The organism is Caldimonas mangrovi (assembly GCF_023721835.1).
Classification (GTDB): domain Bacteria; phylum Pseudomonadota; class Gammaproteobacteria; order Burkholderiales; family Burkholderiaceae_C; genus Caldimonas; species Caldimonas mangrovi.
The window spans coordinates 111,385-167,367 of sequence record NZ_JAMKFE010000008.1 but is presented as its reverse complement, the minus strand read 5'-3'; the positions used below and the strand labels follow the sequence as shown (position 1 = coordinate 167,367).

General features: G+C 67.7%; 55 protein-coding genes and 1 tRNA gene (2 of these 56 cut by a window edge). 22 read left to right on the top strand and 34 right to left on the bottom strand.

Annotated elements, in window-relative coordinates; all coding sequences use genetic code 11:
* Both msrP and M8A51_RS14900 read left to right on the top strand, forming a co-directional pair.
* A protein-coding gene (gene msrP / locus M8A51_RS14905; protein ID WP_251779257.1) for a protein-methionine-sulfoxide reductase catalytic subunit MsrP crosses the window boundary here: on the top strand, positions 1-500 show its 3' portion. Its footprint begins 493 nt before the window's first position; the window shows 500 of its 993 coding nt (coding positions 494-993); the start codon falls outside the window, past its left edge; its stop codon occupies positions 498-500.
* Positions 501-511: 11 nt separating this feature from the next.
* Positions 512-1,132 carry a protein-methionine-sulfoxide reductase heme-binding subunit MsrQ gene (locus M8A51_RS14900; protein WP_251779256.1) on the top strand — a complete coding sequence of 207 codons (621 nt, stop codon included), beginning with the start codon at positions 512-514 and terminating at the stop codon, positions 1,130-1,132.
* A gap of 7 nt (positions 1,133-1,139) precedes the next feature.
* Here the strand turns inward: M8A51_RS14900 and M8A51_RS14895 are convergent, their stop codons facing one another.
* Complete coding sequence (locus tag M8A51_RS14895) at positions 1,140-1,682, bottom strand: YaeQ family protein (RefSeq protein ID WP_251779255.1); 543 nt, start codon at positions 1,680-1,682, stop codon at positions 1,140-1,142.
* A gap of 140 nt (positions 1,683-1,822) precedes the next feature.
* Here M8A51_RS14895 and M8A51_RS14890 point away from each other — a divergent pair, with 140 nt between their 5' ends.
* Positions 1,823-2,002, top strand: a complete 180-nt coding sequence (locus M8A51_RS14890) for a hypothetical protein (protein ID WP_251779254.1) — start codon at positions 1,823-1,825, stop codon at positions 2,000-2,002.
* Positions 2,003-2,021: 19 nt separating this feature from the next.
* Here M8A51_RS14890 and M8A51_RS14885 read toward each other — a convergent pair whose 3' ends face one another.
* On the bottom strand, positions 2,022-3,842 hold the full coding sequence (locus M8A51_RS14885; protein WP_407062236.1) for an ABCB family ABC transporter ATP-binding protein/permease: 1,821 nt from the start codon (positions 3,840-3,842) through the stop codon (positions 2,022-2,024).
* A gap of 105 nt (positions 3,843-3,947) precedes the next feature.
* Between M8A51_RS14885 and M8A51_RS14880 the strand changes: the two genes are divergently transcribed.
* The 3 genes from M8A51_RS14880 (at position 3,948) to M8A51_RS14870 (ending at position 7,716) form a co-directional block, all read left to right on the top strand.
* A complete protein-coding gene (locus M8A51_RS14880; protein ID WP_251779341.1) occupies positions 3,948-4,313 on the top strand; it encodes an acyl-CoA thioesterase in 366 nt (121 codons plus the stop codon).
* A gap of 81 nt (positions 4,314-4,394) precedes the next feature.
* Positions 4,395-5,465: a glycosyltransferase family 4 protein gene (locus M8A51_RS14875; RefSeq protein ID WP_251779252.1), complete on the top strand. Its 1,071-nt coding sequence runs from the start codon at positions 4,395-4,397 to the stop codon at positions 5,463-5,465.
* A gap of 97 nt (positions 5,466-5,562) precedes the next feature.
* Complete coding sequence (locus M8A51_RS14870; RefSeq protein WP_251779251.1) at positions 5,563-7,716, top strand: amylo-alpha-1,6-glucosidase; 2,154 nt, start codon at positions 5,563-5,565, stop codon at positions 7,714-7,716.
* A gap of 14 nt (positions 7,717-7,730) precedes the next feature.
* Here M8A51_RS14870 and M8A51_RS14865 read toward each other — a convergent pair whose 3' ends face one another.
* From M8A51_RS14865 to M8A51_RS14820, 10 genes are all read right to left on the bottom strand, one after another.
* A complete protein-coding gene (locus M8A51_RS14865; RefSeq protein WP_251779250.1) occupies positions 7,731-8,519 on the bottom strand; it encodes an SGNH/GDSL hydrolase family protein in 789 nt (262 codons plus the stop codon).
* A gap of 22 nt (positions 8,520-8,541) precedes the next feature.
* Positions 8,542-9,306, bottom strand: coding sequence for an enoyl-CoA hydratase (locus M8A51_RS14860; protein ID WP_251779249.1), 765 nt, complete (start codon positions 9,304-9,306; stop codon positions 8,542-8,544).
* The gene (locus M8A51_RS14855; protein WP_251779248.1) at positions 9,303-10,193 is read right to left on the bottom strand and encodes an alpha/beta hydrolase family protein; all 891 of its coding nucleotides are present in this window, start codon (positions 10,191-10,193) and stop codon (positions 9,303-9,305) included. The genes M8A51_RS14860 and M8A51_RS14855 overlap by 4 nt, the downstream gene beginning before the upstream one ends.
* Before the next feature lie 108 nt (positions 10,194-10,301).
* Complete coding sequence (locus M8A51_RS14850; RefSeq protein WP_251779247.1) at positions 10,302-11,504, bottom strand: acetyl-CoA C-acyltransferase; 1,203 nt, start codon at positions 11,502-11,504, stop codon at positions 10,302-10,304.
* A 113-nt stretch (positions 11,505-11,617) separates the two neighbouring features.
* Positions 11,618-14,014: a 3-hydroxyacyl-CoA dehydrogenase/enoyl-CoA hydratase family protein gene (locus tag M8A51_RS14845; protein ID WP_251779246.1), complete on the bottom strand. Its 2,397-nt coding sequence runs from the start codon at positions 14,012-14,014 to the stop codon at positions 11,618-11,620.
* A gap of 109 nt (positions 14,015-14,123) precedes the next feature.
* On the bottom strand, positions 14,124-14,564 hold the full coding sequence (locus M8A51_RS14840) for a DUF2147 domain-containing protein (protein WP_251779245.1): 441 nt from the start codon (positions 14,562-14,564) through the stop codon (positions 14,124-14,126).
* 73 nt (positions 14,565-14,637) lie between these two features.
* The gene (locus M8A51_RS14835; RefSeq protein ID WP_251779244.1) at positions 14,638-16,428 is read right to left on the bottom strand and encodes an acyl-CoA dehydrogenase C-terminal domain-containing protein; all 1,791 of its coding nucleotides are present in this window, start codon (positions 16,426-16,428) and stop codon (positions 14,638-14,640) included.
* Positions 16,429-16,458: 30 nt separating this feature from the next.
* The gene (locus M8A51_RS14830) at positions 16,459-17,166 is read right to left on the bottom strand and encodes a TetR/AcrR family transcriptional regulator (protein ID WP_251779243.1); all 708 of its coding nucleotides are present in this window, start codon (positions 17,164-17,166) and stop codon (positions 16,459-16,461) included.
* Positions 17,167-17,386: 220 nt separating this feature from the next.
* Complete coding sequence (locus M8A51_RS14825; RefSeq protein ID WP_251779242.1) at positions 17,387-18,382, bottom strand: FHA domain-containing protein; 996 nt, start codon at positions 18,380-18,382, stop codon at positions 17,387-17,389.
* Positions 18,370-19,731, bottom strand: coding sequence for a S1C family serine protease (locus tag M8A51_RS14820; RefSeq protein WP_251779241.1), 1,362 nt, complete (start codon positions 19,729-19,731; stop codon positions 18,370-18,372). Before M8A51_RS14820 ends, M8A51_RS14825 begins: the two co-directional genes overlap by 13 nt.
* 153 nt (positions 19,732-19,884) lie before the next feature.
* Between M8A51_RS14820 and M8A51_RS14815 the strand changes: the two genes are divergently transcribed.
* Both M8A51_RS14815 and M8A51_RS14810 read left to right on the top strand, forming a co-directional pair.
* Positions 19,885-20,124, top strand: coding sequence for a hypothetical protein (locus tag M8A51_RS14815; protein ID WP_251779240.1), 240 nt, complete (start codon positions 19,885-19,887; stop codon positions 20,122-20,124).
* Between the two features lie 330 nt (positions 20,125-20,454).
* The gene (locus tag M8A51_RS14810) at positions 20,455-21,012 is read left to right on the top strand and encodes an HNH endonuclease (protein WP_251779239.1); all 558 of its coding nucleotides are present in this window, start codon (positions 20,455-20,457) and stop codon (positions 21,010-21,012) included.
* A 117-nt stretch (positions 21,013-21,129) separates the two neighbouring features.
* Here the strand turns inward: M8A51_RS14810 and M8A51_RS14805 are convergent, their stop codons facing one another.
* The 11 genes from M8A51_RS14805 to M8A51_RS14755 form a co-directional block, all read right to left on the bottom strand.
* On the bottom strand, positions 21,130-21,885 hold the full coding sequence (locus tag M8A51_RS14805; RefSeq protein WP_251779238.1) for an SDR family oxidoreductase: 756 nt from the start codon (positions 21,883-21,885) through the stop codon (positions 21,130-21,132).
* A 16-nt stretch (positions 21,886-21,901) separates the two neighbouring features.
* On the bottom strand, positions 21,902-23,350 hold the full coding sequence (locus M8A51_RS14800) for an aldehyde dehydrogenase family protein (protein WP_251779237.1): 1,449 nt from the start codon (positions 23,348-23,350) through the stop codon (positions 21,902-21,904).
* A gap of 11 nt (positions 23,351-23,361) precedes the next feature.
* Positions 23,362-24,672 carry a TRAP transporter large permease gene (locus tag M8A51_RS14795; protein WP_251779236.1) on the bottom strand — a complete coding sequence of 437 codons (1,311 nt, stop codon included), beginning with the start codon at positions 24,670-24,672 and terminating at the stop codon, positions 23,362-23,364.
* A 12-nt stretch (positions 24,673-24,684) separates the two neighbouring features.
* Positions 24,685-25,176 carry a TRAP transporter small permease gene (locus M8A51_RS14790; RefSeq protein ID WP_251779235.1) on the bottom strand — a complete coding sequence of 164 codons (492 nt, stop codon included), beginning with the start codon at positions 25,174-25,176 and terminating at the stop codon, positions 24,685-24,687.
* Between the two features lie 62 nt (positions 25,177-25,238).
* Positions 25,239-26,210 (bottom strand): TRAP transporter substrate-binding protein, encoded by a 972-nt coding sequence (locus M8A51_RS14785; RefSeq protein WP_251779234.1) that lies wholly within the window; start codon positions 26,208-26,210, stop codon positions 25,239-25,241.
* Between the two features lie 47 nt (positions 26,211-26,257).
* The gene (gene denD / locus M8A51_RS14780) at positions 26,258-27,277 is read right to left on the bottom strand and encodes a D-erythronate dehydrogenase (RefSeq protein ID WP_251779233.1); all 1,020 of its coding nucleotides are present in this window, start codon (positions 27,275-27,277) and stop codon (positions 26,258-26,260) included.
* Positions 27,274-28,071 carry a 2-oxo-tetronate isomerase gene (gene otnI / locus M8A51_RS14775; protein ID WP_251779232.1) on the bottom strand — a complete coding sequence of 266 codons (798 nt, stop codon included), beginning with the start codon at positions 28,069-28,071 and terminating at the stop codon, positions 27,274-27,276. The genes denD and otnI overlap by 4 nt, the downstream gene beginning before the upstream one ends.
* A 7-nt stretch (positions 28,072-28,078) precedes the next feature.
* Entirely contained in the window at positions 28,079-28,747 is a 669-nt protein-coding gene (locus M8A51_RS14770; protein ID WP_251779231.1) for a class II aldolase/adducin family protein, read from the bottom strand.
* On the bottom strand, positions 28,747-30,027 hold the full coding sequence (otnK, locus tag M8A51_RS14765) for a 3-oxo-tetronate kinase (RefSeq protein ID WP_251779230.1): 1,281 nt from the start codon (positions 30,025-30,027) through the stop codon (positions 28,747-28,749). The genes M8A51_RS14770 and otnK overlap by 1 nt, the downstream gene beginning before the upstream one ends.
* Positions 30,024-30,941, bottom strand: coding sequence for an L-threonate dehydrogenase (ltnD, locus tag M8A51_RS14760; protein WP_251779229.1), 918 nt, complete (start codon positions 30,939-30,941; stop codon positions 30,024-30,026). The genes otnK and ltnD overlap by 4 nt, the downstream gene beginning before the upstream one ends.
* Positions 30,941-31,717, bottom strand: coding sequence for a FadR/GntR family transcriptional regulator (locus M8A51_RS14755; protein WP_251779228.1), 777 nt, complete (start codon positions 31,715-31,717; stop codon positions 30,941-30,943). Before M8A51_RS14755 ends, ltnD begins: the two co-directional genes overlap by 1 nt.
* A 162-nt stretch (positions 31,718-31,879) precedes the next feature.
* Between M8A51_RS14755 and M8A51_RS14750 the strand changes: the two genes are divergently transcribed.
* Genes M8A51_RS14750 through M8A51_RS14740 form a run of 3 tightly spaced genes read left to right on the top strand, consistent with a single transcriptional unit; the run spans position 31,880 to position 34,331 of the window.
* Entirely contained in the window at positions 31,880-32,530 is a 651-nt protein-coding gene (locus tag M8A51_RS14750; protein WP_251779227.1) for a peroxiredoxin, read from the top strand.
* A 4-nt stretch (positions 32,531-32,534) separates the two neighbouring features.
* Entirely contained in the window at positions 32,535-33,479 is a 945-nt protein-coding gene (locus M8A51_RS14745; RefSeq protein WP_251779226.1) for a CysB family HTH-type transcriptional regulator, read from the top strand.
* A gap of 51 nt (positions 33,480-33,530) precedes the next feature.
* Complete coding sequence (locus M8A51_RS14740) at positions 33,531-34,331, top strand: DUF72 domain-containing protein (protein WP_251779225.1); 801 nt, start codon at positions 33,531-33,533, stop codon at positions 34,329-34,331.
* On the opposite strand, the gene M8A51_RS14735 is transcribed toward M8A51_RS14740, so the two are convergent.
* From M8A51_RS14735 to M8A51_RS14710, 6 genes are all read right to left on the bottom strand, one after another.
* A complete protein-coding gene (locus tag M8A51_RS14735; protein WP_251779224.1) occupies positions 34,332-35,348 on the bottom strand; it encodes a sulfate/molybdate ABC transporter ATP-binding protein in 1,017 nt (338 codons plus the stop codon).
* Complete coding sequence (cysW, locus tag M8A51_RS14730; RefSeq protein WP_251779223.1) at positions 35,345-36,247, bottom strand: sulfate ABC transporter permease subunit CysW; 903 nt, start codon at positions 36,245-36,247, stop codon at positions 35,345-35,347. The genes M8A51_RS14735 and cysW overlap by 4 nt, the downstream gene beginning before the upstream one ends.
* Before the next feature lies 1 nt (position 36,248).
* Complete coding sequence (gene cysT / locus M8A51_RS14725) at positions 36,249-37,091, bottom strand: sulfate ABC transporter permease subunit CysT (RefSeq protein WP_251779222.1); 843 nt, start codon at positions 37,089-37,091, stop codon at positions 36,249-36,251.
* Positions 37,092-37,097: 6 nt separating this feature from the next.
* Entirely contained in the window at positions 37,098-38,111 is a 1,014-nt protein-coding gene (locus tag M8A51_RS14720) for a sulfate ABC transporter substrate-binding protein (RefSeq protein WP_251779221.1), read from the bottom strand.
* A 118-nt stretch (positions 38,112-38,229) separates the two neighbouring features.
* Positions 38,230-38,829: an RBBP9/YdeN family alpha/beta hydrolase gene (locus M8A51_RS14715; RefSeq protein ID WP_251779220.1), complete on the bottom strand. Its 600-nt coding sequence runs from the start codon at positions 38,827-38,829 to the stop codon at positions 38,230-38,232.
* Between the two features lie 9 nt (positions 38,830-38,838).
* On the bottom strand, positions 38,839-39,057 hold the full coding sequence (locus M8A51_RS14710) for a TOBE domain-containing protein (RefSeq protein WP_251779219.1): 219 nt from the start codon (positions 39,055-39,057) through the stop codon (positions 38,839-38,841).
* A gap of 188 nt (positions 39,058-39,245) precedes the next feature.
* Between M8A51_RS14710 and M8A51_RS14705 the strand changes: the two genes are divergently transcribed.
* Entirely contained in the window at positions 39,246-40,538 is a 1,293-nt protein-coding gene (locus M8A51_RS14705; protein ID WP_251779218.1) for a phospholipase D-like domain-containing protein, read from the top strand.
* Here M8A51_RS14705 and M8A51_RS14700 read toward each other — a convergent pair.
* A complete protein-coding gene (locus M8A51_RS14700) occupies positions 40,522-40,959 on the bottom strand; it encodes a hypothetical protein (RefSeq protein WP_251779217.1) in 438 nt (145 codons plus the stop codon). The genes M8A51_RS14705 and M8A51_RS14700 overlap by 17 nt on opposite strands.
* A gap of 118 nt (positions 40,960-41,077) precedes the next feature.
* Between M8A51_RS14700 and M8A51_RS14695 the strand changes: the two genes are divergently transcribed.
* Positions 41,078-42,373: a cation:proton antiporter gene (locus M8A51_RS14695; RefSeq protein ID WP_251779216.1), complete on the top strand. Its 1,296-nt coding sequence runs from the start codon at positions 41,078-41,080 to the stop codon at positions 42,371-42,373.
* A gap of 31 nt (positions 42,374-42,404) precedes the next feature.
* Here M8A51_RS14695 and M8A51_RS14690 read toward each other — a convergent pair whose 3' ends face one another.
* Complete coding sequence (locus M8A51_RS14690; protein WP_251779215.1) at positions 42,405-43,382, bottom strand: tripartite tricarboxylate transporter substrate binding protein BugE; 978 nt, start codon at positions 43,380-43,382, stop codon at positions 42,405-42,407.
* Between the two features lie 361 nt (positions 43,383-43,743).
* Between M8A51_RS14690 and M8A51_RS14685 the strand changes: the two genes are divergently transcribed.
* The 3 genes from M8A51_RS14685 (at position 43,744) to M8A51_RS14675 (ending at position 47,949) form a co-directional block, all read left to right on the top strand.
* Positions 43,744-45,627: an ATP-binding protein gene (locus M8A51_RS14685; protein WP_251779214.1), complete on the top strand. Its 1,884-nt coding sequence runs from the start codon at positions 43,744-43,746 to the stop codon at positions 45,625-45,627.
* A complete protein-coding gene (locus M8A51_RS14680) occupies positions 45,624-46,970 on the top strand; it encodes a sigma-54-dependent transcriptional regulator (protein WP_251779213.1) in 1,347 nt (448 codons plus the stop codon). The genes M8A51_RS14685 and M8A51_RS14680 overlap by 4 nt, the downstream gene beginning before the upstream one ends.
* A gap of 100 nt (positions 46,971-47,070) precedes the next feature.
* Complete coding sequence (locus M8A51_RS14675) at positions 47,071-47,949, top strand: class I SAM-dependent methyltransferase (RefSeq protein WP_368408555.1); 879 nt, start codon at positions 47,071-47,073, stop codon at positions 47,947-47,949.
* A gap of 41 nt (positions 47,950-47,990) precedes the next feature.
* On the opposite strand, the gene M8A51_RS14670 is transcribed toward M8A51_RS14675, so the two are convergent.
* Positions 47,991-48,884, bottom strand: coding sequence for a LysR substrate-binding domain-containing protein (locus M8A51_RS14670; protein ID WP_251779340.1), 894 nt, complete (start codon positions 48,882-48,884; stop codon positions 47,991-47,993).
* 103 nt (positions 48,885-48,987) lie between these two features.
* Here M8A51_RS14670 and M8A51_RS14665 point away from each other — a divergent pair, with 103 nt between their 5' ends.
* From M8A51_RS14665 to miaB, 5 genes are all read left to right on the top strand, one after another.
* The gene (locus M8A51_RS14665) at positions 48,988-49,959 is read left to right on the top strand and encodes a tripartite tricarboxylate transporter substrate binding protein BugE (RefSeq protein WP_251779211.1); all 972 of its coding nucleotides are present in this window, start codon (positions 48,988-48,990) and stop codon (positions 49,957-49,959) included.
* Entirely contained in the window at positions 49,956-50,816 is an 861-nt protein-coding gene (locus tag M8A51_RS14660; RefSeq protein ID WP_251779210.1) for an N-formylglutamate amidohydrolase, read from the top strand. Before M8A51_RS14665 ends, M8A51_RS14660 begins: the two co-directional genes overlap by 4 nt.
* A 63-nt stretch (positions 50,817-50,879) precedes the next feature.
* Positions 50,880-50,956, top strand: a tRNA-Met gene (locus M8A51_RS14655).
* Between the two features lie 111 nt (positions 50,957-51,067).
* Entirely contained in the window at positions 51,068-51,457 is a 390-nt protein-coding gene (locus M8A51_RS14650; protein ID WP_251779209.1) for a hypothetical protein, read from the top strand.
* A gap of 10 nt (positions 51,458-51,467) precedes the next feature.
* Complete coding sequence (gene miaB, locus M8A51_RS14645) at positions 51,468-52,817, top strand: tRNA (N6-isopentenyl adenosine(37)-C2)-methylthiotransferase MiaB (protein ID WP_251779208.1); 1,350 nt, start codon at positions 51,468-51,470, stop codon at positions 52,815-52,817.
* A 3-nt stretch (positions 52,818-52,820) separates the two neighbouring features.
* On the opposite strand, the gene M8A51_RS14640 is transcribed toward miaB, so the two are convergent.
* Both M8A51_RS14640 and M8A51_RS14635 read right to left on the bottom strand, forming a co-directional pair.
* Positions 52,821-54,539 (bottom strand): sensor domain-containing diguanylate cyclase, encoded by a 1,719-nt coding sequence (locus M8A51_RS14640; RefSeq protein WP_251779207.1) that lies wholly within the window; start codon positions 54,537-54,539, stop codon positions 52,821-52,823.
* On the bottom strand, positions 54,532-54,816 hold the full coding sequence (locus M8A51_RS14635; protein ID WP_251779206.1) for a hypothetical protein: 285 nt from the start codon (positions 54,814-54,816) through the stop codon (positions 54,532-54,534). The genes M8A51_RS14640 and M8A51_RS14635 overlap by 8 nt, the downstream gene beginning before the upstream one ends.
* Positions 54,817-54,904: 88 nt before the next feature.
* Here M8A51_RS14635 and hemA point away from each other — a divergent pair, with 88 nt between their 5' ends.
* Positions 54,905-55,983: the 5' portion of a glutamyl-tRNA reductase gene (gene hemA / locus M8A51_RS14630; RefSeq protein WP_251779205.1), read on the top strand. Its footprint extends 202 nt past the window's final position; only the first 1,079 of its 1,281 coding nucleotides appear in the window; it begins with the start codon at positions 54,905-54,907; the stop codon falls past the right edge of the window.

Sequence of the window (55,983 nt, the reverse complement as noted above, 5' to 3'; positions counted from 1 at the left end):
TGATCAAGCGCGTCGAGCCGACCGGCAGCGCCAAGTATGTCGAGTTCCACACGCTGGCCGACAAGACGCAGATGCCCGGCGTCAGCTCGCGCGTGCTGCTCTGGCCGTATGTCGAGGGCCTGCGGCTCGATGAGGCGATGCACCCGCTGACGCTGCTGACCTTCGGCCTGTACGGCGAGGTGCTGCCGAACCAGAACGGCGCGCCGGTGCGCCTGGTCGTGCCATGGAAGTACGGTTTCAAGAGCGGCAAGTCCATCGTGCGCATCCGCTTCGTCGAGAAGCCGCCCACCACCGCCTGGGTGGCCGCGGCGCCGCAGGAATACGGCTTCTATTCCAACGTCAACCCCAAGGTCGACCACCCGCGCTGGAGCCAGGCCACCGAACGCCGCATCGGCGAGGACGGGTTGTTCCAGCGCAAACGGCCGACGCAGATGTTCAACGGCTACGAGGCCCAGGTGGGCCAGCTGTATGCAGGCATGGACCTGAAGAAGAACTACTGAGACTCGGCGACGTGAAAGCCTTGCTGCTGCACCCTGCCGCCAAACCGCTGGTGTTCCTGGCGTGCCTGCTGCCGTTCGCCAGCCTGTTCTACGGCGCGGTGGCCGACACGCTCGGTGCCAACCCGGCCGAGGCCTTGATCCGCTCTCTGGGCGACTGGACGCTGCGCCTGCTGTGCCTCACCCTCGCCGTCACGCCGCTGCGCACCTGGACCGGCTGGCACGCGCTGGCGCGCTTTCGCCGCATGCTGGGCTTGTACGCGTTTTTCTACGGCCTGCTGCACCTGCTGGCCTACGCATGGTTCGACATGGGCTTCTACCTCGACGACATCGCCCGCGACATCGCGAAACGGCCCTTCATCCTGGTCGGCTTCGCGGCGCTGGTGCTGATGTCGCCGCTGGCCGCCACGTCGTTCAACCGGGCCATCAAGGCGTTCGGCGCTGCCCGCTGGCAACGGCTGCATCGGCTGGTCTACGCCGTGGCGTGCCTGGGGCTGCTCCATTTCTTCTGGATGCGCTCGGGCAAGAACGACTTTGCCGAGGTGGCGGTCTATGCAGCCGTCCTCGGCGTGCTGCTCGGCTGGCGCCTGATGCGCAGGCTGCGCGACCGGCAGCAAGGGCTGCAGCGCGCCTGACGCGGCGCTACGAGGGCTGCTTCCAGGTCGCGACTTCCAGCTGCACGCTCTGCTCGGTGTCCCCGAGCCAGATCTGGCCGTCCTGTACCGTGCATTGCAGGCGCATCGTGCGTTGCACCAGGCCGACGAGTTGCTCCACGGCCTCGGCCGGCAGATGCAGCACCCGCAGATTCGACAGCCGTTCCAGTGGCCCGCGGTTCTGCGACCACCAGACCTCGCCCACGCGTCCGAAACTGAGCACCACCACGGCCTTCGAACGATGACTGGCCTTGCGGATGAGCTTTTCGTCAGGCTGGCCGACGTCGATCCACAACTCCACGTCGCCGGTCAGGTCACGCTTCCAGATGTCGGGTTCGTCGTTGGTGCTGAGTCCATTGCCGAAGGCCAGGCCTTCCTGAGCGAACAGCGCGAAGGCGAGCACCCGCGCCATCATCCGTTCGTCGTTCTCCGAAGGATGACGGGCGATCGTCAGGGAATGGTCGCCGTAGTAGTGGCGGTCCATGTCCGCCACCTGCAGGTCGACCTTGAATATCGTGGATTTGAGCGCCATGGGGCGGCAGTCTCCCACAAGCTGCCGGGCCGGGGGTAGGATGGGCGTGTTACTCACCCCGGAAGGGGTGTCGACCGGGCATGCCCGGTCGATACACCCCTTCGCAGTTCGCCCGCGTGCGAGATCGAAAGGACCAGCCTTTGGCCACCCCGAATTACTCTTATGAAAAACGCCAACGCGAACTCGCCAAGAAGCGCAAAAAGGAAGAGAAGCTGAAGCGCAAGACGGAGCACCGCAGCGATGCGCCTCAACCCGGCGACGCGCCGGAAGGCCAGGCCGGCGACGCAACCCAGGAGCGGCCCCCCTCGGGCGAAGCCTGAACCCGAGCGGCTCGTCCCGTCACTCGCTGCCGCTTTGCTGCAGCGCCCACATCTGTGCATAGCGCCCGCCCTGGGCCAGCAGTTGAGCATGCGTGCCGCGTTCGATGATGCGGCCGGTCTCCATCACCAGGATCTCGTGTGCGTCGACCACGGTCGACAGCCGATGCGCGATCACCAAAGCCGTCTTGTTGCGCGCCGCAGAGGCGAGTTCGGCCTGGATCGCGCGCTCGTTGGCCGAGTCCAGCGCCGAGGTCGCCTCGTCGAAGATCAGGATCGGCGGATTCTTCAGCAGCGTGCGTGCGATCGCGACACGCTGCTTCTCGCCTCCCGACAGCTTCAGGCCCCGCTCGCCGACCATCGTGTCATAGCCCTTCGGCGTGGAGGTGATGAACTGGTGGATGTGAGCCGCCCGGGCCGCCGCCTCCACTTCGCCGCGCGTCGCGCCCGGCCGGCCATAGGCGATGTTGTATTCGACGGTGTCGTTGAACAGCACGGTGTCCTGCGGAACGATGCCGATGTTGCGCCGCAGGCTCGACTGCGTGACTTCGCGGATATCCCGGCCGTCGATGGTGATGCGCCCGTCCGTCACGTCGTAGAAGCGGAACATCAGCCGCGCCAGCGTCGATTTGCCGGCGCCTGACGGCCCCACGACCGCCACCTTGCGGCCCGCCGGGATCTCGAAGCTGACGTCCTGCAGGATCGCCCGGTTGGCGTCGTAGCCGAAGCTCACGCGCTCGAAGCGCACCACGCCGTGCGGCACCTGCAATTCCGGCGCGCCCGGCGCGTCGTCGACCTCGCGCTCGCGCTCCATCAGTGTGAACATCTTCTCCAGGTCGGTCAGCGCCTGCTTCAACTCGCGGTAGATCACGCCGAGGAAGTTCAACGGAATGTAGAGCTGGATCATGAAGGCATTGACCATCACCAGGTCGCCGAGCGTCATCGTGCCGGACACGACACCCTGCGTCGCCCGCCACAGCATCGCGATCAGCGCGGTCGCGATGATCAACTGCTGCCCGGTGTTCAGCAGCGACAGCGTCGATTGCGACTTCAGCTTGGCGCGGCGCAACCGCTCGAGGCTTTCGTTATAGCGGACCGCCTCATAGTCCTCATTGCTGAAGTACTTGACGGTCTCATAGTTCAGCAGCGAGTCGATCGCCTTGGTGTGGGCATTCGAGTCGAGCTCGTTCATCACCTTGCGGAACTTGGTGCGCCATTCCGTCACCGAGATCGTGAAGACGATGTAGATCACCAGTGCCGCAACCGTGATCCAGGCAAACCAGGCGTCGAACTTCACGCCCAGCAGCGTCAGCACGAGGCCGACCTCGACGAGGGTCGGGAAGATGCTGTAGAGCGAATACGAGATCAGCGAATGCACACCCCGGGTGCCGCGCTCGATATCGCGGGTCATGCCGCCGGTCTGGCGTTCCAGGTGAAAGCGCAGGCTCAGCGAATGCAGGTGCCGGAACACCTGCAGCGAGATGCTGCGCGCTGCGCCCTCGGTGGCCTTCGCGAACACCAGCTCGCGCAACTCGGTGAACAGCGAGGTCGACAGCCGCAGGCCGCCGTAGGCCAGCAGCAGACCGACCGGCACGACCATCAGTGCACGGGCGTCACCGGGGCCGATCGACAGGCTGTCGACCAGTTGCTTCAGCAGCAGCGGCACGCTGACGTTGGCGAGCTTGGCCGCGACCAGGAAGGCCAGCGCCACGATCACCCGGCCGCGGTATTCCCACAGGTAAGGCAGCAAACGCCGCAGCGTGGCCCAGTCCGAGCGGGGGACGGGCATGACGGAGGCGTCCTGCGCCGCGGGTTCGGGCAGGCTCAAGGCAACACGGCGCATCGTGGACAATCTCGTGGTTCGAGTGTTTTCATCAAAGTGGAGCCCATGGCCGACGAATCAAGCCCCGATCCAGGTCCCGACACACCCGTGAGTTTGCCCAAGGACATGGAGCTCGCGTTGCGAGTCTTGCCGATGCCGGCCGACGCCAATGCCAACGGCGATATTTTCGGTGGCTGGATCATGGCCCAAGTGGACCTGGCCGGCTCGGTGCTGCCTGCCCGCCTCGCCAAGGGCCGTATCGCCACCGTGTCGGTCAACCAGTTCGTCTTCAAGCAGCCGGTGTCGGTGGGGGACCTGCTGTCCTTCTACGCCCGGGTCGAGCGCGTCGGCCGCACGTCGATCACGGTGCACGTGGAGGTCTATGCCGAGCGCAACCCGGCCGACCTGCGCGTCGTGAAGGTCACCGAGGCCAACCTGACCTACGTCGCCATCGACGGCGACGGCAAGCCGAGGGTGCTGCCCGGCCGCTGAAAGCGCGCCTCACCGGGGAACGTCGTTTGCTGTACGTACCTGCAGAAAGCAGGTACCCCTGAAGCAGACGGAGGATTCCCGATGAAGATTGCGCAAGTGGCACCGCTTTTCGAAAGTGTGCCGCCGAAAGGCTACGGCGGCACCGAAAGGGTCGTGTCCTACCTGACCGAGGCGCTGGTGGCCCAAGGCCATCAGGTCACGCTGTTCGCCAGCGGCGATTCGCTGACCGCCGCCGAACTGGTGCCGGTGGTCGATCGAGCGATCCGCCTCGATCCGCGGCGGCCGGAATGGTTGGTATGGCACACCGTGATGCTCGACGAGGTGTTCTCGCGTGCCGCCACCTTCGACGCCATCCATTTCCACGTCGACTTCCTGCACTATCCGCTGGCGCGCGTGTGCCCGGCGCCTTGCGTGACCACCCTGCACGGCCGGCTCGACTTGCAGGATCTACCTCCCTTGCATCGACATTTTTCCGAGCACCCCCTGGTCTCCATCTCCGACAGCCAGCGCAAGCCGATGCCGTCGGCGAACTGGTGCGCCACCGTGCACCACGGCCTGCCGCGCGACCTGTACCGCTTCCACGCCCAACCCGACGACTACTTTGCCTTCATCGGCCGCGTTTCGCCCGAGAAACGGCTCGACCGCGCCATCGAGATTGCCGTGCGTTGCAACACCCGGCTGCGCATCGCCGCCAAGGTCGACACGGCGGACCAACTGTATTTCGAGCACCACATCCGGCCGCTGCTGGCGCACCCGCTGGTCGAGTTCGTCGGCGAGATCGGCGAATGCGAGAAGAACGATTTCATCGGGCGTGCAAGGGCGCTGCTGTTCCCGATCGATTGGCCGGAGCCTTTCGGACTGGTGATGATCGAGGCGTTCGCCTGCGGCACACCGGTGGTCGCCTACCGCTGCGGCTCGGTGCCCGAAGTGATGCGCGACGGTATCACCGGTGTCATCGTCGAGCACCAGGACGAGGCCGTCGCAGCGGCACGGAGCATCGGGCGCATCGACCGGCGGCGCTGCCGCGAGGAGTTCGAACGGCGCTTCACGTCCGCCACGATGGCGGCCCGCTATGTCGAGGTCTATCAGACCCTGATCGGCACGCGGTCGAATCTCCCGTGGCAGCCAATGCCTGCTGAAATGGCGCAGTGAACCGACCCGTGCGCACTCTGGCCCGGGCGCGGTGGCCCTTGCAGTTGTCCCACCTCGCCGGCCGGCGGGCGCGCCCCACAAGCGAGGAGCCAGGCTGATGGACAAGATCCGCGTCGGAGACAAATGGTACGTCGCGGCCCACGCCGCCCGTTCCGACGAGAACCCGCACGTGCTCAAGCACGACGAGACCTTCGTGCTGCTCGACCGCTACGGCGACGTGCAAGCGCTGGGCAAGGGCGAGCAGGGCCTCTATCACGAGGACACCCGCTATCTCTCGCACCTCGAACTGCTGATGGACGGCGTACGGCCGATGTTCCTCGGCTCGGCCGTGAAGGAGGACAACAGCCTGCTCATCGTCGAGCTGATGAATCCCGATCTCCCCCGGCACGCCGTGCTGAAAGGCACGGTCCACATTTTCCGCGCCAAGCTGCTGTGGCGGGGTGTCTGCTACGAGCACATCCGCCTGACCAACCACGGCGACGAAGCAGCCCGCCTGCGGCTCACGCTGCAATTCGATGCCGATTTCGTCGACCTGTTCGAAGTGCGCGGCATGGAGCGCAGGCAGCGCGGCGAGCGCCTGCCCGAGCAGATCGACAGCGACGAAGTGTTGATCGGCTATCGTGGTCTCGACGGACGCGTTCGGCGCACGCGCCTGCACTTCAGCCCGCCCCCCGACGTCATCAACGCCCGCGAGGCCGAGTTCGATGTCGAGCTGCACCCGAAGGAAGAAGGCCATTTCTATTGCACGGCGGGCTGCGAACAGGACGACGTCAGTCCCCAGCAGCTGCGCTACGACACCGCCTTTCGCGACAACGCCGAGGCACGCCATGCCGCGACGCTGCGCAATTGCTCGATCGAATCCTCGAACCCGCTGGTGAACCTGTGGTTCAAGCGCTCGGCCTCGGACCTCGCGATGCTCACCACCTCGCTCGACACCGGGCCCTACCCGTACGCTGGCGTACCGTGGTACTCCACGACCTTCGGGCGCGACGGCATCCTGACGGCGTACGAGCAGCTGTGGATCGACCCCTCGCTCGCCAAGGGCGTGCTCGCCTTCCTGGCCGCCACACAGGCCACCGGCGAGGACGCCGAGCGCGATGCCGAGCCGGGCAAGATCCTGCACGAGGCGCGCAAATGCGAAATGGCCAACACGCAGGAAGTGCCGTTCGGCCGGTACTACGGCACCGTCGACGCCACGCCGCTGTTCGTCGCACTGGCGGGGGCCTACCACGAGCGCACCGGCGACACCGGCTTCGTGCGCTCGATCTGGCCGAACGTCGTGCTCGCACTGCAATGGATCGACCAGTACGGCGACCGCGACGGCGACGGGTTCGTGGAGTATGCGCGGCGCAGCAAGGACGGCCTCGCTCAGCAGGGCTGGAAGGACTCGCACGACTCGGTGTTCCATGCCGACGGCCGGTCGGCAGAGGCGCCCATTGCGCTGTGCGAGGTGCAGGGCTATGTCTACGAAGCCAAGCTGCGTGCCGCCGACCTCGCGGTGATGATGGGCGACGGCCCGCTGGCCGAACGGTTGCGGCACGAGGCCGTTGAACTCAAGGAGCGCTTCCAGCAGCAGTTCTGGTGCGACGACCTCGGCGTCTATGCGCTGGCACTCGACGGACACAAGCAGCCGTGCCGCATCGCGACGTCGAATGCCGGCCACGCGCTGTGGAGCGGCATCGCATCGCCCGAACATGCCGCCCGCATGGCGCAGCGCTTTCTGCAGCCCGACTTCAATTCCGGCTGGGGCATACGCACCGTCGCGGGCGGGCAGGCGCGCTACAACCCGATGTCGTACCACAACGGCTCGATCTGGCCGCACGACAACGCGCTGATCGCCGGTGGCATGGCGCGCTACGGGCACACCGCCGCGGCGCTCGAGGTGCTGACCGGCCTGTTCGACGCCAGCCTGTACTTCGGTCAGCATCGGTTGCCCGAACTCTTCTGCGGCTTCCCGCGGCGGCCGTCCGAAGGGCCGACCTTGTACCCGGTGGCCTGCTCGCCGCAGGCGTGGGCGGCAGCGGCCGTGTTCGGTATGGTGCAAGCCTGCCTGGGGCTGGGAATCAACGCGGAACGCCGCGAGGTGAATTTCACCTCGGCGCGGCTGCCACGCTTCATTGACTGGCTGAGAATCCGTCAGCTCGCCGTCGGCGATGGCTTCGTCGACCTGCTGCTGCAGCGCTACGACAACAACGTCGGCATCGAAGTCATGCGCAAGAGCGGCGACGTGGCAGTGCGCGCCGCGGTCTGAGCGGACCGCGTGGGTCAGCGGCGTTGCGCCCAGGCGGTTGTCGGCAGATGCAGGGCCGCGGCGGCCGGCGCGCGAGCCGCCGCTGCACGCTGCACGATCAGGGTCGCAAGATGCCCCGCCCAGCGGGCATACAACGCGGGAGCGGGGTGAAAGCCGTCCTCGGCCATCTCGGAGACGGCCAGTTGCCCGTCGGCGAGTTCGCTCGGCAGTTCGAGGTGCACGATGCCGCGCTGCACGGCCCACTGCGCTTGCGCCCGGTTGATCTGCCGTGCGTCGTTGCCGAGCACGCTGCGCAAGGGCCACGGCAGCAGCGGAAAGTGTTCAAGCGGCGGCGCCGCCGTCCAGACGAACAGCCGCGGCGCACAGCGCTCGCGCAGCAAGGACCACAGCGCCTCGCGGTCGCCGACGGCGCGCGCCGGCGGCACCTGTGCGAGCACGTCGTTGACGCCGAGCACGGTCACCACGACGTCGCACGGCCGCGGCGGCTCTGCCTGCACCCAGGTGAGTGCGCCATGGGTCGTAAGGCCGGTCCGCGCGATCAGCTGCCAGGCCACTGCCTGCCCGGTCCGCTGCGCCAGCTCGCGTGACAGCTGCCCGGCCAGCGCCTCGCTCTGTGTCGGCGCCCCGACGCCTGCGGCAGAGGAATCGCCGAGGATCAGCAGGCGCAGCGCAGCGGCGTCGACCTCGCCCACGACACCTTCACGCGGGCCGCCCGCCTCGGGCAACTCCAGCGCCCGCCTGCGCGTGCGCAGGCCCTGCGCCGCCAGCAACGGCGACAGCGTCAGCTTGGTGAAGCCCCACACGGTGTGCCGGTCGACGAGCCGCTTACTCGAACTTCGAGAAGTCGGGCTTGCGCTTGTCGAAGAAGGCCTGGAACGCCTCGCGCGCCTCGGGGCTGCGCAGGCGCTGGGCGAAGATCTCGCCTTCGACGCCGATGGTCTCCTGCACCAGCTTGGCCTGGCCGCGGCGCATCAGTTTCTTGGTCTCGCGCACGGCAGCCGGCGGCAGCATGTTGAAGCGCTCGGCGATGCGACGCGCATGATTGACGACCTCGCCGGCCGGCAGGATGGCGTTGACGAGCCGCATTTCCTGCGCCTCCTCGGCGCCGAAGGGGTCGCCGAGCAGCAGCTTCTCGGCGGCCTTCACATAGCCGGCGTGCATCGGCACCAGCAGGCTGGAGGCGAACTCGGCGACCAGGCCGAGGCTCGTGAACGGCATCGCGAAGCGCGCCTCGTCGGACGCGTAGACCAGGTCGCAGTGCATCAGCATCGTCGTGCCGATGCCGATCGCGGCGCCGGTGACGGCCACGACCACCGGCTTGTCGCAGGCAAGAAGCGCCTGCATGAACTGGAACACCGGCGAGTCGCCGCCCTGCGGCGGGCGCTGCATGAAGTCCTCGAGGTCATTGCCGGACGTGAAGATGCCGGGCTGTCCGGTGAACAGCACGGCGCGCACCGAGGCATCGCTCTGCGCCGCCTTCAACGCGTCGCCCATCGACTGGTACATCGCGGCGGTCAGCGCGTTCTTCTTCTCGGGGCGTGCGATCTCGATGGTCTGCACGCCGTTCATCACGGCAGTCTTGATGCTCATGCTGTCTCCTGTTTGAAACTGTGGAATCCGTGGAACAGATCGATCGCACGACGCCAGAGTGTGCCTTCGAACTGCTCGCGGAAGAAGCCGAAGTGGCCGATGCGGCGCACGGCCAGGTCCTGCGGCGCGATGCGTTCGATGCGGCGTGGCGCGTTGGCATAGCAATCGACCAGCACGCGGGTGCCGCGTTCGGTCATCAACTCGTCGTCGGTCATCAGCAAGGCGATGACGGGAAAGCGCGCCTGCTCGAACGCCTCGCGCACCGTCGCGCCTTCGGCGCCGACGTGGTAGCGCGGGTTCAGGCACCAGCGGCGCCACTGCATGATCACGCCCTCAGGCAGATCGCCGACCTTGCGCAGGCGGCGTCCGGGGAAGTAGCCGCACAGCTTGGTGACCAGCGGCACCAGCACATACCAGAAGTACAGGATCATGCGCCGGGTGCGCGGCGCGTTGTCGCGCCAGTAGCCGCTGCCGGCGGCAATCGAGACCATGCCCTGGATGCGGTCCCGGTTGCGCAGCATGCCGGGCAGCTGCGCGCCGAGGCTGTGGCCGATCACGTACAGCGGCACACCGGGCGCGGCCTCGGTCAGCGCGTCGATCACCGTGTCGTAGTCGCGTGCCCAGTCGAACAGGTCGGCCTTGAAGCCGCGCAGCGACTTGCGACGCTCGCGCGGGCGCGAGTCGCCCATGCCGCGGTAGTCGAACGATGCGGCCAGGAAGCCCTGCTCGGCGAGCCACTGCGCGAAGGCGCGGTAATAGTCCTGGCGCACGCCCATTGCGCCGCCGATCACCACCAGCGCGCGCGGCGACTGCACCTGCGAGTCGGGCCAGTAAAAGCGCGCCGAGATCCGTGCGCCGTCGGAAGCCTGTAGTTCTATGGTTTGCATGTATGCCCTCTCCCACCATGTTGCGACAGATTGCCCGCCTCGCGCGTCGCACAAACGACAAGGGCCGCCCCGTGAACGATGGCGACCCTTTGCTTTGCGCGGGTGGCGTCAGACCCGTTCGAAGATCCCTGCCGCGCCCTGGCCGGTACCGACGCACATGGTCACCATGCCGTACTTCAGGTTGTGCCGTCGCAGCGCGTGCACGACAGTGGCCGAGCGGATCGCACCGGTGGCACCGAGCGGGTGGCCCAGCGCGATCGCGCCGCCCATCGGGTTGACCTTGCTGCGGTCGATGTCGAGCGTGTTCAGCACCGCCAGCGATTGCGCCGCGAAGGCCTCATTCAGCTCGATCCAGTCGAGCTGTTCCTTGGTCAGGCCGGCGTAGCGCAGGGCGGCCGGGATCGCCTCGATCGGGCCGATGCCCATGATCTCCGGCGGCACGCCCTTGATGGCGAAGCTGACAAAACGCGCCAGCGGCTTCAGGTCGTACTGCTTGATCGCGCGCTCGGAGGCCAGGATCAGGCAGCCGGCACCATCGGACGTCTGCGAGCTGTTGCCCGCGGTGACGCTGCCCTTGGCGGCGAACACCGGCTTGAGCTTGCCCAGCCCGTCGATCGACGTGTCGGGGCGCGGGCCCTCGTCGACGTTCACGGTGCGCGTCTTCGTGACGATCTCGCCGGTGGCCAGGTCGGGGAAGCGTTCGACGATCTCCACCGGCGTGATCTCGTCGGCGAACTCGCCGGACTGGATCGCCTTCAATGCCTTCAGGTGCGACTGCAGCGCGAACTCGTCCTGCGCCTCGCGCGAGACCTTCCACTGGTCGGCGACCTTCTCGGCCGTCAGGCCCATGCCGTAGGCGATGCCGATGTTCTCGTCCTGCGCGAACACTGCCGGGTTGAACGAAGGCTTCTGGCCCCCCATCGGCACCATGCTCATCGACTCGCAGCCGCCGGCGATCATCACGTCGGCCTCGCCGACGCGGATGCGGTCGGCGGCCATTTGCACGGCCGTCAAGCCGGCCGCACAGAAGCGGTTGACGGTCACGCCGCCCACGGTGCTCGGCAGGCCGGCCAGCAGCGCGCCGATGCGCGCCACGTTCATGCCCTGCTCGGCTTCAGGCATCGCGCAGCCGACGATGGCGTCCTCGATCGCCTTGGGGTCGAGGTTGGGCACCTGCGCCAACGCGCCGTGGATGGCCTTGACCAGCAGATCGTCCGGGCGGACGTTCTTGAAGTAGCCGCGGCCCGACTTGCCGATCGGCGTGCGCGTGGCCGCAACGATGTAGGCCTCTTGAACTTGTTTCGTGCTCATTTCCATTCCTTAGGTTCGGAAGGTTTCCCCTTCGAGTGCCACCGCGGATCCGGCTTTGCCGGCCCGCCGGTGGCGCCCCCTGGAGGGGGCGGCCGAAGGCCGTAGGGGGTGGTTCAATTCCTCACTGGCTTGCCGGTTTGAAGCATGCCCATGATGCGTTCTTGCGTCTTCGGGTGGTCCAGCAGCGAGCAGAAATGCTTGCGCTCCAGGGCCATCAGGTAGTCCTCGTTGACCAGCGAGCCGGCTTCGACCTCACCGCCGCACACCACGTCGGCGATCAAGGTGCTGATGTGGAAGTCGTGCTGGCTGATGAAGCCACCGTCGCGCATGTTGGCCAGCTGGCCCATGATGGTGGCCTTGGCCGAGCGGCCGGCGACCGGGAACACCACCTTGTGCGGGGGCCGGTAGCCGCTCTCGTACATGGCCTTGGCCTGCTGCGTCGCGACGTAGAGCAGTTCGTCCTTGTTCGGCACGATCACGTCGCTGTCCAGCAGGTAGCCGAGCTTGCGCGACTCGATGGCACTGGTGCCGACCTTGGCCATCGCGGCACTGGTGAAACCGTCCTTCACGAAGGCAAAGATGTCGGCGCCGGCATTGCCCGCGTTCGCCATCTCGGCCGCACGCCGCGCAATGTAGGCCAGACCGCCGCCGCCGGGGATCAGGCCGACACCGACCTCGACCAGGCCGACATAGCTTTCCATCGCCACCACCCGCTTGGCCGAGTACACCGCCAACTCGCACCCACCGCCCAGGGCGATGCCGCGGATCGCGGAAACCACCGGCACCTGCGCGTAGCGGATGCGCAGCATCGCGTCCTGCAGCTTCTTCTCCTCGGGCGCGATGCCCTTGGAGCCCTTGGCCATGAACACCGGCATCAGTGCCTCGAGGTTGGCGCCGGCCGAGAACACGTCGTCGGGCGACCAGATCACCAGGCCCTTGTACTTGGACTCGGCGATCTCGACCGCCTTCAGCAGGCCTTCGGTCACCGCCGGGCTGATCAGGTGCAGCTTGGCGGTGATGCTGGCGATCAGCACTTCGCCGTCCAGCGTCCACACGCGGACTTCGTCGTTCTTGAACTCCTGCGTGCCTGCCTTGAGCGGATCGGTGGCGCCGGCGCCGAAAACGGCTTCGGGGAAGTACTGGCGCTCATACACCGGCAGCGTGCTGCGCGGGATGTATCGGCCCTGCGACGCGCTCCACGAGCCCTCTGTCGTGTGCACGCCCGAATTTTCAGCGACCGGGCCGTCGAACACCCAGGCGGGCAGCGGCGCCTTGCTGAGCGCCTTGCCGGCCTCGATGTCCGCCTTCACCCATTCGGCCACCTGCTTCCAGCCGGCCTGCTGCCACAGCTCGAACGGGCCCTGGCTCATGCCGAAGCCCCAGCGCATCGCCAGGTCGACTTCGCGGGCGGAGTCGGCGATTTCGCCCAGGTGCACGGCGGCGTAGTGGAAGGCGTTGCGCAGGATGGCCCACAGGAACTGCGCCTGCGGATTGGTCGATTCACGCAGCAGCTTCAGGCGCTCGGCCGGGGCCTTCTTGAGGATGCGTGCGACGATCTCATCGGCCTTGCCGCCGGCCGGCACGTAGTCGGCCTTGGCCGGGTCGAGGCGCAGGATGTCGCGGCCCACCTTCTTGTAGAAGCCGGCTCCCGCCTTCTGTCCCAGTGCCCCCTGCTCGATCAGCTTCGCGAGCACCGGCGGCGTCGAGTAGCTGGGATAGAAGGGGTCATCGGCGAGGTTGTCCTGCAAGGTCTTGATGACATGCGCCATCGTGTCCAGACCGACGACGTCGGCGGTGCGGAAGGTGCCGGAGCTGGCGCGGCCGAGCTTCTTGCCCGTCAGGTCGTCCACCACGTCGTAGCCCAGGCCGAAGTTCTCGGCTTCCTTCATCGTCGACAGCATGCCGGCGATGCCGACGCGGTTGGCGATGAAGTTGGGCGTGTCCTTCGCGCGCACCACCCCCTTGCCGACGCTGGTGGTGACGAAGGTTTCGAGCTGGTCGAGGATCCCGGGCTGCGTGGTGGGGGTCGGGATCAGCTCCACCAGGTACATGTAGCGCGGCGGGTTGAAGAAGTGGATGCCGCAGAAGCGCGGCTTGATCTCTTCAGGCAGCGCCTCGGACAGCTTGGTGATCGACAGGCCCGACGTGTTGGACGCGACGATCGCGTGCGGCGCGATGTGCGCGGCGATCTTCTTATACAGGTCGAGCTTCCAGTCCATCCGTTCGGCGATCGCCTCGATGATCAGGTCGCACTCCTTGAGCTGGTCCAGGTGCTCTTCGTAGTTTGCCTGCTGAATCAGCGCGGCGTCTTCCGGCACGCCCAGCGGCGACGGCTTGAGCTTCTTCAGGCCCTCGACCGCCTTGGTGACGATCCCGTTCTTCGGGCCTTCCTTGGCGGGCAGGTCGAACAGCACGACCGGCACCTTCACGTTGACGAGATGGGCGGCGATCTGCGCTCCCATCACGCCGGCACCGAGGACGGCGACTTTGCGGACTTGGAATCGACTCATCATTTCTCCTTGAGTACTCAGTAGGCCCTGCGAACCAACCGTGGCGGTCGCCGGGCCATCCCGGGACGGCGGCTCCCCCTTGGGGGCCGCAGGCGTCCTGGGCGTCAAACTATTCGACGCGCTGCCAGACCTGCGTGCGACCCAGCAGCGGCGCCCCGATATAGCCACGCACTTCGAGCTTCTTGCCGCCTTCGACCGGCTTCAGGCGGACGCGATAGTCCTTGCCGTTGTTCGGATCGAGGATGCGGCCGCCGTCCCACAACTCGGGATCGTCGGCGTTCTTCTTGACGTTGCGTATGATTTGAAGGCCCACGATGGGCTGGTCCTTGCGCTCGTCGGAACACTTCTCGCACACCGCGCCGGGCTTGGCCGTCGGGTCGAGGACCTTCTCGACGCGGCCGACCAGGGCGCCGTCCACTTCAGCGATGCGCACCAGAGACTTTTCCTTCTTGGTCTCGTCGTCGATCGTCTTCCACAGCCCCACCGGCGTGGACTGCGCGAAAGCGGTGCCGGCGGCCAGCAGCGCGACCAGGGCCAGAAGCTTCTTCATCTCGTCTCCTTGAGAGGTGGTTGGCTGCGACGGGGCCGGTCTTGTTTCTTCGGGGCCGACCCCGCGGGGCAGCTTAGAACAATGCCTCGTCCATCTCCATCAAGGGCTTGACGCCAGCGCGGGCAGAGCGGATCAGCGAAGCCGTCTCGGGCAGCAGCTTCGCGAAGTAGAAGCGCGCGGTCGCGAGCTTGGCCTTGTAGAACGGGTCGCCGGAATCCACCTTGGCCAGCGCGACCTTCGCCATGCGAGCCCAGAAGTAGCCGAACACCAGGTGGCCGCACACGCGCAGGTAGTCCACCGCGGCCGCACCCACTTCATCGGGGTTCTGGAAGGCCTTCATGCCGATCTCGGTGGTGAGCTTGGTCACCTTGTCGCCCAGGTCGGCCAGCGGGTTGACGAACTCCTGCATGTTCTCGTTGACGCCTTCGTCCTCGATGAACTCCTGCACCATCTTGCCGAACTTCTTGAGCTTGGCGCCGTTGTCGCCCAGCACCTTGCGTCCCAGCAGGTCGAGCGACTGGATCGTGTTGGTACCCTCGTAGATCATGTTGATGCGGGCGTCACGGACGTACTGCTCCATGCCCCACTCCTTGATGTAGCCATGGCCGCCGAACACCTGCATGCAGTGCGACGTGGCGATCCAGCCGTTGTCGGTCAGGAAGGCCTTGACGATGGGCGTCACCAGCGCGACCAGGTCGGCGCACTCGCGCTTGACGTCCTCGTCGTCGGACGAGATCTCCTTGTCGATCTGCAGCGCCGTCCAGATGGCAAGCGCTCGGCCGCCTTCGGCGTACGCGCGCGCGGTCAGCAGCATCTTGCGCACGTCCGGGTGCACGATGATGGGATCGGCCGGCTTGTCGGCCGCCTTGGGGCCCGACAGTGAACGCATCTGGATGCGGTCTTTCGCATAGGCCACCGCGTTCTGATAAGCCACCTCGGTCAGGCCCAGCGACTGCATGCCCACGCCCAGGCGCGCCGCGTTCATCATCACGAACATCGCCTGCAGGCCCTTGTTGGGCTCGCCGACCAGCGTGCCGATCGCGCCGTCGAGCACGATTTGCGCGGTCGCATTGCCATGGATGCCCATCTTGTGCTCCAGGCCCGCGCAGAAGACCGGGTTGCGCGCGCCGATGCGACCGTCGGTGTCGACCAGGAACTTGGGCACCACGAACAGCGAAATGCCCTTCGACCCTTGCGGTGCGTCCGGCAGGCGCGCCAGCACCAGGTGCACGATGTTCTCGGCCAGGTCGTGTTCGCCGGCGGAGATGAAGATCTTCTGGCCGGTGATCTTGTAGGTGCCGTCGGCTTGCGGCTCGGCCTTGGTGCGCAGCAGGCCGAGGTCGGTGCCGCAATGCGGCTCGGTCAGGCACATGGTGCCGGTCCACTTGCCGCTGGTCAGCCGGGGCAGGTAGGTGGCTTTCTGCTCGGGCGTGCCATGCGCGTGCAGCGCTTCGTACGCACCGTGCGACAGCCCGGGGTACATCGTCCAGGCCTGGTTGGCCGAGTTCAGCATCTCGTAGAAGCACTGGTTGACGGTGATCGGCAGGCCCTGCCCGCCGAACTCCGGGTCGCAGCTCAGCGACGGCCAGCCGCCCTCGACATACTGCATGTAGGCTTCCTTGAAACCCTTGGGCGCCTTCACCTCGTGCGTGGCCTTGTCGAGCGTGCAGCCCTCTTCGTCGCCGCTCTGGTTGAGCGGGAACACCACCTCGGCAGCGAACTTGCCGCCCTCTTCGAGCACCGCGTTGATGGTGTCGACATCGACTTCGGCGTGCGCAGGCAGCTGCTTCAGTTCACTGGCGACATCGAGCACTTCGTGCATCACGAACTGCATGTCGCGCAACGGCGGGGTGTACTGGGCCATCAGAAAGACTCCTTGAGCAGATGTAGTGGGTTATCGGGTGGACTTGGTGGACTTGCGGGGTGCGGCGCCGCGCTTGGGCGCCTTGTCCGTCGCGTAGTGGCTCACGATGAATTCGAAGCCGCGGCGGGCCCGGTCGATCGACCCGGGCGAGCGCAGGAAGCGGGCATCGTGATGCAGGGCAAGAATGAGGCCGTGGATCTCGAACAGCATCTGCATGGGGTCGGTCTCGACCTTGAGGTGGCCTTCATCGACCGAGATGCTGATGGCGCGGCCCAGCGCCCGGTGCCACGCGCGCACCATGTCGGCCAGCGCGTCGCGCACCGGGCCGGGGCGGTCGTCGAACTCGACCGCACCGCTGATGTAGATGCAGCCCGAATCGATTTCGACCGACACGCGCTTCACCCAGCGCTCGAACAGAGCGCGCAGGCGCGGCAGGCCGCGAGCCTCGACCAGCGCCGGGAAGAACACCTCTTCCTCGAAGCGGTTGTGGTACTCGCGGATCACCGAGATCTGGAGTTCTTCGCGCGACCCGAAGTGGGCGAAGACACCCGACTTGCTCATGCGCGTGACCTCGGCCAGGGCGCCGATGGACAGGCCTTCGAGCCCGACCTGCGACGCCAGGCTCAGCGCCGCATCGAGAATGGCGGCCTTGGTCTGCTGGCCTTTTTGCAAACTGCGTGCGGGTTCGCGCGCCGTGTCGCGTACAGGCTTGATCGCGGTGTTGGTGACGACGCCCACAGGACCTCCGAAATAAAACGAACGGTCGTTCTATTTTGCAGAAATCCGCGGACCTGCAGTGAGTGGGGAGCAGGAATTTCTAGAGCTGCGTGCCTAGAAAGCGACAGACGGCTGAAAAACCGCGGGTTTACCCGCAAGCCCCACGGCCTGCCTCACGCCGCCTGGCGATGGCAGCAGTCTGTGCCAAGCACCGTCCGGCGGCAAGAGTGCAGACCCGCGCTCACTCGTCGGCGATGAACTCTTCGTCCTCCTCCGGCATGGCCTCGTCATCGCTCTCGCGCGCCTTGGCGTCGAGGCTGTCCTTCGTCGCCGCCACTTCCTCGAGAAACTCGTCCGGCGCGACTGCAGGCGCGAACCGGAAGGCCGGCGGCGGCAGCACCGTCAGGTAGAGCTCCGGGCCGAAGCGGTCTGTGCGCTGGTACTGGAAGGCCGCGACGGTCGCGAGCCCGGCGATCGCCGCAGCACCGACGCCCCAGGCGAACATGCGCCGTCGCTGTGGCAGCACGGCACCGAGGTGGGCGTAGACGGCGCCCGCGAACACCAGCACCTCGGCCGCATCGCGCACCTGGCTGAGCAGCACCCAGGACGTCATGAAGGCCAGCACACCGAGCACTGCACTGAGGACGCCCGAAGCCAGCAACCCGGTCGCGGCGATGCGCACGTGGGTCCAGTAGTCGAAGCGGTGCTGGAACAGCTTGGAGCCCAGCGCCCACAGAAAGCTCCAGCCAGCCAGCAGCGCGGCGACGCTGATCAGCAACGGCGCCAGGCCGCTGAGAAACTGACCCGGGTCGCTGTCGAGGTATTGCGTCCAGGCGCTCCAGCCGACCAGCCCCGTCAGCACCGCCAGCAAGGAAGCCATCCGCCAGGCACTGGGGCGCGGCAGCGGCACTTCCGGCGCCAGCACCTCACCGGCCAGCCGCACGCGCACGCGCGTGCGGCCGGCCACCCAGTCCTCGCCTGGCGAACGCACGGCCGCGCTGCCGGACGGCAGCACGTCGCGCCCGCAGCGCAGGCCGTTGACGGTTTCGCCGACCATCACGTGCAACCGGCCGTCGTCGGCACCGACGCTGAAGTGGTGCGGCGCAACGTGCGGGTCGTCCAGCACCACGTCGCAGTCGAGCGAACGGCCGATGCGCACCGGCCACTGCTGCACCGGCACCGCCTGGCAGACGGAGCCGTCGCGGTCGAACACCTCGATCAGGGCTATCTTGTCCATGCGTATCCCGCGAGGTAGTGGCCGACCAGCTTCATCGCATTGTCGAAATCGACGCCACGCGCGTCGAAGCGTCCCTGTGCGCCGAGCGTCGCATGATCCACCGTGGCGACCAGCACGCTCAGGTCGTACAGCCCGCGCAGCTTGCGGTAGGCCGAGATGCAGACCACCGCGCGCAGCGGCAGGCCGTCGCGGTCGACGAAGCGTTCCGTGCACTGTGCCGCCGTGCGGTGCCGGGTGGTGCGCTCGGGAAAGGATTCGTTGCGAAAGCTCTGCGAGTACTGCGACGCGAAACGCCAGCGTCCGAGCTTGCGGCCGTCGTAGGCTTCGTGCCGCACTGTGAAGCCGCCGGTGTGCAACCAGTCGGTGATGAAGATGTGAGTGTCCATTTCACAGTCGGAGCGCTCGAACTCCAGGCCCTTGGCCTCTGCCGGCGTCGTCGTGCCCCAGCAGCGCATGAAGGTCTCCTGGGGCACCGGGATCGCATAGCGCGGATGACCGGCCGGGCGCCACGGCTGCTGCAGGAAGCGCTCGGTCAGCAGTTTCTGGTGGCCCAGCAGTTGCTGTGTCAGCTGCGGATAAACCGGCTGCGTGATCGGCGCCGCTTCACGACTGCGCTCGAGCAGTTGTTCGGCAAATTCGCCGGGCACCAGGAAACTCACCTGCTGGCCGTCGCGCCGGGTCGCGACGTTGACGCCCATCACACGGCCGTCCTCGTCGAGCGCCGGGCCGCCGCTCATGCCGGGGTTCAGCGCGCCGGCGAAGAAGATGTTGGGGTAAAAGCTGCGCTCGACCAGACCGTTGTAGTTGCCTTCGAGCACCGCGAAGCCCACGTCGAGCGGGTTGCCGAGCGAGTAGATGCGCTCGCCTTTGGCGAGGCTCTTGTCGGCCGGCCGAAAGGCAAGCGGCTTGCGCCCCTGCAGCCCGCCGTCGGCGCCGCGCACCAGCGCGAGGTCGTGGATAGCGTCGAAGGCCAGCAGTTCCAACGGCCCTTCCCTGCCGTCGGCGGTGGTGTAGACGATGCGGTAGCGCTCCGGCTGCAGCGCCACCTGGCTGATCACGTGGTAGTTGGTGATCAGGTGGCCCTCGGCCGTGACGACGAAGGCCGAACCCACCGACGACTGGCTGGCCTGCCCCTTGAGCAGCGTGCGCACCTGCACCAGTTGTACCCGGGTGCGTTCGTACAAGCGCTGCGCCGACGCGGAGACGGGCTCCACCGGCCGCGGCGGCTGCGCCTGTTCCGGCGCAGAGGCTCCAGGAGCGGGAGGTGCGACGGGCTGCGCCAGGGCAGCCACGAGCGGCAGGCACAGCACGGGCGCCGCGCAGCGCCGCAGGAATAAGGCAAGGCTCATGGCGCGATTGTGTCGGAAGCCGCAGTCCGCGGGCTCCCCGCGAAGGGCGATGGCCGTCCTGTTCAAAGCCGATGTACAGGCGCAGAATCCTTCGCGCCGCCTTGCTCGTTGCGGACGCGGCCGTGTTCCAGCCCTTCAACCAAGGAGACGTTCATGAAGAAGATCCGTTCGCTGCTCGCCACGCTGGCGCTGGTCAGCCTGCCGGCTTTCGCGTTCCACTGCCCGGCGGACATGAAGAAGATCGACGAAGCCTTGCCCAAGGCCCAGCTCAACGACGCGCAGAAGGCCGAAGTCCAGAAGTTGCGCGCCGAAGGCGAGAAGCTACACAAGGAGGGCAAGCACCAGGAGTCGGTCGACACGCTGGCGAAGGCGATGAAGATCCTGAAGATTTAGACCACCCTTACCGCCTGCGGCGGCCCCTCAAGGGGCACCACCGGCGGACCGGCAAAGCCGGACCCGCGGTGGCTGCGCGGCTCGGTCGTGCCCTTGGCACGAACCTCTTGTCGTGGCGCACCGTGGCGTGGCGGCTTGATGACAACGCGGCGGGTTCCTGCCGCGTTGTTGTTTGGTGTGGGCCCGTGAAACAAGTCACTTGAGCCGGGTATGCAATTTGCAATATGCTGCGCGGATCAGTCCGATGCTGTAGCTGGTGTGGCCCGAAACCGCGTTGTGACGAAATCGTGATGCGCTGCGCGCGATTCCGCCACAACCTCACCGACAGGCATGGACATCCTGCAACTCGACGTGTCCGGCCGCCCCCAAGCGTGGATTTCACCGAAGGAGGCAGCCGTGCTGTATGCCAGCGACGGCATCGCCTGGACGCTGGGAGACCCCTTTTTGGTCCTGCGAGGGGGCATCCAGCGCCTCAGCGGCCTGCAGTCGCGCCTTGAGTTGCACCCCATCGTCGCCGTGCGCGGCTCGGTCCCCAGCCGGGCCTGGCGGCAGGTTCCGGCCCTGTCGAACACCAAGCTGTTCGCGCGTGACCGCTACCTCTGCGCCTACTGCGGCCACCAATTCCACGTCGACGACCTCACCCGCGAGCACATCGTGCCCACCTCGCGCGGCGGCCATGACACCTGGATGAACTGCATCACGGCCTGCCGGGGTTGCAACGGCCGCAAGGGCAACCGCATGCCGGAAGAGGCCCACATGACCTTGCTGTACCTGCCCTACGTGCCCAGCCTGCACGAAGACATGATTCTGCGCGGCCGCCGCATCCTGGCCGACCAGATGGAGTTCCTGCTCGCCTGCGTGCCGCGCACCAGCCGCCTGCACGGCTGAGCCGGTATTCCGAGGCGCCTCGCGTTGATCTCAGCGGACACCGCGGATCCGGCTTTGCCGGTCCGCCAGTGTCGCCCCCTCGAAGGGGGCAGCCGCAGGCCGTGGGGGGGTGGTCTTTCACACGCACCGCCCGCCGTCGACTTCGAGGCAGGCGCCGTTGATGAATTCCGCCTCGTCGGACGCCAGGTAGAGCGCCGCGTTGGCGATGTCCAGGGGCCGCGACAAGCGCCCCAGCGGCACCGTCGCGATGAACTTGGCGCGCCGCTCGGGGGTGTCCTCGCCCATGAACTGCGCCAGCAGCGCCGTCTCGCCAGCCACCGGGTTGATGACGTTGACGCGGATGCCGTCCGGGCCCAGTTCGGCAGCCATCGAGCGGCTGGTGGTGATGGCCGCACCCTTGCTGCCGTTGTACCAGGTGAGCCCCGGTCGGGGGCGCACGCCGGCAGTCGACGCGATCGTGATGAAACAGCCGCTGCGCTGCTCACGGAAGTGCGGCACCGCATGCCGCGCGGTCAGGAACAGGCTCTTGACATTGACCGCGTAGATGCGGTCGAACTCCTCTTCGCTCACCTCCAGCATGGGCCGGTTGCGGTGGGTGGTGCCGGCGTTGTTGACGACGACGTGCAAGCCCCCGAAGGTGTCGAGCGCGCTGCGGACCAGGCGGGCGACGTCGGCGTCCTTCGAGACATCTGCCTCGGCGAAAGCCGCCCGGCCGCCGGCAGCGCGGATCTCGGCGCAGACGCGTTCGCCGCCTGCCGGATTGAGGTCGTTGACGATCACCTGGCAGCCTTCTTCGGCAAACCGCTTGGCAATGCCTTCACCGAAGCCGGAGCCGGCACCGGTCACGATGGCGATCTTGTTCGCGAGTCTCATGGGTCTCTCCTGGTGATCAGTCGTGCTTGATCGCGATGGTCTTGACACGCGTGAACGAGATCAGGCCTTCGAGACCCTTCTCCCGCCCGTGCCCGCTGGATTTCACGCCGCCGAAGGGCAGTTCCACACCGCCGGCGGCGCCATAGTTGTTGACGAACACCTGGCCGCAGCGCATGCGTTTGGCCACGCGCAGCGCCCGCGAGCCGTCGCGCGTCCAGACACCCGCCACCAGGCCGAAGCGGGTGCCGTTGGCCAGCGCCACGGCCTCGGCCTCGTCGCCGAAGGACATCGCCGCCAGCACCGGGCCGAACACCTCGTCCTGCGCGACGGGGTGCTGCGCCGGCACGTCGCGCAGCAGCGTCGGTGCGAAGTAATAGCCGCCGTGCGGCACGTCCGGCTCGATGCGGCCGTGCGCCGCCACCGCGACACCGCTGTCGCGCGCTTCGTGCACCATCTGCCGCACATGAGCCAGTTGCGACGCACGGATCAGCGGGCCGCAGGCCAGGTCTGCCGCCGCCGGCCCGACGCGAAGCGCCGAGAACGCGGCCGTCAGCTTCGCGAGCAACGGCTCGTAGACGCCGCGCTGCACCAGCAGCCGGCTGCCGGCCGAGCAGGTCTGCCCGGCGTTCTGCACGATCGCGTTGACGATCACCGGCACGGCGGCATCGAGGTCGGCATCGTCGAACACCAGTTGAGGCGACTTGCCGCCCAGCTCCAGCGTGACCGGCACATGGTGCTCGGCGGCAGCCTGCGCGACACGGGTGCCGGTCAACGGTGAGCCGGTGAAGGAAATGTGGTCCAGTCCCGGGTGCGCCGACAGCGCCGAGCCGGCCTCGCTGCCGAGGCCGGTGACGATGTTGAGCGCCCCTTCGGGCACGCCCGCCTCGGCCAGCAGTTCGGCGACGCGCAGCAGCGACAGGCAGGCATCCTCGGCCGGCTTGACGACACAGGCGTTGCCGGCCGCCAGCGCCGCGCCGACCGAGCGGCCGAAGATCTGCAACGGGTAGTTCCACGGGATGATGTGACCGGTCACGCCGTGCGGCTCGCGGTCGGCCAGCACGGCGTAGCCGGGCAGATAGGGCAGCACCTGCCCGCCCACCTTGTCGGCCGCGCCGGCATAGAACTCGAAGTAGCGGGCGATCGCGGTCACGTCGTTGCGCGCCTGGGTGACGGGTTTGCCGCAGTCCTGCGACTCGATGCCGGCCAGCTCGCCGGCATGCTGCTGCACCAGCGCCGCGGCGCGCGCCAGGATGCGCCCGCGCTCGACGGCGGGCAACCGGCCCCACGTGCCGTCGAAAGCGCGACGGGCGGCGCTCACCGCCGCATCGATCTCGGCCGCGCCGCCGCGGGCGATCTGGGCGAACACCTGGCCGTCGGACGGGTCGATCACGGGCAGCGTCTCGCCGCTGGCCGACGGCACGCGGCGGTTGCCGATGAAATGCAGATGCACGGAAGGGGAACTCATGGCGCACTCCTTCATTGGGGCCCGATGACGGGCGCGACAGCCGGCGCGGCGAACATCAGGTCGCGCAGCCACAGGCTCATGGACGGAACGTAGGTGATCACCATCAGGCAGGCAAAGATCACCAGCACGAACGGCAGCAGGTGCTTGACGATGTGGTCGAGCGAGACGCGCGCCACGGTGCAGGCCGCGAACAGATTGACGCCGAAGGGCGGCGTGATCATGCCCATCGCCAGGTTGACCACCATGATGATGCCGAAGTGCACCGGGTCGACGCCGAAATAGGAAGCCACCGGCACGAGGATGGGCGCAAGCACGATGATCGCCGCCGAGGTTTCGATGAACATGCCGATGACGAAGAGCGCGAGGTTGACGCCGAGCAGGAACCACCCGGGCGACTTGAGCACCTCGGTGAGCCACTGGCCGATCGCATCCGGGATGCCGGCACGCGTGATGAGGAAGGCGAACAGGCCTGCATTGGCGATGATGAACATGATCACCGCGCTCGACACCACCGACTTGCGCAGCACCGGCATGAGGTCCTTCGGGCGCAGCTCGCGGTGGATCACGAGGCCGACCAGCAATGCATAGAACACCGCCACCACCGAGGCCTCGGTCGGCGTGAAGACGCCGCCGTAGATGCCACCGAGAATGATCACCGGCATCAGCAGCGCCCAACCGGCGCTCGCCGCCGCCTTGAGCACCGGGCTGCGGCCGTCGCCGTCCTGCTTGCCCCAGCCCTTGTAGCGGCAGTACAGGTGCACGAACAGCATCAGCGCGCCGCCGATGAACAGCCCCGGCACCACCCCGGCGATGAACAATTCGCCGATCGACACCTCGGCCGACACCCCGAACAGGATCATCGGGATCGACGGCGGGATCACGACACCGAGCTCGGCCGAGGTGGCCTGCAACGAGGCGGCATAGGTGCGGGGGTAGCCATGCTGCACCAGCGCCGGGATCAGGATCGCGCCGATCGCGAAGGTGGTGGCGACCGACGACCCCGACACCGCCGCGAAGATCATGCAGGTCAGCACGCAGGTCATCGGCAGGCCGCCCTGCACACCGCCGACGATGGACTTGGCGAATTCGACCAGGCGGCGCGAGATGCCGCCGGTTTCCATCAGGTTGCCGGCCAGGATGAAGAAGGGAATCGCCGCGAGCGGAAATTTGTCGATCGCGGTGAACATCTCCTTGGGCGCGAGGATCAGCTGGCGCGGCTCGTACAAGGCCATGCCGAGCATGGCCGCGCCGCCGATCGACACGGCGATGGAAATGCTGAGCGCAAAGCCCAGCAGCATCGTGAACAACAGGGTGAAGGACATCGTTTCCCGACGCTATTGCGCCGCCTCGAGCTCTTCGTCGAGCGGGTCGAAGTGATGGGCCAACACGGCCACCATCGCCAGGGCGGCCCCCACCGGCAAGGCGGCATAGGCCCACGAGATGGACAGCTCCAGGCTGGCGAAGGTCTGGAAGCGCACGCGCCACACCAGGTCGACGCCGAACCAGACGATCACCGCCAGGAAGGCCAGGCTCACCACGGTGATGAGCGTGCGCACCGTGGTGCGCCAGGCCCCGCGCGACAGACGCAGCATCAGGTCCACCGACACCAATGCCCCACGGCGGAACGCCACCACCACACCGAGCATCACCATCCAGATCAGCAGCCGCCGCATCGACTCTTCGGTCCAGGTGGACGGCTGCGACAGCACGAAACGCGTGACGACCTGCCACATGCCCAGGCAGGCGATCACCGCGAGCAGCGCGCAGGCGAGGGTCATCGCCAGCCCGCTGACGCCGCGGTCGAGGGCAAGAAGCACGGTTTTCATGCGGCCGACTCCGGCCCGCCGCTCCCCGGATGGGGACGCGGCGGGCGCGCTGGACAAGACGCTCACTTGACGGCCTGGATGGCCGCGATCCGATCGGCGCCGAACTCGCGCGCATAGCCCTGGTAGGCCGAGGCCACCGCCTTGCGGAAGCTGTCGCCGTCGACCTGCTCGACCACCTGCATGCCGTCCTTCTTCAGCTGTGCGATGCCGTTGGCCTCGTCGTCGTTGACCTTCTTGCGTTGCGCGGCGGCCCCCTTCTTTGCGGCTTCCGTGAAGACCTGCTTGTCGGCGTCCGACAGCTTGCTCCACACGGCGGGCGACAGGATCAGCGCGGCCGGCGAATACACGTGGCCGGTCAACGACAGGTGCTTCTGCACCTGCGAGAACTTGGACGCCAGGATCACCGGGATCGGGTTCTCCTGCCCGTCGACGGTGCCCTGCTGCAGCGCGGTGAACAGCTCCGGGAAAGGCATCGGCGTCGGCAGGATGCCGAAGGTCTTGTAGCCGTCCATGTGCACCTTGTTTTCCATCGTGCGCATCTTCAGCCCGGCCGCATCGTCGGCCTTGACGATGGCGCGCTTGGAGTTGGTCATGTGGCGGAAGCCGTTTTCCGTCCAGGCCAGGTTGATCAGCCCCTTGGCGGCCATCTTCTTCTGCAGGTCCTGGCCGATGGCGCCGTCCATCACCTTGCGGGCATGGTCGTAGTTGCGGAACAGGAAGGGAATGTCGACGACCTTGACCTCCGGCACGAAGTTGCCGAGCGGACCGGTCGAGGTGTTCACCAGGTCTTGGGTGCCGAGCTGCACCGCCTCGATCTGCTCGCGCTCGCCGCCGAGCGCCGAGTTGGGGAATTGCTGGCACTTGTAGCGGCCTTGCGTGCCCTTCTCGATCTCGTCGCAGAACACCGTGGAGCCGACGCCGTAGTGCGACTCCTTGGACGTCGCATAGCCGATCTTCAGCACGGTTTGCGCATGGGCGCTGGCGGCAAGGCCAAGGCCGGCCAACAACAGGACGAGGGTGCGGTTCAAGGGCATGTGTGTCTCCTACAGGTGTCGAACGAAGTTGGTTTTTCAGGTTCTTCTCAGCCAGTGCAGCTGCGGGCCTGTTCATTGGTGACCGCCGCAGCGTGGTCGCGCACGTACTGCAGCACGATGGAACGGAAATCGCCATCGGGGATGAGCCCCAGATGCGCGGCCCGCGCACTCGAGAAACGCGCCGGCCAGCCGCCGACGATGCGCGCAATCTGCGCATCGGGCTCGAAGCGCACCAGCGACAGCGCGGCGTCGCCGCCCACGCCCTGCAAGGCGTCGAGCATCTGCTGCACCGTGACGGTGAGTGCGGGCAGGTTGAGCGCCGTGCGGCCGCCGAAATCGTCACGCGGCGCTTCGGCGACGGCCATGAGTCCGGCAACTGTGGTGGCGGGCGACGACACGGCCACTGGCGTGTCGGGGCTCACCGGGCACACCGCGGGCTGGCCGGCCAGCGGCTCCCGCACGATGCCCGACAGAAAGCTCGACGCCGCGCCGTTGGGCCGGCCCGGGCGCACCGACACCGTCATCAGGCGCGCCGCGCGGCCATCGATATAGCCCTTGCGGGTGTAGTCGGCCACCAGTTGCTCGCAGACGAATTTGTGAATGCCGTAGCTCGATTGCGGTGTCGGCAAGGTGCGGTCGTCCACCACGTGCGGCAGCGGCAACGCCGGGTCGGAACCGTAGACCGCCACCGAGCTCGAGAACACGAAACGAGGTGCACGGCCGGCCGCCATCGCCTGGCGCCGGCAGGCATCGAGCAGCGCGCGGGTGCTGTCGAGATTGGAGCGCAGGCCGAGTTCGAAGTCGGCCTCGCATTCCGCCGAGACGGCCGAGGCCAGATGGAACACGGCGTCGTAGGGGGCATCCGTCAGCACGTCGAGCTGCTCCAGCAGGTCGCCCACGCGCACCTGCACCCGCCGGTCGTCTCGCAAGGCCGCGTCGGCAGGCGCCGCGAGATCGGCCAGCACGAGCTGCGAGATCGGGGCCCCCGCGAGGCTGCCGCGATCGAGCAGCGTGCGTGCCAGGCGGGCGCCGAGGAAACCGGCCCCGCCGGTGATCAGGACCCTCATGGCTGGCCTCCCGCCGCCGCGGTCGCCGCCCGCAACCACCCGAGCCCCACCGAGGAGCCGGCCCGCGGGCGGTACTCGCAGCCCACGAAACCGTCGTACCCGAGCTGGTCCATCAGCGCGAAAAGGTAGGGGTAGTTCACCTCGCCGGCGTCCGGCTCGTGGCGTTCCGGCACACCGGCGATCTGCACATGCCCCACCTGGGGCAGGTGGTGGCGCAACCGTGTGGCGAGATCGCCTTCCATGATCTGGCAGTGGTACAGGTCCATCTGCACCTTCAGATTGGGCGCGCCGACCTCGGCGACGATGTCGTGTGCCTGCTGCTGGCGGTTCAGGAAGTAGCCGGGCATGTCGCGCGTATTGATCGGCTCGATCAGCAGCGTGATGCCATGCGGTGCGAGTTCGGCCGCAGCCTGACGCAGGTTCGCGACATACACCGCGCGCAGTTGCTGCCGGTCCACGCCTTCAGGCACCAGCCCTGCCATCGCATGCACCCGTTTGCACCCGAGCGCCTGCGCATATGCGAGGCCCTGCCGTACCGATGCGGCGAATTCCTCTTCGCGGCCCGGTAGCGCCGCCATGCCGCGCTCGCCGGCGGCCCAGTCGCCCGGCGGCAGGTTGAACAGCGCCTGCGTGAGGCCGTGCTCGCGCAGCCGTGCGACCAGCTCAGCCGGCGCATGCTCGTATGGGAAGAGAAACTCCACCGCCTGGAAGCCGTCTGCCGCCGCCGCGGCAAAACGCTCCAGGAAGGCGTGTTCCGTGTACATCATCGACAAGTTGGCAGCAAAGCGGAGCATGGGTGTCCTACCAGCGCGCGCCGAAGTGGCGGCGCAATTCTTCGATCTGTGCTTCGGGCAGCGGCGCCGGGTGCCGCCGGGTCAGCAGCCACAGCCGGGCGGTTTCTTCCAGTTCCTCGAGCACCGCCATCGCGGCGGCCGGGCTCTCGTGCCACACGTTGGGGCCGAGGCGGTCGAGCATCACGCCACGCAGCGGCCCGCCACGCGCCTGCGCCTCGCGCAAGCGCTGCATCACGGCCTGCACGGCGGCCGGGTCGCCCGGCCGGTGGTAGGGCACCAGCGGCACGTGGCCGACCTTCATCACGTAGTAGGGCGTGATCGGCGGCAGGATGTCGTGTTCGCTCCAGGCGCCCAGCAGCGTCAGCGCCACGAGGTGCGTGGAATGCGTGTGGATGATGCAGCGCGCGTCAGGCTGCACTTCGTAGATCGCGCGGTGCAGTTCCAGCGTCTTGCTCGCGCGGTCGCCGCCGCGCTGTTCACCCCGTCGATCGAACCACGCGAGCCGTCCGGGTTCGAGAAAACCGAGACACGCTTCGGTGGGCGTGATGAGGCAACCGCCGCCGTCCGCCTCGTCGACGCGGGCGCTGATGTTGCCTGCCGTCGCATGCACATAACCGCGCTCGAACAGCGAGCGGCCGACACGGCAGATCTCCGAGCGCAGCGTGGCGAGTTCCATCAGCGCGACAACTCCAAGGCCTTGACGAAAAAATCCACCGCGCCGAAATTGCCCGACTTGAGTGCCAGCTGCAGCGGCCGGCCTTCGGCCTGCGTCCACGGCACGCCCGGGTCGATCGGTGCGCCGATACGCAGCTGGTTCACGCCGAGCGCCTGCACCACCGCGCCCGAGGTCTCGCCGCCCGCGACCACCAGCCGGCGCACGCCTGCATCGACCAGGCCCTGTGCGATGTGTGCGAGGCACTGCTCCACCAGGTGCCCGGCAAGCTCGGCACCGAGTTCGGACTGGATGTCGCGCACCTCGTGCGGCTGCGCGGTCGCGTAGATCAGGACCGGTCCTTGCGCGAGTCTTTCGCGGGCCCACGCCAACCCCTGCTCGGCGGCCGGAGCACCGGCTGCCAGGTCGCGAGCATCGATGCGCCATGCGGGGCGGCCGGCATCGAGCCAATGCGATACCTGGGCGTTGGTCGCCGCCGAGCACGAGCCCGACAACACCGCGGCAGCCCCGCCCACTTCGGCAAGCTCGGCCGCCTTGGCGTCCGGTTGAAGCCAGCCATGTGCCTGGTAGACCGCCGGCAGGCCGAGCGCCACGCCGGAGCCGGCCGTGAGGAGCAGCAGGCCGTCGCAGGCTTGCGCGATATGGCGCAGGTGGTCGTTGTCGATCGCGTCGACCACGGCCAGCCGCACCTGGGCGGCCCGCAATTGTTCGAAAGCGGCCCGCAGCGCCGCGGCGCCGCGCACCACCACCTCGTGCCGCACCAGCCCGACCTTGCCGCGCGATTGCGCCTGCAACACGCGCACCAGGTTGGCGTCGGTCATCGGCGTCAGCGGGTGGTGCCGCATGCTCGACTCCGACAGCAGCTCGTCGCCGACGAACAGATGCCCGCGGAACACGGTGCGCCCGTTCTCCGGAAATGCCGGGCAGGCGATGCTGAAGTCACTGTCCAGGGCCTGCTGCAAGGCTTCGGTCACCGGGCCGATGTTTCCCTTTGCCGTGGAATCGAAGGTGGAGCAGACCTTGAAATAGAACTGCCGCGCGCCGGCATCCTGCAACCAGTGCAGTGCGGCAAGCGCATCGCGCACCGCCTCGACGGCCGGTGCGGTGCGCGACTTCAGCGCGACCACCACGGCATCCGCCTCGGGCGCACCGCCTTGCGGCACACCGACCACCTGCACTGTTTTCATGCCGCCGCGCACGAGCATGCTCGCGACGTCAGTCGCGCCGGTGAAGTCGTCGGCAATCACGCCGAGCGTGATGCGTCGGCGGGTGTCCGCGCTCACGCCGAGGGCTCCTGCGCTGCGGGCAGATCCAGCCCTGACAGCGCCGCATAGAACTTGATCACGGCCGCGTCGTCCTCACCGCCGTGCCCCTGCGCAGCAGTGGCCAGGTAGAGCTGGTGCGCGGCTGCCGCCAGGGGCAGCGGAAACGCCAGTTTGCGTGCAGCGTCGAGCACGATGCCGAGATCCTTCACGAAGATGTTGACGGCCGACAGCGGCGTGTAGTCGCCTGCCAGGATGTGCGGCACCCGGTTCTGGAACATCCAGCTCATGCCGGCCGAGTGGCAGATGACCTCGTAGAGCTGATGCGGGTCGGCGCCCGCGCGCATGCCCAGCGCCATCGCCTCGCAGGCCGCGGCGATGTGCACGCCGGCCAGATGCTGATTGACCATCTTCACGGTGGAACCGATGCCGGCACGGTTCCCGAGCCGGTAGACCTTGCCGGCAAACGCCTCGAGCAGTTCGCCGGCGGCCTCGAAGGCGGCCGCAGCACCCGAGGCCATCACCGTCATCTGTCCTTCGGCGGCCTTCTTCGCGCCGCCGGAGACCGGCCCGTCGATGAAGTGCACGCCGTGCTCGGCCAGCCTTGCCTCCCACTGCGGCGGCAAGGCCGGGTCCACCGTGGCCGACGCCACCACCACCGCGCCGCGCTTCAACTGGCCCGCCAGGCCCTGCACGCCGAACAACACCTCTTCGGTCTGTGCGGCGTTGACCACTAGGATCAGCACCACGTCGCAATGCGGAGCCAGTCCGGCCGGCGTGGCCGCCACGTGGCCGCCGGCGGCTTCAAAACGCCCACGCACCTCGACACGGGGATCGCAGCCCCAGGTCGGCACGCCACGGCTCAGGGCCGACAGCGCCGCACCGAGTCCCATCGAGCCCAGCCCGACCACACCGAGAGTCCTGTTCCCGTTCATCACGCTTGTCCTTGGGCAGGTTGTTCGAGCGCGTCGCGCAGCGCGGCGCGCACGGAAGCGTCAGCCTCCTCGATGCGCCGGGCCGCATTGACCATATGCAAGGTCGCCGCCTCTCGCGCCCTTGCGACATCGCGCTGCGCGATCGCCCGGGCGATGTCGTGGTGCTCCTCGCGAACCTGCTCCATCAGCACGCGGCTGGTGGCTTCGTTCGCACGCGTGACCTTCATCGCGTCGCGCTGGTACTGCTCCAGAAAGCCGAGCAGGTGGCGGAACTGCGGGTTGCCGGTGGCCTCGGCGACCGCGCGGTGGAAGCGCAGGTCCTCTGCCACGCCGTCGCGGCCGGCAGCCACGGCCTCGTCGATCGCGGCCAGCGCCTGCTCGATGCGCTGCACGTCTTCGGCACTCGCGCGGCTCGCGGCCAGGGCCGCCACTTCGCCTTCCAGCGCACGACGCACCTCCACCACCTGTACCACCGCCTCCAGCGAATGCAGCACCGCGGGATCGAAGGCCAGCGGGCGGGCCGCAGAACTCGGCGCCACGAAAACCCCGGACCCCTGGCGCGACACCAACAGGCCCATGGATTTCAGGCGGCTGACTGCCTCGCGCACCACAGTCCGGGAAACCCCGTGGCGCTCGGCGAGCTCCTGTTCTGTCGGCAGGCGGTCCAGCGGGCGCAGTTCGCCGCTATCGATGCGGTGGCGCAGCAATTCGGCCAGCCGGTCAGACAAGCGATCGGGCGCCAGCAGCAGTTCAGCAGGAAGGTGTTGCCTAGTCACCAGGTCATCATACAAATTCACCTGCGAGTGGCTGCTAGGGTAGACCCGAAGACGGTGCTTATGAATTTTTCGAGCTAGGAAACTACTTTTCAGTCGTTGTTCTCATGGAAAACGGCGTTCATCATGCTTTTTTCGCTTTCCGCACCCTAGAAAGGAGCTTTTATGGCCAGTTTGCGTCTGGGCGATACCGCGCCCGATTTCGAGCAGCAGTCCTCCGAAGGCCTCATCCGCTTCCATGAATGGCTCGGCAACAGCTGGGGCGTCCTGTTCTCGCATCCCGCCGATTTCACGCCGGTGTGCACCACCGAACTCGGCCTGACGGCCAAGCTGAAGGACGAGTTCGCCAAGCGCAATGTCAAGGCGATCGCGCTGTCGGTCGACCCGGTCGATTCTCACCAGAAGTGGATCGGCGACATCAACAGCACGCAGGGCTGCACCGTCAACTTCCCGATCCTGGCGGACGCAGACCGCAAGGTCTCGACGCTCTACGACATGATCCACCCGAACGCCAACGCGACGCTCACCGTGCGTTCGCTGTTCGTGATCGACCCGCAGAAAAAGGTCCGCCTGATCATCACCTACCCGGCCAGCACCGGCCGCAACTTCGACGAGATCCTGCGCGTGATCGACTCGTTGCAGCTGACCGACCACCACAGCGTGGCCACGCCGGGCAACTGGAAGCAGGGCGACGACGTGGTGATCGTGCCGTCGCTGCAGGACCCGGAACTGATCAAGCAGAAATTCCCGCAGGGCTACAAGGCCGTCACGCCCTACCTGCGCCTGACGCCGCAGCCGAACAAGTCGACGAGCTGAAGGCGTGAATTTCCAGCAGTTGCGCTCGGTGCGGGAAACGGCGCGGCGCGGCTTCAACCTGACCGAAGTCGCGAATGCGCTGCACACTTCGCAGCCAGGTGTGAGCCGGCAGATCCGCGAGCTGGAAGAGGAGCTCGGCATCGAGCTTTTCGTGCGCGCCGGCAAGCGGCTGACCCGGCTCACCCCCCCCGGCGAACAGGTGCTGCCGATCATCGAGCGCATGCTGCTGGATGCCGACAACCTCAAGCGCGCCGGCGAGGACTACGCGCAACAGTCGCGCGGCAAGATTTCGATCGCCACCACTCACTCGCAGGCTCGCTATGCTCTGCCGCCGGCCGTGAGCGAGTTCCGTCGCAGCTTCCCGCAGGTGACGCTCAACCTGCACCAGGGCACGCCCCGGCAGGTGGCGGAGATGCTGCTGTCGGGCGAGGCCGACATCGGCATCGCCACCGAAGCGCTGTCGCGCTACGACGACCTCGTCGCCCTGCCCTGCTACCGCTGGACGCACTCGGTGCTGGTGCCGCCCGGCCACGCCCTGCTGGATGCCGGCGCACTGACGCTCGAACGCCTGACCGAGCACCCCATCATCACCTACGACGAGGGCTACACCGGCCGCTCGCACATCGACGACGCCTTCGCGCGCATCGGCCGCAAGCCCGACATCGTGCTGACCGCGATGGATGCGGACGTGATCAAGACCTACGTCGAACTCGGCCTGGGGCTGGGCATCGTCGCCTCTATCGCCTACGACGAGGAGCGCGATCGCACCCTGCGCGCGATCGACGCCCGCCATCTCTTCGCCGTCAACATGACGCGGCTGGCGATCCGGCGCGGCACCTTCCTGCGCGCCTACGTCTACTCGTTCATCGAGTCCTTCGCGCCACCGCTGACGCGCGCGGTGATCGACAAGGCCCTGGCGGCCGAGCCGGGCACGAGCTTCGAGATCTGACGGGCAGCGGACTTTCGCTTAGAGTCGTCTGCCACTTCCGGGAGACGACCGATGGCGAAGAAGACAGGCACGATCCGCTGCGGCATCGGCGGCTGGAACTACGAGCCGTGGCGCGAGACCTTCTATCCGCAAGGCCTGCCGCAGCGGCTCGAGCTGCACCACGCCAGCCGCCAGCTCAGCGCGATCGAGATCAACAGCACCTTCTACCGCGCGCCGGCGCCGGACACGTATCGCAAGTGGCATGACGAAACGCCCGACGATTTCGTCTTCTCGGCCAAGGCGCCGCGCTACGTGACGCACCGCAAGCACCTGGCCGAGGCGGCCGACTCGGCGCTGCGCTTCATCGAGGGCGCGCTGCACCTGCAGGCCAAGCTCGGCGCGCTGGTGTGGCAGTTGCCGCCCACCACCCGCTTCGATGCGGCAGACCTCGGCGCGTTTCTCACCGCTCTGCCGGACGAAGGCGACGGCCGGGCCTTGCGGCACGTGCTGGAAGTGCGGCACGACAGCTTCGTGTGCGAGGAATATGTGGCGCTGGCCCGCGAGCATGGCGTGGCCACCGTCTTCACCGACTCCGACAAGTACCCGAACCTGGCGGACCTGACGGCCGACTTCGTCTACGCGCGGCTGATGCGCTCGCGCGCCGAGGTCGAATCGGGTTATCCCGGTGCCGAGCTGGACGCCTGGGCCGAGCGGGCGCGCGCCTGGGCCGCCGGCAGTCAGCCGGACGACCTGCCCCGCGTGGCGTCCGATGCACCGGTGAAGAAGAAGTCGCGCGACGTCTTCATCTACTTCATCAGCAGCGCGAAGGAGCGCAACCCGGCCGCCGCGCGTGGCCTGATCGAGCGCCTGTGATCAGGCCGGCGGGCCGAAGCGGGTCAGGCGCCGCGCCTTGAGGTGGACCTGAGCGCCGGGCCGCAGCTGCAGCCGCTCGCGCAAAACGCTGAACTCGGCGCGCGGCAGCTCCACGTCGAGGTAGCTGCCGTCGTCCTGCCGGCGGAACTCGATGCGCGTGTGGGGACCGACGGTGAGCGTCTGCGACAGCGTCACCGGCAGGCTGCCTTCCTCGGCCTGGGCCACGATCTCCAGCTCGTGCGGGCGCGCATAGCTCACCTCGTCCGGGCCCTGGCCCAGCCGGTCATGGAACAGGTTCACGTCGCCGAGGAACTGCAGCACGAAGGGCGAGGCCGGGCGGTCGTACACCTCGTCGGGCATGCCCTGCTGTTCGATACGGCCCTGGTTCATCACGACGACGCGGTCGGCCACCTCCATGGCCTCGTCCTGGTCATGCGTGACGAACACGCTCGTGACATGCATCTCGTCATGCAGGCGGCGCAGCCATCGGCGCAGCTCCTTGCGCACCTTGGCATCCAGCGCGCCGAACGGCTCATCGAGCAGCAGCACCTGCGGCTCGACCGCCAGTGCACGGGCCAGCGCGATGCGCTGCCGCTGCCCGCCGGACAACTGGTGCGGGTAGCGATCGGCGATCCAGTCGAGCTGCACGAGCTTCAGCAACTCGGTCACCTTGGCGCGGATGTCGCGCTCGGAGGGCCGCTGCGCCCTGGGCCGCACGCGCAGGCCGAAGGCGACGTTCTCGAAGATGCTCATGTGCGCAAACAGCGCGTAGTGCTGGAACACGAAACCGACCCGGCGCTCGCGCACGTCGGAGAACGTCGCGTCCTCGCCGTGGAACAGTACGCTGCCGCTGTCGGGCAGCTCCAGGCCGGCGATGATGCGCAGCAGCGAGGTCTTGCCCGAGCCTGAGGGGCCGAGCAACGCGACCAGTTCGCCCGAAGGGATGTCGAGGTTCAGGTGGTCGCAGACCACCGTGCGGCCGAAACGCTTGTGGAGGTTGCGGACTTCGATGCTCATGAGAGTTCTCCCGCGAGCTGCTTCTCGCGCTTGACGCGCTGCTCGACGAGAAATTTCAACACCAGGGTGACGAGTGCCAGCCCGGCCAATAGCGAGGCCACCGCGAACGCCGCGGCGAACTGGTACTCGTTATAGAGGATCTCGATGTGCAGCGGCATCGTGTTGGTCTGTCCGCGGATGTGGCCCGAGACCACCGACACCGCACCGAACTCGCCCATCGCGCGGGCGTTGCACAGGATCACGCCGTACAGCAGCGCCCACTTCACGTTGGGCAGCGTCACGCGGTAGAAGATCTGCCAGCCCGAGGCGCCGAGCACGTGCGCGGCTTCCTCCTGCTCCTGCCCCTGGGCCTGCATCAGCGGGATCAGCTCGCGCGCGACGAAAGGGAAGGTCACGAACACGGTCGCGAGCACGATGCCGGGCACCGCGAAGATCACCTTCAGGTCGTGGTCGCGCAGCCACTCGCCGAGCCAGCCCTGCAGACCGAACACCAGCACGTACATCAGGCCGGCGATCACTGGGCTCACCGAGAACGGCAGGTCGATCAGCGTCAGCAGCACGTTCTTGCCGCGGAAGTCGAACTTCGCGATCGACCACGCTGCGGCCACGCCGAACACGAGGTTCAGCGGCACGGCGACAGCCGCGGCCAGCAGCGTCAGGCGGATGGCCGACTTCGCGTCCTCGTCGGCGATGGCCGCCAGATAGACGCCGACGCCTTTCTTGAAGGCCTCGAAGCACACCGACGCCAGCGGCACGAACAGGAACAGCGTCAGGAACGCCAGCGCGGTGGCGATCAGCACCCACCGCACCCAGGCAGCTTCCTGCGTGGCGCCGCGGGCAGCGGGCAGGGTGCGCTCGGCATCCGAGCGCACGTTCAAAGGCAGGGCAGCGGTACTCATGTCACGCCCCCTGGCGTCGGCGCGCCCAGGCCTGCAACAGGTTGATGAACAGCAGCATCCCGAACGACGCGATCAGCATCACGACGGCTATCGCCGTGGCACCGCCGTAGTCGTACTGTTCCAGCTTGGTGATGATCAGCAGCGGTGTGATCTCGGACACCATCGGCATGTTGCCGGCGATGAAGATCACCGAGCCGTACTCGCCCAGCGCACGGGCGAAGGCCAATGCGAAGCCGGTCAGCAGCGCCGGTGTCAGCACGGGCAGGATCACGCGGCGAAACGTCTGCCAGCGTGTGGCCCCCAGCGTGGCCGCGGCCTCCTCCAGCTCCTGCTGCAGGTCCTCCAGCACCGGCTGCACCGTGCGGACGACGAACGGCAGCCCGATGAAGGTGAGCGCAACGAACACCCCCAGCGGGGTGAACGACACCTTGGCGCCGGCTGCCGCGAGCCATTGCCCGATCCAGCCGTTCTCGGCATAGAGGGCCGTCAGCGCGATGCCGGCCACGGCAGTGGGCAGCGCGAACGGCAGGTCGACCAGCGCATCGACGAGACGGCGGCCCGGAAACGAGTAGCGCACCAGCACCCAGGCCACCAACAGCCCGAACACCGCGTTGACAACGGCCGCCGCGAACGAGGCGCCGAACGTCAGCCGGTAGGACGCCATCACGCGGGGAGAACTGACGGCGGCCCAGAACTGCGGCCATGTCAGAGTGAAGGTCTTGAGGAAGGCGGCCGACAGCGGAATCAGCACGATCAGGCCGATGTACAGCAGTGTGAAGCCGAGCGCGAGATCGAAGCCGGGCAGCACGCTGTGGCGCCGCAGGAGCGTGCGGGACAGGACCATTGCCGCTCACTTGCCGCGGGCGAAGATCTGGTCGAACACGCCGCCGTCGGCAAAGTGCGTCTTCTGCGCGCTGGCCCAGCCGCCGAAGGCGCTGTCGACGGAGAACAGCTCGATCTTGGGGAACTGCTGCGCATACTTCGCGGCGATCTTCGGGTCGATCGGACGGTAATAGTGTCTTCCGACGATGTCTTGCCCTTGCGGCGTGTACAGGTACTGCAGGTAGGCGGTGGCCACCTCGCGCGTGCCCTTGCGGTCGACCACCTTGTCCACCACGGCCACCGGCGGCTCGGCCAGAATGCTGACCGACGGCACGACGATGTCGAACTTGTCCGGCCCCAGCTCCTTGACGGCCAGGAAGGCCTCGTTCTCCCATGACAGCAGCACGTCACCGATGCCGCGTTCGGTGAAGGTGGTGGTGGCCCCGCGGGCGCCGGAGTCGAGCACCGGCACGCTCCTGAAGAGCTGCGTCACGAACTCTCGCGCCCGGGCGTCGGAGCCGTACTTCCGGGCGGCGTAGCCCCATGCCGCCAGGTAGTTCCAGCGCGCACCGCCGGAGGTTTTGGGGTTGGGCGTGACGACCTGCACGCCGGGCTTGACGATGTCGTCCCAGTCCTTGATGCCCTTCGGGTTGCCCTTGCGCACCAGGAACACGATGGTGGACGTGTATGGCGAGCTGTTGTGGGACAGGCGCTGCTGCCAGTTGGCCGGGATCAGCCGGGCCTTGTCCGCCAGTTCGTCGATGTCGTAGGCCAGTGCCAGCGTGACGACGTCAGCGTCCAGCCCGTCGATCACCGAACGTGCCTGCTTGCCGGAGCCGCCGTGCGACTGCCGGATGGTGACGTTGTCACCGGTCTTCTGCTTCCAATGGGCGGCGAAGGCCTTGTTGAAGTCCTGGTACAGCTCTCGCGTCGGGTCGTACGACACGTTGAGCAGGCTCACGTCCTTCGCGAGGACGGCCGGCACGGCGACGGCAAGCGCCAGCGCGGCCGCCAGGTGACGAAAAAATCGGCGCGGGGTCATGGTGGCTCCCTTGATCGGTGATGTCGAACGGATGAGGTGATGCTAGGAAGCCGGTCCTGCGCCGGGAACGAATGCTTGCGCGGATCCATATGCGAAAAACGAGCAAGCGGCCGCCGCCTCACACCGCGAACGACAGCTCGAGCGGGTCAGCGCGCTGCAGCCGGCGCCCGCGCTCGACCTGTTGCACCAGCAGGCGCACCAGGGCGTGGGCTTGCGGCCAGGGGCCGTAGCCCGCATCGACGTTGATGTGGCCGGCGTCCCCCAGGTTGATGTAGCGGCTGCCCCACCGGCGCGCCAACGAACCGGCGTGGGCCTCGGTCATCCACGGGTCGGTCTCGCTGCCCACCAGGTAGCTCCGCACGGGCAGCCGGCTGTGCGGCAGGAGCCGCGCCACCTCGAACTTGCGCGGGTCGGCCGGCGCCACCGGCAACGCCGCCTCCACGGGGGCCACGGCCGCCCCCTCGCGCGCGAGGTACCGCGCCAGCGCGAGGCAGCCGAAGCTGTGCGCGACGGCGACCCAGCAGCCGCCCCGGTGGCATGCCAGCGTCTCGCCGATGCGGTCGGCCCACCGCTCCAGGTCGGCCACGGCCCAGTCGTGCTGCTCCACCCTCGCGCTGCCGCGCCAGCGCCTCTGCAGCCAGGTCTGCCAGTGGCCCGGGCCACTGCCGTGGAGGCCGGGAACGATGAGCACGCGCACCGGATCGCCTCGGTATCCCATGGTCGGCTCCTACAGCGCGGCGATCGACACTTCGGTCGACTTCACCAGCGTCACCACTTCCTTGCCCACCACCAGACCGAGTTCCTTCACGGAGCGGGTCGTGATGACGGAGGTGACCACGAGGCCCTGCGGCGTCTCGACGTCGACCTCCGAGACGACTGGGCCCTCGATAATCTCTTTCACCCTGCCGCGAAACTGGTTGCGCACGTTGATGGCGGTGATGCTCATGCGAGCTCCTGTAGCGAAGTGTGAGCGGGCCGACAGCCCGGATGCCTACAAGCTACGCCGCGTCGCGGCCGGCGGGAACGAAGTTTTTCGAGGGTGCACATGCGCTTTGCGTCGCATGCGGTGGCCCGACCGGATGTAAACCGCGATTACAAGGTGCGCACCGCGCGGCCGATAGCATGGATGCTTCCATGTTCGAGGCCCTCATCTCCGACACCGTCGAGCTGCCGCTCGCGCTGGTCGCGCTCGGCGGCGTGGCGCTGGTCGTCATGGTGCTGGTGGTGTGGTCGCACAAGCGCCACAGCGACCCGAAGCTGGGCATCGAGTGCGACGACCCGCTGCCGGCGCTGCTGCCCTCCATCGCCGGTCTTTCGCACGGCTGCGTCATCGAGGGCAATCGCGTCGAGGTGCTGGAGAACGGCCGCTTCTTCGATGTGCTTATCGAGCACATCGTCTCGGCTCGGCACACGGTGCACTTCGAGACCTACCTGTGGAAGGACGGCCTGCTCAGCGAGCGCATCGTGCAGGCGCTGTGCGAGCGGGCCCGCTCAGGCGTGCAGGTGCGGCTGATGATCGACGGCAACGGCGGCAAGCTGATGCGCCGCTCGACCCGCAAGCGCCTGCACGAGGCCGGTTGCCGCCTGGCCGTCTACCACGACCGGCAACTGCGCAACATCGGTGTGATGAACCGCCGCGACCACCGCAAGCTGGTGGTGCTCGACGGCCGCATCGCCTTCATCGGCGGGCACTGCATCGTCGACGACTGGCTCGGCGACGCCGAAGACCGCCACCACTTCCGCGACGTGTCGCTGCGGATCGAGGGGCCCGGCGTGCACGCGCTGCAGTCGGCTTTCAGCGAGAACTGGGTCGACGAAACCGGCGAACTGTTCGTCGGCGAAGACGTCTTCCCGCGGCTGGAGCCACGCGGCGACGTGGCCCTGCACGTCGCACGCGTGAAGCCCGAGAATGCTGCCCCGGCGGTCAAGATCCTGCACCACCTGGTGATGTGCATTGCGCATGAGCGCATCCTGATCCAGAACCCCTACTTTCTGCCCGACCCGGAAGCGATCAAGGCGCTGGGCAAGGCCGCCGCGCGCGGCGTCGACGTGCGGGTCATGATGCCGTCCGAGGGCGCCTCGGACATGCCCTTCGTGCAGCAGGCAGCGCACCGGCATTTCGAGACGCTGCTCGCGCACGGTGTGCGACTGCTCGAATACCCGCGCACGCTGCTGCACCAGAAGCTGATGGTCATCGACGGGCAGTGGTGCGCGATCGGCTCGAGCAACTTTGACGACCGCTCCTTCGAGATCAACGACGAGATCACTGTGGGCCTGTGGAGCCGGGACCTCGCAGCGCAGTTCGAGGCACTCTTCGAGCGGGATGCGCGTGACTGCGTCGAGCTCGACCTTGCAAGCTGGCGCCGGCGCGGCCCGTGGCGACGCGCCCGTGAGCGCTTGTTCTATCTGTTCAACGAGCAGCTGTGAGCGCCGCCTTCACCGCGGCTTCGGCATCCGTATCGACACCGATCACCGTACCCGCCGGCCCGGCGTGCCTTGCGGCTCGGCGCAGCGCCCGCGGCAGTGCGTCGGCCAGCAGCCGGTCAAGATCGGCGGCGACGAAGCTGCGCTCATGCGGCTTGCCGTCGCCGCCGGCCAGCGCGACGAAGCGAAACAGCGGCGACGCCTCCCACAGTTGCATCGGCTCGGCGTCGAGCAACTCGCCCAGGCCGACGAGACGGCCGGTGAGCCCTCGCAGCGCCTGCAGCGTCTCGCGGCCGCGCGCCGACTTGTCGAGCACGATGCAATAGCATGAGCAGGGGTTGCCGAATTCGCCGGCATCGAGCCGGCGCTGCAGGTCAGCCTGCACCTGCTTCAGTTGTACGTTCTTGCGTTTGGCCTCGCCCATCGATGCGGTCCTTCGGCGTCACTGATGCGAAACGCGGACTATAGGACAGGCTTGCGCTCGATTCTTGCCAGGACAACACTGACCCCGTCTTCGCGACGCCTTCGCCACGCCAGCCCGCATGTTCACGACCTGGTGCCTCCTCATCGGCCTGCTGCTGATCCTGATGGGCCTGACCGATACGCTGCTGAAGCGGCTGCCGGTCAGCGCCTCGGCGCTGTACCTGCTGGCCGGCTACCTGCTGGGCAACGACGTCTACGGCCTGTTGCAGCTGGATCTGATGCGCGACGCGAAGCTGATCGAGCATTTGTCCGAAGTGGCGGTGCTGGTGTCGCTGTTCGCGGTGGGGTTGCGACTGCGAGTGCGGCTGTCCGACCCGCTGTGGCGTGCGCCGGTGCTGCTGGCCACGGTGGCGATGGCACTGACGATCGGGGTGATGACGCTCGCGGGCCTGGCGTTCGGCCTGTCGCTTGGGGCCGCGCTGCTGCTGGCCGCCGTGCTGGCGCCGACCGACCCGGTGCTCGCCTCCGACGTGCAGGTCAAGAACATCCACGACCGCGACCGCCTGCGCTTCAGCCTGACCGGCGAAGGCGGACTCAACGATGGCACCGCCTTCCCGTTCGTCATGCTCGCGCTCGGTCTGCTCGGCGTGCACGACCTCGGGCCGCACGCGCTGCGCTGGTGGGGCGTCGACGTGCTGTGGGCCACCACGGCCGGTCTGCTGCTCGGCTGGGCCATAGGCTGCGGTTTCAGCCGCGCCGTGGTCTACCTGCGCCGCGAACGCCAGCAGGCGGTCGGCATGGAAAGCTTCCTGACCCTCGGGCTCATCGCCGTGAGCTACGGGCTGGCGCTGTCCATCCACGCCTATGGTTTCCTGGCGGTGTTCGCCGCCGGCCTCGCGATGCGGCATGTCGAGCATGTCGACCGTGCCGGTCGCGTCGGCCCGGACGGCTGCGAAGTGCCGCAGGCCGACCCGCGCGATACCTGCGCGTACATGGCCAAGGAGGTGCTCGATTTCACGCTCGACCTGGAGAAGCTGGTCGAGCTGACCGTGATGCTGATGGTGGGCGGCTTGCTCAGCAACTGGGCCTTCAGCGCCATGCACGTCGCACTCGGCCTGACGCTGATCCTGGTGGCGCGGCCGCTCGCGATCTGGCTCACGACCCACTTCTTCCGCTGGACGAACACCGAGCGCGCGCTGGCCGCCTGGTTCGGCATCCGCGGCGTCGGCTCGGTCTACTACCTGGCGTTCGCCGTCTCGCATGGCGCCCACGGCGACGACATTCCGCTCGTGGTGCATGCGGTGCTGGTCAGCATCGTGCTTTCGGTACTGCTGCACGGCTCCAGCGCCACCGCGGTGATGGACCTCTACCGGCGCAGCCGCGCCGCACGCCGCCGCCCGCCCCGGGGGAGGTGACGGCGCGCAGCAGCCCCTCTTCCCGGTGCGCTCAGTCCAGCGACAGCTTCTGCTGCTGCACCACCTGCTTGTAGACCTCGAACTCTGCCTTGGTCTGGGCGGCGAACTGCTCGGGGGTGTTGGCGACGATCACCGAACCGGTCTCCTCGATGCGCTTGCGCACCTCAGGCTTTTCGAGTGTCTTCTTGACCGCAGCCGAGATCTTCGCCACCACGTCCTTGGGCAGCCCTTTGGGGCCGTGGATGCCGTAGTAGGCCATCCGGTTGACCGGCGCCAGGCCCAGCTCCTTGAAGGTCGGCACGTCAGGCAGCGCGGCGACGCGCTCGTTGGCAGCCACCGCCAGCGCGACGAGCCGGCCGTCCTTGATGAACGGCAGCGCCGACGGCAGGTTGTCGAAGATCACCGGCACCTGGCCGGCGACGGCATCGTTCAGCGCCGGGCCCGCACCCTTGTACGGGATGTGCGTGATCTGCGCGCCGGTCAGCGACTTGAACAGCTCCATCTGCATGTGGCCGATGCCGCCGGTGCCTGAACTCGCGTACGAATATTTGGTGGGGTTGGCCTTCACGCTGGCGAGGAAGGCCTTGAACTCTTTCGCGGGAAATGACGGGTGCACCGCCAGCACGTTCGGCGTGGCCGCGATGTTGATGATGGAAGTGAAGTCGTTCAGCGGGTCGTACGGCACCTTCGGGTTGATCGCCGGCACCGACGCCGTGGTGGACACCGTCGCGATGCCGACCGTGTAGCCATCGGGCGTGGCTTTCGCGATCTCGGACGCACCGATCATGCCGCCGGCACCGGCCTTGTTCTCGACGATCATCAATTGACCGAAGGCCGGCTGCACCTGGTCGGCGACCACGCGCGCGATGATGTCGGTGGTGCCTCCCGGCGCAAACGGAACGATCACGCGCACCGGCTTGGCCGGGTAGCCGTCGGCCATCGCCCACGGACTCGCGGTGGCGGCAAGGACGGCAGCGCACGCGGTGCGCAGGAAGAAGTGGCGATTCATGATGTCTCCTGGGTCTCGAGTGGATAGAGGGTACCGGCAACGCCATGCCGCCGGCACCCGCCGCTTTCGTGCCGACCCCAAGCCCTGCCAAGGAGCGACGATCAGCGGCTTCCGGCTTTTGCAGCATCCGTGCCACGCAACGCGGCGGGCATGGACACCGCGCCGACAGAGGGAAGACCGTCCGGACTGCTCGCCGCGGCGATGCGGATCTGCCGATTGGGCCGCTGCGGCGTCCGACAACCCGCATCGCAGCGCCTGGCTCCGTTGCGGGTATCACGTACGCGCCCGCGGCGGGTTTTGCCGACACTGCCGCTGACAAGCCGCGCACGTCGCGCGCCAGACCACGAGGAGCAGACCGCAGGTGCACGGCATCACCACGGCCGTCGGCCGCATCCTGGACCGCGCCGCGCCGAAACGGCCGCTGGAGCCCCTGAAATGGGGGGTCGCGGCGGCGCTCGCCTGCCTGCTGCTGGGCTTGCTGGTGCATCAGGCCGTGTTCTCGTCGCAACTCGACGAGCAGCGGCGAGCCGCCACCAGGCGGCTCGAGTCCTATGCCCTGAGCCTGCAAGCCCTGCTCGATCGCAACGAGGCGCTGCCCGCGCTGCTCGCGCTCGAACCGCGGTTGGGCCTGCTGCTCGATGAGCGCGCCCCTGCCGCGCGCGATACGGCCAACCGTTACCTGCAGGACGTGGCGGCTGCGGCCAAGGTCAGCGCCGCTTACCTGATGAATGCCGAGGGCCTGACGGTGGCCGCCAGCAATTGGGACCAGGCCATCAGCTTCGTCGGCCAGAACTACCGCTTCCGGCCCTACTTCCAGCAGGCGGTCGTCGGCAAGTTCGGACGCTTCTACGGCGTAGGCGTCACGACCGGCGAGCCCGGCTATTTTCTGACGTCGCGGCTGCGCACGCCGGCGGGCCGGCTCGGCGTGGCCGCGGTCAAGCTCAACCTCGACCCCTTCGAAGACGCCATGGAGCAAAGCGGCGAGCCCTTGCTGTTGTCGGACCGTGATGGCGTGGTGTTTCTCTCCGCCGTGCCGCACTGGAAGTACCGGGTGCTCGCGCCGCTGTCGCACGCCACCCGTGCGCGCATCGAGCAGGCAAGACAGTACGGCGGGCTGCCGCTGCCGCCGTTGCGCGAAGGCCTCGCGCTCGGCGCCGGCGGCAGCGAGGCCCGGTTGCTGCACGAAGGCGCCGAACGCAATTTCTCGATCGTCACCCAACCGGTGGGCCAGCTCGGGTGGCGCATGATGCTGCTGGTCGACCAGGGCGATGCACACCGGGCGGCACTGGTTTCCGGCTCGGCAGCCGCCCTCGCCGCGGCGGTGCTGTTCGGCATTGCGATGCATCTGCGCCTGAACCGGCAACGTCACGAGGAGCGCGTGGCCGCCGAAGCACGGCTGCGCGATGTGCACCAGCAGCTCGAACACCGCATCGCCGAACGCACCGCCGCCCTGACGACTGCCAACCTGTCGCTCGAACAGAAGGTCGCCGAACTCGAACGCACCGAGGCCATCCTGCGCCAGACGCGCGACAGCGCCGTACAGGCGGGCAAGCTCGCCGTGCTGGGGCAGATGTCAGCCGGCATGAGCCATGAACTGAACCAGCCGCTCGCGGCGCTGCACACGCTGTCGGACAACGCGATCCAGCTGCTCGCGCAGCAGCGCGTCGATGAAACGCGCGAGAACCTCGCGCTCATCAGCCAGTTGGCCGCCCGCATGGGCCGCATCGTCAGGCAGCTGAAGAGCTTTGCACGCAAGGGGCCGGCCCACCTGGAGCCGGTGAACGTCGCCGACGCGGTCGACCAGGCGTTGCTGATCGTCGAGCCGCGCCGCAGCGAAGCCGATGCGACGATCGACGTCGAGCCGCCGCAACCGCCGTTGCGCGTGCGGGCCGACGCGACGCGCCTCGTGCAGGTGCTGGTGAACCTGATCCGCAACGGGCTCGACGAAGTCGCGACGCTCGACGATCGCCGGCTGTCGATCCGTGCACAGGCGCAAGGCGATCGCATCGCCATTCGCATACGCGACTCGGGCCCGGGATTGTCTGCGCAAGTGCTGCCGCATCTGTTCGAGCCCTTCTACACCACCAAACCGGTGGGCCAGGGCCTGGGCCTGGGTCTCGCGCTGTCGCACGCCATCGTGCAGGGCCTGGGCGGCAGGCTCGAAGGCCGCAACCCGGACGGCGGCGGCGCCGAGTTCACCGTGACGCTCGACGCCGCCCCCCTCCCCAAGGACGATCGCGCATGAAACCCCTGGTGTTCCTCATCGAAGACGACCCCATCGTGCGGCGCGGCTGCGAGCAGGCTCTGTCGCTGGCGGATATCGCGGTGACCGCCTACCCCGATGCCGAGTCGGCCCTGGAGGCGCTCGGCTACGAGTCGCCCTGTGCGGTCGTCACCGATGTGAAGCTGCCGCGGCGCGACGGCTTGCAACTGCTGCGCGAGGTGCAACAGCGCGACCGCGACCTGCCGGTGATCCTGGTCACCGGGCACGGCGACGTGTCGATGGCGGTCGATGCGATGCGTCACGGGGCCTACGACTTCATCGAGAAGCCGTTCGCATCCGATCGCTTGGTCGAGGTCGTGCGGCGCGCGGTCGACCGTCGGCAACTGGTGCTGGAGAACCGGGAACTGCGCGAACGGCTGCCCGAGCACGGCCTGCACGCGCTGCTCGGCCAGTCGCCCGCGATGCAACAGGTGCGCAAGCTCGTCGCTGCGCTGGCGCCAACGGCGGTCGACCTGCTCGTGCAGGGCGAGACGGGTGCCGGCAAGGAAGTGCTCGCCCGCGCGATCCATGCCGCGAGCGGGCGGCGCGGGCCCTTCGTCGCGCTGAACTGCGCCGCGCTGCCAGAAAGCGTGGTCGAGAGCGAGCTGTTCGGCCACGAAGCCGGCGCTTTCACCGGGGCGGTCAAGCGGCGCATCGGCAAGATCGAACACGCCGACGGCGGCACCCTGTTCCTCGACGAGATCGAGTCGATGCCGCCGGCGATGCAGCTGAAGCTGCTGCGCGTGCTGCAGGAGCGCGAGATCGAGCGGCTCGGCAGCAACGAGAGCATCGCGGTCGACTGCCGCGTGATCGCCGCGACCAAGACCGACCTCAAGACGCTGTCCGACCAGGGGCGCTTCCGCGCCGACCTGTACTACCGGCTCAACGTCGTCTCGATCGACATCCCGCCGCTGCGCAAGCGCCCCGGCGATGTGCCGCTGCTGATGGCGCATTTCATCAAGGAGGCCGCCACGCGCTACCGCGTGCCGCCGCCCGTGTGGACGCTGCAGGACATGGGTCGCTGGCAGCAATACGACTGGCCCGGCAACGTGCGCGAACTGAAGAACGTGGCCGAGCGCGTGTGCCTCGGCGTCGACGACGGGCTGGGCCCGAAGGACGAGCCCGCAGGTTCGCTCGCCTGCCGCGTGGAAGCGGCCGAGCGCGCGATGATCAAGGAAGCGCTGCGCGAGGCCGACGGCAACGTCGCACGCGCGGCGGAACTGCTGCTGACGCCGAAGAAGACGCTCTACGACAAGCTGGGCCGACTCGGCATCCGGGCGGCCGACTACGCTGGCGCGACTGTCCCTCCGGCGTCGACGACCTGACCGCTCACGTCGTCGCGGTTTCTACGCATCGTGGTCTTGCGTATGGCACCCGCGCACGACGCATCCCACACTGCTCGACGGCACAGCCGAAAGGCGGCGAATGCCGGTCAGCAAGAAGGAGGGACAAGCGATGGAACAGGGGCATCCGAGCCAGACGGCTCACCGGGTCGCAAAGCACCGCGCGATGCATCAACTGCTGGACACGCCGAGGGTGTTCGACGACCCGGTGGCGCTGCGCATACTGGGCCCGCGGCAACGCGACGCACTGCGGCGCGAGGCGTGTCGCGGTGACGGCCCGCTGGCGCGCGGGCTGCGCGCGGGCATGGTGGCGCGCAGCCGCATCGCCGAAGACGCATTGCGTGACGCCATCGGGCGCGGCATACGCCAATACGTCGTGCTGGGAGCCGGTCTCGACACTTTCGCCTATCGCAACCCCTACCCTGCCTCGGCGCTGCAGGTGTTCGAAGTCGATCATCCGTCGACACAGGCATGGAAGCGCCGCCTGCTCCGCGACGCGCAGATCCCGCTGCCGGCGACGCTGCGCTTCGTCCCGGTCGACTTCGAGACGCAAACCCTGGCCGAGCGCCTGCGCGAGGGCGGCTACCGCAGCGACGAACCGGCGTTCTTTTCATGGCTGGGCGTCACGATGTACCTGCGACGCGAGTCGCTCCTGTCGACACTGGGTTTCATTGCATCGACGCCCGGCAACTCGGTGGTGTTGGATCACGTGCTCGCCCCCTCGGTGCTGGGGCCGCTCGACCGGCTCTCACTCAAGCTCATCGCCTGGCGTTGTGCGAGGCTGGGCGAGCCATGGCTCTCCTGCCTCGAGCCACACGCCTTGCAGCGCGACCTCGAATCGCTGGGATTTCGCAGCGTAGAGCAGCTGCAAGCTGAGGACATCAACGCGCTCCTGTTCGACGGCGGGCGCGGCAAGCTGAAATTCCGCCGCATCGCACAGCTCGTGAAGGCGCAGGCCTGAGGGATCGGCGGGGCGTTCGGCGTGTCTCAGCCGGCGCACCGTCAGTGCCGCCCCGCCTGTTCCAGCAGCCACTCGCGCCACGCCGCCAGGGCCGGCGCATCGCGCTGCGCTGCCGGGTAGCACAGGTGGTAGCCACGCTCGATCTCGACCGACCGTCCGCAGGCAATGGCAACACGCCCGCTGGCCAGTTCCTCCTCGATCAGGCAGCGCTGCACCACGGCACACCCCAGCCCTGCGATCACCGCCTGCACCAGCATCGACACCTGGTCGAAATGTGCAGCCGGCTGCGGCTGGGCATCCCCACACCCCTGCGCCTCGAACCAGCGGCGCCAGTTGTCGGGATAGTGGACATGAAACAGCAGCGGCCGCGACAGCAAGCCCTGTGCGTCCAGCGGGGGTGACGCAGGACGCACATCGCCCGGGCTGCAGATCGGCACCAGCTCGCGGCCGACCAGGTAGTCGGACCGGATGCCCCGCGGCCAGCGACCGTCCCCACTGCGTATCCAGGCATCGGCTTCGGCCGCGTCCAGCGGGTCGTCGCGCCGATACGGAACGAAGGACAACGCCACCTCCGGATGCAGCGCGTGGAAATCGGGCAGTCGAGGGATCAGCCACTTGCTGAACAACGACGGCGTGACCGAGAGCCGCAGCGCACGCCGCCTGCCATTCGTCTGCAGGGCCTGGGCCGACGACTCCAGTTGCTCCAGTGCGCCGGCCACGCTTTGCAGGTAAGTCTGGCCAACCGGCGTCAGCTCGCTGCGGCGGCCGCGCCGGGTGACCAGCGTCTGGCCCAGATGTGCTTCCAGCCGCGCGATGGCCCGGCTGACCGCACCCTGCGTAACGCACAAGCTCTCGGCGGCCAACGAAAAGCTGCCCGTCTTGGCCAGCGCGGCGAAGGCATGGAGTTCGGGCAGGGAGGGCGAGCGGATACGCACGATCGAAATATGACAGAAAGTCATATTTCGGTGAACGTTTGTCGCTTATCACCAGCGACGCTCCTCCCGAGAATCGGTCCACCTTCTCCCGTGGAGTCATCCCATGACGTCTCGCCGCTCCCTGTCGATCCTCCTCGCCACGGCGCTGTTTGCGCCATCACTGGCCTGGGCTCAGACCTACCCCGAGCGCCCGGTCAAGCTGGTCGTGCCCTTCGCTCCCGGTGGCTCGACCGACATGGTGGCCCGCCTGCTGGCCGACCAGATGGGGCCCTTCCTGGGCCAGGCCGTCGTGGTCGAGAACAAGGGCGGCAGCGGCGGCGCGCTCGGTGCCGACGCCATCGCGAAAGCCAAGCCCGACGGCTACACCATCGGCATGGCGACCGTCAGCACCCACGGCTCCAATCCGGCCATCTACGCCCGACTGCCCTACGACCCGATCAAGGACTTTCAGCCGATCACCAACGTGATGTCAGTGCCCAGCGTGTTCGTGGTGCACCCCGGCGTGCCAGCCCGGACCATGCCCGAGTTCATCGCGCTGGCCAAGGCCGCCCCCGGCAAGTACACGTTTGCCTCGCCTGGCAACGGCTCGCTGGGCCACGCCAACATCGAGAACTTCATGGAGCTGGCGGGCATCCAGCTGCTGCACGTGCCGTACAAGGGCGCCGGACAGGCCATGAACGATGCACTGGCCGGCACCGTCGACGCGATGACCGACAACCTGCCGTCTTCCCTGCCCCATATCAAGAACGGCAAGATGCGCGCGCTGGCAGTGCTGTCGCCCGAACGCAGCCCGGTGCTGCCCGACGTGCCGACTTACCGCGAGCTCGGCTTTCCCGAGATGTCCGAAGGCGGCTGGTTCGGGCTCGTCGCGCCGGCCGGCACGCCGCCGGCCATCGTCGCCAGGCTGCATGACGCGGCCCACAAGGCCATGGCCACCTCCGCGTTCAGACAGCAGGCCGCCTCGATCTCGGGCGTGCACATGGCCAACTCGCCGGCAGAGTTCGGCCAGCAGATCCGTGCAGCGATTGCACGTTACAAGCGCATCGCGGCCCAAGCCAACATCCGCATCGAATGACGCCATCCCTTCACGCTGCGGTGGCGGTGACGCCACCGCGCGGCAAGCCCCTGCCGATCGTCTGCGACTCGCCGCACAGCGGCACGGAATACCCGGCCGACTTCCGGCACGCCTTGCCCCGCCTCCTGCTGCGCCAGGGCGAGGACACGCATGTGGCCGAGCTGTGGGCCGGCGCGCCTGCGCACGGCGCCACCCTGATCGCTGCCCGGTTCCCGCGCACCTACATCGACCCCAACCGGTCGCTGTCCGATCTCGACCCGGAGCTGCTCGACACCCCCTGGCCGACGCCGCTGAACCCCGGCGAGAAGTCGCACCTCGGGCTCGGGCTGGTCTGGCGCACGCTCGACCGTCAACCGATCTACGACCGGCGGCTCGGTGTGGAGGAAGTGCAACGACGCATCGAGCACTGCTGGAAGCCGTATCACGAGCAACTGCAGTTGGCGATCGATGCCAGCGTCGAGACCTTCGGCCGCGTGTGGCACCTCAACCTGCACTCGATGCCAAACAACGCCTACGAGCGCCTGGGCCGCCTCCCGCCCGCCCCGCTGGCCGACTTCGTCCTCGGTGATCGGGACGGCACCACCTGCGACCCCGCATTCGTCGCCCTCGTGGCCGGCACGCTGCGCGGGTTCGGCTACAGCGTGGCCGTCAACGAGCCCTACAAGGGCGTCGAACTTATCGCACGCATCGGCCGGCCGGCGCAAGGCCGCCACAGCCTGCAGATCGAGATCCGGCGCCCGCTCTACATGGACGAAGCCACCCGCGAACCGAACGCCGGCTTCATGTCGGTGCAAGCGCACCTGGATCAACTGCTGGCCGTGATTGCCGACCACGTCGGCTGCACCCTCGGCGCCTGATGCACGCCCCCCGGCGATGCACTTGCCAAGGCCGGTCAAACCACCCTAAAATGGCGGGCTCTTGGCGCTTTAGCTCAGTTGGTTAGAGCGACGGAATCATAATCCGCAGGTCCGGGGTTCGAGTCCCTGAAGCGCCACCAGACAAAAAAAGGGGGCTGATCGAACGATCAGCTCCCTTTTGCATTCAGGCAGGCTGGGGCTCAACGTACACTGCTTCACTGCCTTTTATCAACAGCCACTGGATCTACACCATGTCCCGCTGTGCCCTGCTCGGTGCCGCTCTGGCCGCCGCTCTTTCCGTGCCCTGCATTGCACAGGCGCAACAGGTCCAACGCAACTTCCCGCAGAACGCGCTGCGCGGCGAGCTCGTCGTGATGCAGCCGCCGGAGATCGCGCTCAACGGTCGCGCCGCGCGCCTGGCGCCCGGCTCGCGCATCCGCGGGCAGAACAACATGCTGGTGATGTCGGGCGCTATCGTCGGCACCAAGCTGGTCGTCAACTACACGGTCGACGACCTCGGCCTGGTGAAGGACGTCTGGGTATTGCGCGAGGAAGAGGCCCGCAAGGTCTGGCCGAAGACGCCGGAAGAAGCCGCACGCTGGGCCTTCGACCCGGCCGCCCAGGTCTGGGTGAAGCGCTGAGGACCGGGCCATGAGCAAGAAGGTCTACATCAAGACGTTCGGCTGCCAGATGAACGAGTACGACTCGGACAAGATGGCCGACGTGCTGGGCGCCGCCCAGGGCTATGAACCGACGCAGGATCCGGAACAGGCGGACCTGATCCTCTTCAACACCTGCTCGGTGCGCGAAAAGGCGCAGGAGAAGGTGTTCAGCGACCTGGGGCGCTTCAAGCACCTGAAGCACAAGGGCGTGAAGATCGGTGTCGGCGGCTGCGTGGCCAGCCAGGAAGGCGCCGCGATCATCGAGCGCGCGCCGTATGTCGACGTGGTGTTCGGTCCGCAGACGCTGCACCGGCTGCCCGAGATGCTGAACCGGCGCGAGCAGCTCGGCCGCCCGCAGGTCGACATCAGCTTCCCCGAGATCGAAAAATTCGACCACCTGCCGCCAGCCAAGGTCGAGGGCGCAAGCGCCTTCGTCTCGATCATGGAAGGCTGCTCGAAGTACTGCAGCTACTGCGTGGTGCCCTACACCCGCGGCGAGGAAGTCTCGCGCCCGTTCGAGGACGTGCTGGTCGAGGTGGCGGGCCTGGCCGACCAGGGCGTCAAGGAAGTGACGCTGCTGGGCCAGAACGTCAACGCCTATCGCGGCAAGATGGGCGACACCGCCGAGATCGCCGACTTCGCGCTGCTGATCGAGTACATCGCCGAGATGCCGGGCATCGAGCGCATCCGCTACACCACCAGCCACCCGAACGAGTTCACGCAGCGGCTGATCGACGTCTACGCGAAGGTGCCACAACTGGTGAGCCACCTGCACCTGCCAGTGCAGCACGGCAGCGACCGCATCCTGATGGCGATGAAGCGCGGCTACACGGCGCTCGAGTACAAGAGCACGATCCGCAAGCTGCGCGCCGTGCGTCCCGGCATCAGCCTGTCGAGCGACTTCATCGTCGGTTTCCCCGGCGAGACCGAAGACGACTTCGCCAAGATGATGAAGCTGATCGACGACGTCGGCTACGACAGCTCGTTCAGCTTCGTCTTCAGCCCGCGCCCCGGCACGCCGGCGGCCGCCCTGGAAGACACGACGCCGAAGGATGTCAAGCTCAAGCGGCTGCAACACCTGCAGGCCACGATAGAGACCAACGTGCGGCGCATCAGCGCGAGCCGCGTCGGCACGGTACAGCGCATCCTCGTCGAGGGACCGTCCAAGAAGGACCCCGGCGAGCTGATGGGCCGCACGGAGTGCAACCGCATCGTCAACTTCCCCGGCGGGCCGAACGCGGCACGCCTGCTCGGCCAGATGATCGATGTGACGATCACGCAGGCGCTGCCGCACTCGCTGCGCGGCGAGGTGGTCGTCAACGAGCGGGTGGCAGCCTGAGCGTCAGGTCAGTTCCCGCACCAGCAGCGCACTGCCCCGGCGGATCTGCCCCAGCAGCTGGTTGAGCCGGTCGACCAGCGCCACCGGGTCGCCCTTGAGGTGCCTGGGCACGTGGGCGATCGCCGCATGCCAGTGCAGCTGTTCCAGCTGCGGCAGTTCGGGGTGGTGCTGCAGGCCCAGTCCGAGGATGCGCTGCGCCATCGCGTGCGCCTCCTCGCGACTGTGCACCCGTTCGAGCACGACGGCGAAACCGTCGTCGTCGAGCCGCAATGGCACGTCTCCCGGGTTGCAGGCCTCGCGTATCACGCGGGCCCCGGCCTTCAACGCCGATTCCACTGCGGTCGCGCCATGCTCGCGCTTCAAGTCGTCGAGGTTGGCGATGCGCAGCATCACCAGCGAGCTTTTGCCTCCCAACCGCAACGCGCGAACGGCCATGGCCATCAGCAACGACGGCAGCTCGCTCGAATGCAGCAGGCCGGTCAGTCGGTCGCGCCGCGCACCGTCGCGTCGGAGGCCCGGGTCGCCGAGCACGTCGCGTGCGCTGAAATTCAACGCGTAGGTGATCAACGCGATCTCGAGGCCTGCACCGAGCAACATGGCATGGCTTGCCCAGTGTCCGGCGGCCAACCATCCCCGGACGTAGGCGATCTGCACCCCCACGCCGGCCGCGGCGGCCGCAAAACCTGCCACATACCAATGCATGTAGGGCAGGCGCACACCGCGCACGGCCCACAGCAGCCAGCCGACGCTCAGCACCACCAGCAGGTAGAACGCGTGCTGGACGCGCAGCACGTGGTCCTGCTGCGCCAGCTGAGGCCAAGCCACGTACAAGCCGGTCAGCAACACGCCGAAAGCCGCGACCGCGAGCGCCCAGTTGCTGGCGCGCGAGCCGCTGAGGGCCTTCGGCAGTGCCCGCCGCACGAACAACAGGCTGACGGCAGCCAGCAGGGTCCCCGCGATCAGGCGCGACGCCTGTGTCAATGCGGCATTGCCGCCGCTCAGGTAGACACGCGCATAGCCCATCTGGACCAGTTGGAACACTGCCATCGTCAGCACGTGCATGGCATACCACGCACTGACCGCATCACCGCGCAGCAGCACCTCGCCGGCCATGAAGGCCAGCGCCATCGTCACCACACCGAGGAACAGGCCGACCCACAAATGGTCGAGCGCCCGGTTCGACTGGTACGCCTCGCGCTGCCAGAGCAGCGGCATGAGGACGAATGGGTCGGCGTGGCTCAGCCGCAGGTAGGTTTCGGCCGGCTGCCCGCCGCTGCCCGGCCGGACCGGCAAGGCCACCTCCGGCGCACGCAATGGCCAGCGCTCGGGATGGACGTGGTCGCCGGCCTCCAGTTGCCGCCACGGCAACGACGAATCATCGCGCTGGTACAGCACGGCATGCCCCACCACGGTGCGCGGCAACTCGACCACGGCGGCTTCGCCGGCATGCCGCCAGCGCAGCCACACCGCAGCGGGTGCCGCTGCAAACTGCTGTTGCCGGGCCAGCGTGCGCCAGCCTTGTGTCGCCTGGGCCTGCGCCAGCGTCATTTCGCCGCCAGGGTCGACCCACACCTCGGCACGCCCGATCAGCGGCAGCGCCTCCTGCTGCGAAGGCGACAGCACCGGCGCAGGCTGGGCGCACGCCGGCAGCAGCACGAATGCGAGCAGCCAGCCGGTCAGCCCTCGCACCCAGAGCGCTGGGCGGCGCGGTGTTTCAGGCACGCGATCTCAGCCCGAAACCGGCCCACCAGAGCGCAGTCGCGGTCGCCGCCACCATGAACAGATAGGTCAGCACGCGGCCGTCGCGGCCGAAGAAGATCAGGCCCCCGACCAGTGCCAGCGCTGCACCGACACAGCCCCAGCCGACCAGGCGGCGCCAGCCGACCCCCTGGAGTGCACGACGCCAGGTCAGCTTGGCCAGTGCGGCGCTCAGCAGGCCGACGCCGACGGCAGGGGCGAAGAAATTCAGCAGGTGCCAGAAAGCGTCTAGGAGGCCCATCGGCGGCGCGCGAGGCGTAGTTGACTTGGATCAAGCCCATTGTTGAACACCAAGTGCTTGAAACTGCTTGAAATTTTATAATCGCTGCATGAGCGTGTTCGCCCTGGGTCTGAACCACACAACCGCCCCCGTCGACCTTCGGGGGCGTTTTGCGTTCACGCCCGAGCAACTGGGCCCCACGCTGCAGAACCTGCGCGAGCGCTTCAGCCTGCGGCCCGAGGCCGCCTTGATCTCCACTTGCAACCGCACCGAGCTGTACTGCGCCGCGCCGGCCGAACTGGTGCGCCCGGCGATGGCCTGGCTGGCCGGTGTCGGCGGCGTTTCGAGCAGCGAGCTGTCGCATCACGCCTATGTGCTCGAAAACGGCCAAGCCGCACGCCATGCGTTCCGCGTCGCCAGCGGACTCGATTCGATGGTGCTGGGCGAGCCGCAGATCCTCGGGCAAATGAAGCAGGCCGTGCGCGAAGCCGACGCAGCCGGTGCGCTGGGGACCACACTGCACCAGTTGTTCCAGCGCTCCTTTGCGGTCGCGAAGGAAGTGCGCACCTCGACCGAGATCGGCGCCCATTCGATCAGCATGGCGGCCGCCGCCGTGCGCCTGGCCGCGCAGCTGTTCGAGGACCTGCGCGACGTCAAGGTGCTGTTCGTCGGCGCCGGCGAGATGATCGAACTCGCCGCCACGCACTTCGCGGCCAAGGCGCCCAAGGCAATGGCCGTGGCCAATCGCACGCTGGAGCGCGGCGAAAAGCTCGCCACCCACTTCAGCGCCGAAGCAATGCGCCTGGCCGATCTGCCGGCGCGGTTGCCGGAGTTCGACGTCGTCGTTTCGTGCACCGCGAGCTCGGTGCCGATCATCGGCCTCGGTGCCGTCGAACGCGCACTGAAGGCGCGCAAGCACCGCCCGATGTTCATGGTCGACCTGGCCGTGCCGCGCGACATCGAGCCCGAAGTCGCTCAGCTCGACGACATCTACCTCTACACTGTCGACGACCTCTCCACCGTGGTGCAGACAGCCGGCGAAAAACGCCAGGCCGCGGTCGCACAGGCCGAGGCCATCATCGAGACCGGCGTGCAAAGCTTCGTGCACTGGCTCGACCAGCGCGCCACCGTGCCGCTGATCCAGGCACTCAACGCGCAGGCCGACGAATGGCGTGACGTCGAGATCGC

Bases quoted from the DNA above. Each gene is read 5' to 3' on its own strand.
- M8A51_RS14805 (WP_251779238.1), bottom strand. From the start codon at position 21,885: ATGAGACTCGCGAACAAGATCGCCATCGTGACCGGTGCCGGCTCCGGC.
- M8A51_RS14710 (WP_251779219.1), bottom strand. From the start codon at position 39,057: ATGAGCATCACCGCCATCAACGTGCGCAACCAGTTTCGCGGCAGGGTG.
- M8A51_RS14650 (WP_251779209.1), top strand. From the start codon at position 51,068: ATGTCCCGCTGTGCCCTGCTCGGTGCCGCTCTGGCCGCCGCTCTTTCC.
- M8A51_RS14770 (WP_251779231.1), bottom strand. From the start codon at position 28,747: ATGGAACTCGCCACGCTGCGCTCGGAGATCTGCCGTGTCGGCCGCTCG.
- M8A51_RS14735 (WP_251779224.1), bottom strand. From the start codon at position 35,348: ATGAGCATCGAAGTCCGCAACCTCCACAAGCGTTTCGGCCGCACGGTG.
- M8A51_RS14785 (WP_251779234.1), bottom strand. From the start codon at position 26,210: ATGCCCTTGAACCGCACCCTCGTCCTGTTGTTGGCCGGCCTTGGCCTT.
- M8A51_RS14825 (WP_251779242.1), bottom strand. From the start codon at position 18,382: ATGGACAAGATAGCCCTGATCGAGGTGTTCGACCGCGACGGCTCCGTC.
- M8A51_RS14845 (WP_251779246.1), bottom strand. From the start codon at position 14,014: ATGAGTCGATTCCAAGTCCGCAAAGTCGCCGTCCTCGGTGCCGGCGTG.
- M8A51_RS14870 (WP_251779251.1), top strand. From the start codon at position 5,563: ATGGACAAGATCCGCGTCGGAGACAAATGGTACGTCGCGGCCCACGCC.
- M8A51_RS14740 (WP_251779225.1), top strand. From the start codon at position 33,531: ATGGCGAAGAAGACAGGCACGATCCGCTGCGGCATCGGCGGCTGGAAC.
- M8A51_RS14820 (WP_251779241.1), bottom strand. From the start codon at position 19,731: ATGAGCCTTGCCTTATTCCTGCGGCGCTGCGCGGCGCCCGTGCTGTGC.
- M8A51_RS14800 (WP_251779237.1), bottom strand. From the start codon at position 23,350: ATGAGTTCCCCTTCCGTGCATCTGCATTTCATCGGCAACCGCCGCGTG.
- cysW (WP_251779223.1), bottom strand. From the start codon at position 36,247: ATGAGTACCGCTGCCCTGCCTTTGAACGTGCGCTCGGATGCCGAGCGC.
- M8A51_RS14660 (WP_251779210.1), top strand. From the start codon at position 49,956: ATGACGCCATCCCTTCACGCTGCGGTGGCGGTGACGCCACCGCGCGGC.
- ltnD (WP_251779229.1), bottom strand. From the start codon at position 30,941: ATGAACGGGAACAGGACTCTCGGTGTGGTCGGGCTGGGCTCGATGGGA.
- M8A51_RS14715 (WP_251779220.1), bottom strand. From the start codon at position 38,829: ATGGGATACCGAGGCGATCCGGTGCGCGTGCTCATCGTTCCCGGCCTC.
- M8A51_RS14855 (WP_251779248.1), bottom strand. From the start codon at position 10,193: ATGCAAACCATAGAACTACAGGCTTCCGACGGCGCACGGATCTCGGCG.
- cysT (WP_251779222.1), bottom strand. From the start codon at position 37,091: ATGGTCCTGTCCCGCACGCTCCTGCGGCGCCACAGCGTGCTGCCCGGC.
- M8A51_RS14810 (WP_251779239.1), top strand. From the start codon at position 20,455: ATGGACATCCTGCAACTCGACGTGTCCGGCCGCCCCCAAGCGTGGATT.
- M8A51_RS14860 (WP_251779249.1), bottom strand. From the start codon at position 9,306: ATGAGCATCAAGACTGCCGTGATGAACGGCGTGCAGACCATCGAGATC.
- M8A51_RS14695 (WP_251779216.1), top strand. From the start codon at position 41,078: ATGTTCACGACCTGGTGCCTCCTCATCGGCCTGCTGCTGATCCTGATG.
- denD (WP_251779233.1), bottom strand. From the start codon at position 27,277: ATGAGGGTCCTGATCACCGGCGGGGCCGGTTTCCTCGGCGCCCGCCTG.
- M8A51_RS14705 (WP_251779218.1), top strand. From the start codon at position 39,246: ATGTTCGAGGCCCTCATCTCCGACACCGTCGAGCTGCCGCTCGCGCTG.
- M8A51_RS14690 (WP_251779215.1), bottom strand. From the start codon at position 43,382: ATGAATCGCCACTTCTTCCTGCGCACCGCGTGCGCTGCCGTCCTTGCC.
- otnI (WP_251779232.1), bottom strand. From the start codon at position 28,071: ATGCTCCGCTTTGCTGCCAACTTGTCGATGATGTACACGGAACACGCC.
- M8A51_RS14680 (WP_251779213.1), top strand. From the start codon at position 45,624: ATGAAACCCCTGGTGTTCCTCATCGAAGACGACCCCATCGTGCGGCGC.
- M8A51_RS14795 (WP_251779236.1), bottom strand. From the start codon at position 24,672: ATGTCCTTCACCCTGTTGTTCACGATGCTGCTGGGCTTTGCGCTCAGC.
- M8A51_RS14840 (WP_251779245.1), bottom strand. From the start codon at position 14,564: ATGAAGAAGCTTCTGGCCCTGGTCGCGCTGCTGGCCGCCGGCACCGCT.
- M8A51_RS14720 (WP_251779221.1), bottom strand. From the start codon at position 38,111: ATGACCCCGCGCCGATTTTTTCGTCACCTGGCGGCCGCGCTGGCGCTT.
- M8A51_RS14875 (WP_251779252.1), top strand. From the start codon at position 4,395: ATGAAGATTGCGCAAGTGGCACCGCTTTTCGAAAGTGTGCCGCCGAAA.
- M8A51_RS14815 (WP_251779240.1), top strand. From the start codon at position 19,885: ATGAAGAAGATCCGTTCGCTGCTCGCCACGCTGGCGCTGGTCAGCCTG.
- M8A51_RS14790 (WP_251779235.1), bottom strand. From the start codon at position 25,176: ATGAAAACCGTGCTTCTTGCCCTCGACCGCGGCGTCAGCGGGCTGGCG.
- M8A51_RS14850 (WP_251779247.1), bottom strand. From the start codon at position 11,504: ATGAGCACGAAACAAGTTCAAGAGGCCTACATCGTTGCGGCCACGCGC.
- M8A51_RS14750 (WP_251779227.1), top strand. From the start codon at position 31,880: ATGGCCAGTTTGCGTCTGGGCGATACCGCGCCCGATTTCGAGCAGCAG.
- M8A51_RS14895 (WP_251779255.1), bottom strand. From the start codon at position 1,682: ATGGCGCTCAAATCCACGATATTCAAGGTCGACCTGCAGGTGGCGGAC.
- M8A51_RS14700 (WP_251779217.1), bottom strand. From the start codon at position 40,959: ATGGGCGAGGCCAAACGCAAGAACGTACAACTGAAGCAGGTGCAGGCT.
- M8A51_RS14665 (WP_251779211.1), top strand. From the start codon at position 48,988: ATGACGTCTCGCCGCTCCCTGTCGATCCTCCTCGCCACGGCGCTGTTT.
- miaB (WP_251779208.1), top strand. From the start codon at position 51,468: ATGAGCAAGAAGGTCTACATCAAGACGTTCGGCTGCCAGATGAACGAG.
- M8A51_RS14675 (WP_368408555.1), top strand. From the start codon at position 47,071: ATGCCGGTCAGCAAGAAGGAGGGACAAGCGATGGAACAGGGGCATCCG.
- M8A51_RS14885 (WP_407062236.1), bottom strand. From the start codon at position 3,842: ATGCGCCGTGTTGCCTTGAGCCTGCCCGAACCCGCGGCGCAGGACGCC.
- M8A51_RS14835 (WP_251779244.1), bottom strand. From the start codon at position 16,428: ATGGCCCAGTACACCCCGCCGTTGCGCGACATGCAGTTCGTGATGCAC.
- M8A51_RS14635 (WP_251779206.1), bottom strand. From the start codon at position 54,816: ATGGGCCTCCTAGACGCTTTCTGGCACCTGCTGAATTTCTTCGCCCCT.
- M8A51_RS14880 (WP_251779341.1), top strand. From the start codon at position 3,948: ATGGAGCTCGCGTTGCGAGTCTTGCCGATGCCGGCCGACGCCAATGCC.